This window comes from Spirosoma oryzicola (assembly GCF_021233055.1).
GTDB lineage: Bacteria > Bacteroidota > Bacteroidia > Cytophagales > Spirosomataceae > Spirosoma > Spirosoma oryzicola.
In genome coordinates this window covers 57672-115342 of sequence record NZ_CP089543.1, presented here as the reverse complement: position 1 = coordinate 115342, position 57671 = coordinate 57672, and the positions used below count along the sequence as shown (strand labels likewise).

The 57671-nt window shown below is 49.3% G+C and carries 50 protein-coding genes and 2 pseudogenes (2 of these 52 cut by a window edge); 29 read left to right on the top strand and 23 right to left on the bottom strand.

Annotated features, from left to right (window positions below):
- The 7 genes from LQ777_RS28300 to arsB form a co-directional block, all read left to right on the top strand.
- Positions 1 to 436, top strand: partial view of a Na+/H+ antiporter gene (locus tag LQ777_RS28300; RefSeq protein WP_232563662.1) — the 3' end only. 1193 nt of this gene lie to the left of the window's left edge; the window shows 436 of its 1629 coding nt (coding positions 1194-1629); its start codon lies off the left edge, out of view; it ends in the stop codon at positions 434 to 436.
- A 144-nt stretch (positions 437 to 580) separates the two neighbouring features.
- Positions 581 to 1477 carry a bestrophin family protein gene (locus tag LQ777_RS28295; RefSeq protein ID WP_232563661.1) on the top strand — a complete coding sequence of 299 codons (897 nt, stop codon included), beginning with the start codon at positions 581 to 583 and terminating at the stop codon, positions 1475 to 1477.
- 412 nt (positions 1478 to 1889) lie between these two features.
- Positions 1890 to 2258, top strand: coding sequence for a hypothetical protein (locus tag LQ777_RS28290; protein WP_232563660.1), 369 nt, complete (start codon positions 1890 to 1892; stop codon positions 2256 to 2258).
- A gap of 249 nt (positions 2259 to 2507) precedes the next feature.
- Complete coding sequence (locus LQ777_RS28285) at positions 2508 to 2834, top strand: ArsR/SmtB family transcription factor (RefSeq protein WP_232563659.1); 327 nt, start codon at positions 2508 to 2510, stop codon at positions 2832 to 2834.
- A gap of 67 nt (positions 2835 to 2901) precedes the next feature.
- The gene (locus LQ777_RS28280; RefSeq protein ID WP_232563658.1) at positions 2902 to 3789 is read left to right on the top strand and encodes an arsenite methyltransferase; all 888 of its coding nucleotides are present in this window, start codon (positions 2902 to 2904) and stop codon (positions 3787 to 3789) included.
- Between the two features lie 20 nt (positions 3790 to 3809).
- Positions 3810 to 4238, top strand: coding sequence for an arsenate reductase ArsC (locus LQ777_RS28275; RefSeq protein WP_232563657.1), 429 nt, complete (start codon positions 3810 to 3812; stop codon positions 4236 to 4238).
- Positions 4231 to 5289, top strand: a complete 1059-nt coding sequence (gene arsB / locus LQ777_RS28270; RefSeq protein ID WP_232563656.1) for an ACR3 family arsenite efflux transporter — start codon at positions 4231 to 4233, stop codon at positions 5287 to 5289. The genes LQ777_RS28275 and arsB overlap by 8 nt, the downstream gene beginning before the upstream one ends.
- Positions 5290 to 5493: 204 nt before the next feature.
- On the opposite strand, the gene LQ777_RS28265 is transcribed toward arsB, so the two are convergent.
- Entirely contained in the window at positions 5494 to 5787 is a 294-nt protein-coding gene (locus tag LQ777_RS28265) for a hypothetical protein (protein WP_232563655.1), read from the bottom strand.
- A gap of 288 nt (positions 5788 to 6075) precedes the next feature.
- Between LQ777_RS28265 and LQ777_RS28260 the strand changes: the two genes are divergently transcribed.
- Both LQ777_RS28260 and LQ777_RS28255 read left to right on the top strand, forming a co-directional pair.
- The gene (locus LQ777_RS28260) at positions 6076 to 8451 is read left to right on the top strand and encodes a TonB-dependent receptor (protein ID WP_232563654.1); all 2376 of its coding nucleotides are present in this window, start codon (positions 6076 to 6078) and stop codon (positions 8449 to 8451) included.
- A 14-nt stretch (positions 8452 to 8465) separates the two neighbouring features.
- Entirely contained in the window at positions 8466 to 9824 is a 1359-nt protein-coding gene (locus LQ777_RS28255; protein WP_232563653.1) for a DUF4249 domain-containing protein, read from the top strand.
- Positions 9825 to 10006: 182 nt separating this feature from the next.
- On the opposite strand, the gene LQ777_RS28250 is transcribed toward LQ777_RS28255, so the two are convergent.
- The 7 genes from LQ777_RS28250 to LQ777_RS28220 all read right to left on the bottom strand — a co-directional run bounded on the left by LQ777_RS28250 (position 10007) and on the right by LQ777_RS28220 (position 15127).
- Positions 10007 to 10441, bottom strand: coding sequence for an SRPBCC family protein (locus tag LQ777_RS28250; protein ID WP_232563652.1), 435 nt, complete (start codon positions 10439 to 10441; stop codon positions 10007 to 10009).
- A 173-nt stretch (positions 10442 to 10614) separates the two neighbouring features.
- Complete coding sequence (locus tag LQ777_RS28245; RefSeq protein ID WP_232563651.1) at positions 10615 to 11025, bottom strand: type II toxin-antitoxin system VapC family toxin; 411 nt, start codon at positions 11023 to 11025, stop codon at positions 10615 to 10617.
- Positions 11022 to 11189, bottom strand: coding sequence for a hypothetical protein (locus LQ777_RS28240; protein ID WP_232563650.1), 168 nt, complete (start codon positions 11187 to 11189; stop codon positions 11022 to 11024). The genes LQ777_RS28245 and LQ777_RS28240 overlap by 4 nt, the downstream gene beginning before the upstream one ends.
- Before the next feature lie 191 nt (positions 11190 to 11380).
- Positions 11381 to 12382 (bottom strand): aldo/keto reductase, encoded by a 1002-nt coding sequence (locus LQ777_RS28235; protein ID WP_232563649.1) that lies wholly within the window; start codon positions 12380 to 12382, stop codon positions 11381 to 11383.
- A gap of 6 nt (positions 12383 to 12388) precedes the next feature.
- Entirely contained in the window at positions 12389 to 13252 is an 864-nt protein-coding gene (locus LQ777_RS28230; RefSeq protein WP_232563648.1) for a carboxymuconolactone decarboxylase family protein, read from the bottom strand.
- A gap of 42 nt (positions 13253 to 13294) precedes the next feature.
- Positions 13295 to 14215, bottom strand: a complete 921-nt coding sequence (locus LQ777_RS28225) for a helix-turn-helix domain-containing protein (RefSeq protein WP_232563647.1) — start codon at positions 14213 to 14215, stop codon at positions 13295 to 13297.
- On the bottom strand, positions 14216 to 15127 hold the full coding sequence (locus LQ777_RS28220; RefSeq protein ID WP_232563646.1) for an MBL fold metallo-hydrolase: 912 nt from the start codon (positions 15125 to 15127) through the stop codon (positions 14216 to 14218).
- Between the two features lie 619 nt (positions 15128 to 15746).
- Between LQ777_RS28220 and LQ777_RS28215 the strand changes: the two genes are divergently transcribed.
- The 4 genes from LQ777_RS28215 (at position 15747) to LQ777_RS28200 (ending at position 20951) form a co-directional block, all read left to right on the top strand.
- Positions 15747 to 18119 carry an ABC transporter permease gene (locus tag LQ777_RS28215; protein WP_232563645.1) on the top strand — a complete coding sequence of 791 codons (2373 nt, stop codon included), beginning with the start codon at positions 15747 to 15749 and terminating at the stop codon, positions 18117 to 18119.
- A 227-nt stretch (positions 18120 to 18346) separates the two neighbouring features.
- Positions 18347 to 19810: a TlpA family protein disulfide reductase gene (locus LQ777_RS28210; protein WP_232563644.1), complete on the top strand. Its 1464-nt coding sequence runs from the start codon at positions 18347 to 18349 to the stop codon at positions 19808 to 19810.
- Between the two features lie 176 nt (positions 19811 to 19986).
- The gene (locus LQ777_RS28205; protein ID WP_232563643.1) at positions 19987 to 20424 is read left to right on the top strand and encodes a hypothetical protein; all 438 of its coding nucleotides are present in this window, start codon (positions 19987 to 19989) and stop codon (positions 20422 to 20424) included.
- Between the two features lie 236 nt (positions 20425 to 20660).
- A complete protein-coding gene (locus LQ777_RS28200; RefSeq protein ID WP_232563642.1) occupies positions 20661 to 20951 on the top strand; it encodes a sensor histidine kinase in 291 nt (96 codons plus the stop codon).
- A 271-nt stretch (positions 20952 to 21222) separates the two neighbouring features.
- Here LQ777_RS28200 and LQ777_RS28195 read toward each other — a convergent pair whose 3' ends face one another.
- Positions 21223 to 21771: an RNA polymerase sigma factor gene (locus LQ777_RS28195; protein ID WP_232563641.1), complete on the bottom strand. Its 549-nt coding sequence runs from the start codon at positions 21769 to 21771 to the stop codon at positions 21223 to 21225.
- A gap of 107 nt (positions 21772 to 21878) precedes the next feature.
- The gene (locus LQ777_RS28190) at positions 21879 to 22469 is read right to left on the bottom strand and encodes a DoxX family membrane protein (protein WP_232563640.1); all 591 of its coding nucleotides are present in this window, start codon (positions 22467 to 22469) and stop codon (positions 21879 to 21881) included.
- Between the two features lie 183 nt (positions 22470 to 22652).
- Here LQ777_RS28190 and LQ777_RS28185 point away from each other — a divergent pair.
- The 4 genes and pseudogenes from LQ777_RS28185 to LQ777_RS28170 all read left to right on the top strand — a co-directional run.
- Positions 22653 to 23009, top strand: a pseudogene (locus LQ777_RS28185) (PAS domain-containing protein); the annotation flags it as partial.
- A gap of 135 nt (positions 23010 to 23144) precedes the next feature.
- Entirely contained in the window at positions 23145 to 24749 is a 1605-nt protein-coding gene (locus tag LQ777_RS28180; protein WP_232563805.1) for a PAS domain-containing sensor histidine kinase, read from the top strand.
- Between the two features lie 239 nt (positions 24750 to 24988).
- Positions 24989 to 25375, top strand: coding sequence for a hypothetical protein (locus LQ777_RS28175; protein ID WP_232563802.1), 387 nt, complete (start codon positions 24989 to 24991; stop codon positions 25373 to 25375).
- 10 nt (positions 25376 to 25385) lie between these two features.
- Complete coding sequence (locus LQ777_RS28170) at positions 25386 to 25655, top strand: response regulator (protein WP_232563801.1); 270 nt, start codon at positions 25386 to 25388, stop codon at positions 25653 to 25655.
- Here the strand turns inward: LQ777_RS28170 and LQ777_RS28165 are convergent, their stop codons facing one another.
- The 4 genes from LQ777_RS28165 to LQ777_RS28150 all read right to left on the bottom strand — a co-directional run bounded on the left by LQ777_RS28165 (position 25656) and on the right by LQ777_RS28150 (position 29643).
- On the bottom strand, positions 25656 to 25856 hold the full coding sequence (locus LQ777_RS28165; protein ID WP_232563800.1) for a hypothetical protein: 201 nt from the start codon (positions 25854 to 25856) through the stop codon (positions 25656 to 25658). It lies immediately after the preceding gene.
- A 294-nt stretch (positions 25857 to 26150) separates the two neighbouring features.
- On the bottom strand, positions 26151 to 27338 hold the full coding sequence (locus LQ777_RS28160) for a hypothetical protein (RefSeq protein ID WP_232563799.1): 1188 nt from the start codon (positions 27336 to 27338) through the stop codon (positions 26151 to 26153).
- A 119-nt stretch (positions 27339 to 27457) separates the two neighbouring features.
- A complete protein-coding gene (locus tag LQ777_RS28155; protein WP_232563798.1) occupies positions 27458 to 28660 on the bottom strand; it encodes a carcinine hydrolase/isopenicillin-N N-acyltransferase family protein in 1203 nt (400 codons plus the stop codon).
- A gap of 17 nt (positions 28661 to 28677) precedes the next feature.
- A complete protein-coding gene (locus tag LQ777_RS28150; RefSeq protein WP_232563797.1) occupies positions 28678 to 29643 on the bottom strand; it encodes a GlxA family transcriptional regulator in 966 nt (321 codons plus the stop codon).
- A 323-nt stretch (positions 29644 to 29966) separates the two neighbouring features.
- Here LQ777_RS28150 and LQ777_RS28145 point away from each other — a divergent pair, with 323 nt between their 5' ends.
- The 3 genes from LQ777_RS28145 to LQ777_RS28135 all read left to right on the top strand — a co-directional run bounded on the left by LQ777_RS28145 (position 29967) and on the right by LQ777_RS28135 (position 33819).
- Complete coding sequence (locus LQ777_RS28145; protein WP_232563796.1) at positions 29967 to 31016, top strand: serine hydrolase domain-containing protein; 1050 nt, start codon at positions 29967 to 29969, stop codon at positions 31014 to 31016.
- A 643-nt stretch (positions 31017 to 31659) separates the two neighbouring features.
- Complete coding sequence (locus LQ777_RS28140; RefSeq protein ID WP_232563795.1) at positions 31660 to 32715, top strand: serine hydrolase domain-containing protein; 1056 nt, start codon at positions 31660 to 31662, stop codon at positions 32713 to 32715.
- 456 nt (positions 32716 to 33171) lie between these two features.
- Complete coding sequence (locus LQ777_RS28135) at positions 33172 to 33819, top strand: NAD(P)-dependent oxidoreductase (protein WP_232563794.1); 648 nt, start codon at positions 33172 to 33174, stop codon at positions 33817 to 33819.
- Between the two features lie 367 nt (positions 33820 to 34186).
- On the opposite strand, the gene LQ777_RS28130 is transcribed toward LQ777_RS28135, so the two are convergent.
- From LQ777_RS28130 to LQ777_RS28120, 3 genes are all read right to left on the bottom strand, one after another.
- Positions 34187 to 34918, bottom strand: a complete 732-nt coding sequence (locus LQ777_RS28130; RefSeq protein WP_232563793.1) for a hypothetical protein — start codon at positions 34916 to 34918, stop codon at positions 34187 to 34189.
- A 274-nt stretch (positions 34919 to 35192) separates the two neighbouring features.
- The gene (locus LQ777_RS28125; protein WP_232563792.1) at positions 35193 to 37820 is read right to left on the bottom strand and encodes an ABC transporter permease; all 2628 of its coding nucleotides are present in this window, start codon (positions 37818 to 37820) and stop codon (positions 35193 to 35195) included.
- 2 nt (positions 37821 to 37822) lie between these two features.
- Positions 37823 to 38149: a PadR family transcriptional regulator gene (locus LQ777_RS28120; RefSeq protein WP_232563791.1), complete on the bottom strand. Its 327-nt coding sequence runs from the start codon at positions 38147 to 38149 to the stop codon at positions 37823 to 37825.
- Positions 38150 to 38762: 613 nt separating this feature from the next.
- Here LQ777_RS28120 and LQ777_RS28115 point away from each other — a divergent pair.
- The 7 genes and pseudogenes from LQ777_RS28115 (at position 38763) to LQ777_RS28085 (ending at position 45813) form a co-directional block, all read left to right on the top strand.
- A complete protein-coding gene (locus LQ777_RS28115) occupies positions 38763 to 39479 on the top strand; it encodes a DUF3667 domain-containing protein (RefSeq protein WP_232563790.1) in 717 nt (238 codons plus the stop codon).
- Between the two features lie 559 nt (positions 39480 to 40038).
- Positions 40039 to 40941, top strand: a complete 903-nt coding sequence (locus tag LQ777_RS28110; RefSeq protein WP_232563789.1) for a sensor histidine kinase — start codon at positions 40039 to 40041, stop codon at positions 40939 to 40941.
- A gap of 5 nt (positions 40942 to 40946) precedes the next feature.
- A complete protein-coding gene (locus tag LQ777_RS28105) occupies positions 40947 to 42038 on the top strand; it encodes a response regulator (RefSeq protein ID WP_232563788.1) in 1092 nt (363 codons plus the stop codon).
- Between the two features lie 246 nt (positions 42039 to 42284).
- On the top strand, positions 42285 to 43037 hold the full coding sequence (locus LQ777_RS28100) for a lysophospholipid acyltransferase family protein (protein ID WP_232563787.1): 753 nt from the start codon (positions 42285 to 42287) through the stop codon (positions 43035 to 43037).
- A 116-nt stretch (positions 43038 to 43153) separates the two neighbouring features.
- Positions 43154 to 44201 (top strand): annotated as a pseudogene (locus tag LQ777_RS30710) (fatty acid desaturase family protein).
- A 425-nt stretch (positions 44202 to 44626) separates the two neighbouring features.
- Positions 44627 to 44971: a hypothetical protein gene (locus tag LQ777_RS28090; protein WP_232563786.1), complete on the top strand. Its 345-nt coding sequence runs from the start codon at positions 44627 to 44629 to the stop codon at positions 44969 to 44971.
- A 368-nt stretch (positions 44972 to 45339) separates the two neighbouring features.
- The gene (locus LQ777_RS28085) at positions 45340 to 45813 is read left to right on the top strand and encodes a response regulator (protein ID WP_232563785.1); all 474 of its coding nucleotides are present in this window, start codon (positions 45340 to 45342) and stop codon (positions 45811 to 45813) included.
- A 46-nt stretch (positions 45814 to 45859) separates the two neighbouring features.
- On the opposite strand, the gene LQ777_RS28080 is transcribed toward LQ777_RS28085, so the two are convergent.
- From LQ777_RS28080 to LQ777_RS28070, 3 genes are read right to left on the bottom strand one after another with little or no spacing between them, the layout of a single operon-like run.
- A complete protein-coding gene (locus LQ777_RS28080) occupies positions 45860 to 46606 on the bottom strand; it encodes a histidine kinase (protein ID WP_232563784.1) in 747 nt (248 codons plus the stop codon).
- 34 nt (positions 46607 to 46640) lie between these two features.
- On the bottom strand, positions 46641 to 51089 hold the full coding sequence (locus LQ777_RS28075; RefSeq protein ID WP_232563783.1) for a CheR family methyltransferase: 4449 nt from the start codon (positions 51087 to 51089) through the stop codon (positions 46641 to 46643).
- Positions 51090 to 51137: 48 nt separating this feature from the next.
- Positions 51138 to 52190, bottom strand: a complete 1053-nt coding sequence (locus LQ777_RS28070; protein WP_232563782.1) for a chemotaxis protein CheB — start codon at positions 52188 to 52190, stop codon at positions 51138 to 51140.
- 838 nt (positions 52191 to 53028) lie between these two features.
- Here LQ777_RS28070 and LQ777_RS28065 point away from each other — a divergent pair.
- Positions 53029 to 54072: a YrzE family protein gene (locus LQ777_RS28065; RefSeq protein WP_232563781.1), complete on the top strand. Its 1044-nt coding sequence runs from the start codon at positions 53029 to 53031 to the stop codon at positions 54070 to 54072.
- Positions 54073 to 54285: 213 nt separating this feature from the next.
- Positions 54286 to 55389, top strand: coding sequence for a transaldolase (gene tal / locus LQ777_RS28060; RefSeq protein ID WP_232563780.1), 1104 nt, complete (start codon positions 54286 to 54288; stop codon positions 55387 to 55389).
- A 229-nt stretch (positions 55390 to 55618) separates the two neighbouring features.
- Here tal and LQ777_RS28055 read toward each other — a convergent pair whose 3' ends face one another.
- The 3 genes from LQ777_RS28055 to LQ777_RS28045 form a co-directional block, all read right to left on the bottom strand.
- Entirely contained in the window at positions 55619 to 56437 is an 819-nt protein-coding gene (locus LQ777_RS28055) for a hypothetical protein (protein ID WP_232563779.1), read from the bottom strand.
- Positions 56438 to 56534: 97 nt separating this feature from the next.
- Positions 56535 to 57170, bottom strand: a complete 636-nt coding sequence (locus LQ777_RS28050; protein WP_232563778.1) for an HXXEE domain-containing protein — start codon at positions 57168 to 57170, stop codon at positions 56535 to 56537.
- A gap of 183 nt (positions 57171 to 57353) precedes the next feature.
- On the bottom strand, positions 57354 to 57671 hold the 3' end of the coding sequence (locus LQ777_RS28045) for a hypothetical protein (protein WP_232563777.1). It continues 879 nt past the right edge of the window; only the last 318 of its 1197 coding nucleotides appear in the window; the start codon falls outside the window, past its right edge — the gene reads right to left on this strand; its stop codon occupies positions 57354 to 57356.

Genomic DNA, 57671 nt, shown 5'->3' with positions numbered 1-57671 from the left:
GCTGGTCTTGCAGGGAATGACCTTACCCTTGCTCATTCGGCTGCTAGGTATAACTCCACAGAGTGATCCGACGCGGGTGGATCAGGCGCTGGAGTTCCTGTTGGCCAGCCAGTCACTAACGTACCTGGAGAACGACTTCCCGATACGCTTGCGGGGCGAGTTGAGACAAACCCTTATCCGGCGGTACCGGGTTTTGGTGAACGAATTGGACGCCACGCTGTATCAGACCAACTCGGAGCCAGAACTGGCAACTGACCACGCGTTGGTGAATGAACAGCGGACTGCCGAACGAGCCCTGGGTGAATACCAGCAGGCACTTCTGCTGGAGCTGGCTACCGAAAAACGCTTTAGTGATGAGGTTTTACGGACGGCTGAACGACGGATCGATTTGGAAATGGCCCGGCTGGATGCCTCCGAGCAAGCCGCTGGGGAGTAGGCAGACCCAATCGCCATTACAAGCTTATAAGTCGATCGCGGGCTGAGCATCTTAATACCAAAATGGACGCAGATCTGCTTAGGATGTTCAACGTCATGCGGTAGGCATTACTTCTGACCGCTTTAAACCCGTCAATAAAGACTTATGCTGCTTAATCACAAGATTTCATTCGCGTTCTATATACGCAGTATCCTTCCTCAGGCCCTGCTCATCTTTTTGTTTACTAATGCCATTGTTTTGCTTAAACTTTTCAGTTCCTGGGTTTTGGTTGTTCCGATCGCCGTTGCGGCCATCCTGGGTACCTGCATTGCGTTGTTGCTGGCTTTTCGTACCAATCAGGCCTACGATCGGTGGTGGGAGGCCCGGATTGCCTGGGGAGCCCTTGTTAACGATAGCCGTAACTTGATTCGCCAACTCCAGGTATTTGTTGCCAATGGGCCTGACCGGGACGAGCTGCTGCACGCCTTTGTGGAACGCCAGTGTGCTTTCTGCTTCGTGTTGGGTGACTCCCTACGGGGTCAGGATGTGACAGCTCGGTTGCAAGCGTTTCTATCGGTAGCGGATAGTCAGCGCGTGGCTCAGGCAACCAATATACCAAATGCCTTACTGCTGGTCCAAGGTTTAAGCCTGCGTGGCTTGTACGATTGTCAACGAATAACCGATTATCAGCTGGTCCAGTTGAACATGACTCTCAACAACCTGACCGATTCTATGGGACGCTGCGAACGGATCAAAAAAACGGTTTTTCCCCGGACCTACACGTTTAACATGCAGGTATTCATTTACTTGTTTGCTACGATTCTGCCTTTCTGTCTGGACCCTGTTCATTATCTGTTGGACGTACCTTTGGTCACGCTACTCTCATCCGCATTCATTCTCATTGAGAAGAGTGCCATTCAATTGCAGGATCCCTTTGAAAACAAACCGACCGACACACCCATGACGACTATTGCTCAAACCATTGAGATTGATCTGAAAAGTATGACGTCTTATGCCCCTCTTCCTGACAAACCGGTCGCCCAGAGCTATTATTCGTTGTAGGGGATGTAACCCGGTCGTGCAAAACCATCACAATGGATCATCCACATTAAGGAAGTGGCCATTCGCTTTCACTCGTTAAAGAAGTATTAGCTGGTTCAGCATCAGGGCCTAATTAATCTATCGGTTGGTTTACGTTAATTTATGGGTTAAATACTCATTGAGAACTAACTGGTTCATCCGTAAATGCTCCAAGCGAACGAGTGGTAGATTATTGGTTAAAAAATTGTATTATTCCTATCATCCCGATAGGGATTAACAAGTAAAGGTGAATATGTATAAGTATACCATGACCGAGAACAAATCCGACAGTTCACACAAGCAATAAGACAATTATTTAATTATGAGACTATTGCAACTATATATCTATTTCTTCCGTTGCTTCTATATCCTACTTCTAATAGTGGACAACGTTATGAAAATACAGTCAAAAGTCTTTGTATTATTTTTAGTTTCATTCGCTCTCGTTTCAACCCAATCTTGGGCACAAAGCTATAGCCTTATGCCTAAAAGCGAGTCAGAATCTAGCCAAGATGCTCACCGGTTGGGCGAAGAAACACAAACGAATCAACCAGTAGTTACAGAAGCCCAGAAGGGGGCTAATCGATCCATTGATGCCATGCACTGGACAGCCGTTGGCCTTAACCAGCCAAGCCAGTTTGCGCCTGCGGTCAGCAAGCCGCTACTAGATACGCCAAAGGAGGTTCCATTCACCCTACGTATTGACAAGTCTGTTGAGAAGCCACTAAAGACAATGAAAAAACCGGCTGATCAGCGTTTATAAAGGATATTAAATAACATCCATTCGATCAAAGCAGCAAACGAAAAAGGGGAATAACACAGGATGTTATTCCCCTTTTTCGTTTGCTGCTGTAATTGGTTTAAGCATGCATCGTCAGCTAAAAGTGTTTAGTTGCGGACGAGGATAAGCGAGACTCTCCATTGAAAGGGGTGTATAAGGATACAATGGGTATGCTCTAAAACTATTTTATCGTAATAGTGCGATGAAGTAGTTTCATGTTATCTTTGTATCATGGGAGTAACGAAAACCGAAATATTCACCGAAGAACAGAACCGTATCGCGGATCTGGCTAAAGCCTTCGCGCATCCGGCACGGGTGGCTATCCTGCAATTGCTGGCTCAGAAAAAAGCCTGCGTGTGTGGCGACCTGGTGGATGAGTTGCCGCTCGCGCAGGCAACCGTTTCGCAGCATTTGAAGGAGTTGAAACGCATCGGCATCATTCAGGGTGAAATCAACCCGCCCCGCGTCTGCTACTGCATCAATCCGCCTGTATGGGAAGAAGCGAAACAAACCTTCGGCGCATTGCTGGATGCAATGATGGAAGTGCCCTGCTGCTGACAAAGAGCAGGCTTTTTTTTGCTCTTATCCATCGTAATATTACATTAAACCAATAAAGGAAAATCACATGGAAACCGCTGAACAAATCAAAGAAGTCGTGCGCCAGAAATACGGCGCGATTGCCGAACAACCTGACGTCAATGGCTGTTACGGGCCTACTTCGTGCTGCGACCAATCCAGGCCGGGACCTGAAATCGAATCGAATGTGCCGATTGTGATGGCGCAGGATTACCAAGAGCTGAACGGCTACGTAGGCGATGCTGATTTGGGATTGGGTTGCGGCTTACCGACGCAATTCGCACAAATTAAGCCCGGAAATGTGGTGGTGGATTTGGGATCGGGTGCGGGCAATGATTGCTTTGTCGCCCGTGCGGAAACGGGCGAAACGGGCCAGGTGATCGGCCTGGACATGACCCCGCCCATGATCGACCGTGCCCGGAAGAATGCGAAAGCTTTGGGCTTCTCCAACGTCGAATTCGTCTATGGCGACATCGAGGACATACCGTTGCCGGAGAACCTGGCGGATGTGGTGGTGAGCAATTGTGTGATGAACCTGGTCCCCGACAAGCACAAAGCCTTTTCGGAAACGTACCGCATTTTGAAGCCCGGTGGCCATTTCAGTATTTCCGACATTGTGCTCAGAGGAGAGCTGCCCGAAGGCTTGCAGCACGACGCGGAAATGTATGTTGGCTGCGTATCGGGCGCGATCCAGAAGGACGCCTATTTGCAGCTCGTGCAGGATGCCGGGTTTACCAACATTCAAGTTCAAAAGGAGCGGGAAATCACCCTGCCCGACGATGTGCTGCAAACCTACCTGTCAGCGGATGAAGTGGCCGACTACCGCCAGCAAGACAAAGGCATCTACAGTGTGACGGTATTCGCTCAAAAGCCAGTGCCCAGCACCGAAACCAAAATAGCCGCAGCCACTTGCTGCGGGCCAGATGGCTGTAATTAACCTACTAAACCAAAACGATCATGAAAAATATTCTAGTGCTTTGCACGGGCAATTCCGCCCGTTCACAGATGGCCGAGGGCTATTTGCAGTATTTCGCGGGCGACCGCGCTCAGGTCTATAGCGCGGGTGTTGCTCCCCACGGGGTCAATCCGTTGGCGATTCTGGTCATGGCCGAAGATGGCATTGATATATCCCACCATACTTCGAACCATGCTGACGAATATACCAGCCTACCACTCGATTATGTGATTACCGTTTGCGACAATGCCCGCGAACAATGTCCCTATTTTCCATCTACGGCCAAGAAGGTGCATCACAGCTTCACCGACCCATCACACGCCCCTGATGGTGATAAGTTGGCGCAGTTCCGCGTAGTCCGCCATGAAATCAAAGCTTACAGCCAGCAATTCATTGAGGAGAACGTAACGAGCCAAGCCACCCATGCCTAGACTCTCGTTTCTCGATCGCTTTCTCACACTGTGGATTTTCTTGGCCATGCTGATCGGCGTCGGCATCGGGCATTTCTTTCCGCAGTCGCAAACCTTCATCAACGGCTTTAATTCCGGTACGACGAACCTACCCCTGGCCATTGGCTTGGTGTTGATGATGTACCCACCACTAGCAAAGGTGCGTTACGAAGAATTACCGAAGGTGTTTGCCAACACCAAAATATTGGCCCTGTCTCTGATGCAAAACTGGATCGTCGGTCCGCTGTTGATGTCCGGATTAGCCGTGCTTTTTTTGCCTGATAAACCCGAATACATGACCGGCTTAATCATGATCGGCATTGCCCGCTGCATTGCAATGGTCATCGTCTGGAATGACCTGGCCAAAGGCGACCGTCTTTATGCCGCTGGCCTGGTTGCCTTCAACAGTATTTTTCAAGTGCTGTTCTATTCGGTCTATGCGTACGTTTTTATCACCGTGCTACCGCCTTTGTTTGGGCTGAAAGGCTATACGGTCAACATTACGATTAACGAAGTGGCCAAGAGTGTTTTCATCTATCTGGGTGTGCCGTTTCTGGCCGGATTGTTTTCCCGGATCATCCTCACTCGGGTTTTCAGCCGCCATTGGTACGAGGAACGTTATTTGCCAGCCATCAGCCCAATAACGCTCGTTGCGCTGTTATTTACCATCGTGGTTATGTTCAGCCTCAAAGGGCAGTTGATTGTCTCCATCCCGCTCGATGTGGTGCGCATCGCCATTCCGCTGACGATCTATTTTGCGATCATGTTTTTTTCGGCCTTCTACCTGTCGAAACGGGCTGGTGCGGATTACGCCAAATCTACATCGTTGGCCTTCACCGCAGCGGGCAATAATTTCGAGCTGGGAATTGCCGTGGCCATCGCCGTTTTCGGCATCAATTCCGGCGCGGCCTTTGCCGCTGTCATCGGCCCGTTGATCGAAGTCCCGGCTCTGATTCTGCTGGTCAATTTCACGCTGAAACAAGAGAAGAAGTTTGCCCCACACTACAAAAAAGCGTTTCAAAGGCAGATTTGATGATTTGCGCAGAAGGCCAAAAAAGGGCTTTCTGTTTCTGTTTTTTGTCCACTAGTATAAGGGCGTATGCTAGTAGACAGGATAGCAGATCGGCGAAGAACTCATAGATTCTCACAAATCGCTCCTAAGTGAGACGAAGGCAGATAGGAGTATCTGAAATTTGGGCGTTTCAAGAGACAGTTATTCAAAGTAGGCCAATTCTTTTTACCGCTTAAAATTGGTAATGGTTGTTCCGTCGTAACGATGTAGCCCATCAACTGCACTAAACCAAATACTGCCATCCATCGCTTCTAAAATCCCGAAAAGCATCTTTCCTGCTTCTGTATCTATTTCAGTTACCGTGGGCTTGCTAGTAGATAACATGTTTGCCGCATAGCGGGAAAGTAGCCAACCCCCATTCGTTTGTGAACTTGTCCAGATATTACCTTGCTTGTCTTCATAGACATACGTTTTTATTTGACTAAAGAGCAAAGCAAAAGCAACGTTTATACGTGTCAATCAAGGAATCACAGGCCTATTTGATAGCTGGCCCATTTTGGTAGTGGCAACCGTAATTCACCGCTATAGCCGGTCGGAATACCTCATCCCCAGTGTGGGACCGTTGATTAGTACCTTTGAAATTTCCAACTGAATATGCTAAACCAGAATAACCAAAACAGTTCTCTGGTACTGCTAAACTTTATATGGGACAATTGAAGCATATATTACTTTTTAAAGATTAATTTATTTTAATTTGATCTAAAGAATATTGTCAAGCTTAATAGGTCTATGTTATTCCGCTTACTTTTGAGTTTTGCATTTATTCTATTTATCAAATCTGTCGTTGCACAAACTAGCTATACTCTTTCCGGTACAGTTCGCGATTCGGCCAGCCAGCAGCCACTCGTTCGGGCGGCTGTCGTGTTGGATTACGAAAAAATAACGACAGGGACCTATACCGATGGGCAGGGAAACTTTACTATTACGATTCCGTCAGGGCGGCACGTTGTGGTGATCCGACAACTGGGTTACGTGCCGTATCGGACCGTTCTTTTCCTGCGTCAGAACACAACACTGGCTGTTCGTCTGCCGTCCGTAGCCAGCCAGTTAGAGGAGGTGATCGTGACCAGCAAAGGCTACGATCGCAACGTCCGGCAGCCGTTGCTGGGTGTTAGCCAGATCAACATCGCCATGCTCAAACGAATGCCGGCGGCCCTGGGCGAAGTCGATATTCTGCGCAGTCTACAGATGATGCCCGGCGTAACCAGCGTGGGAGAAGCGGCTAACGGCGTCAACATCCGGGGGGGGACCATGGATCAAAATCTGATTCTGATGGACGATACGCCTATTTTCAACCCGACCCACATGTTTGGGCTGTTTTCGGTTTTCCCCCCCGATGCTGTTGCAAACCTGGATCTGTATAAAGGGAATGTGCCGGCCCGCTACGGCGGACGGGCCGCGTCGGTGCTGGACATCAGCCTGCGTAACCCCGATTTGAATCAGTTTCGGCTGAGCGGTGGGGTTAGTCTGGTGGCTAACCGGCTCACCGTCGAAACGCCCCTGATCAAAGGGAAGCTAGCCCTTCTGGTGTCTGGACGAGGTGCGTTTAATGATTTTCTGCTGCGGTTGGCCTCCAGCCGGCTGAACGACATACGGGCTAAATTTGGTGAGGGTACTGCTAAGCTGTTCTGGCGGGTAAACGACCGGAACACGGTGACAGCTATGGCCTACCTGAGCGAAGACTTGTTTCAGACGAATTTGCTGGGCAGTCTGGCGAATGTAAACGCTGTGCGTACTCAATACGCCCAACAGACGGCCAACGGTATGGTCCGCTGGTTCCATGCCGTCAACGACCGGGTGAATGTGCAGACTACGGCCCTGGTGGCGCAGTACATTCCTAAAATTCTATCGGTTGAAGACAGCATTAACAACAAGGTTACCCTGAAACAGTCTCTGCTGCAACGGCAGGTCAAGTCAAATCTGAATTACCAACTGGACAACCAGAAAATTGAACTGGGCATCAACGGGACGCACTACCGGCTCAACCCCGGCGAACTTATTGCCGGTACTAGTCCGGCGGTGAATTCCCAGAAAACGCCCCCCGAACAGGCGCTGGAACTGGCGATTCATGCCGAGGACGAAATCAGGTTGTCGAGCAGGCTGGCGGTTTCAGCGGGGCTGCGGTATTCGCATTTTCTGAATCTGGGTCCATCAATCGTACGTCAATACCGCAGCAACGGATCGGAGAATATCCCGGATGCTACCAACGTAGTGGATTCTGTTCGCTACGGAGCCGGGCAGATTAGCCAGCAGTACGGTGGGCTGGAACCCCGGCTGGGGCTCCGGTACGCACTGACCGATAACTCTTCCTTTAAACTGGGCTATAACCTGATGCGTCAGTATTTGCAGGTGATTACCAACACGACCACCCCCCTGCCCACAGCCCGCTGGAAAACCGCCGACGCCCACATTCAGCCACAGGTGAGCCAGCTCTGGTCGGCGGGCTATTTCCTAAACTCCCCGACTAATGTGTTCGAGCTGTCGGCTGAGGTCTACTGGCGGAGTACACAGCACATTCTGGATTACAAACCCGGAGCCGATTTTCTGCTACAACCCTATCCCGAAACACAGTTGCTGCCGGGGCGTAGCAAAGCGTACGGCCTGGAGATAATGGTTTCCAAGAAGAAAGGTGAACTGACGGGGTGGGTTAATTATACCTATTCCCGAACGCTGAATCAGGTAAATCAGGGGGCGGATTCTCAGCAGCAGATCAACGGGGGCGATTGGTATCGGGCCAACTACGACCGGCCCCACAGTCTGAATCTGAGCCTCAACATCAATCAGGGAAAACACCACAGTTTTTCGTTTAACTTCGCTTACAGCACCGGTCGGCCCTATACTGCGCCGGAGGGCTACGTCCGCTATCGGAACCAGCTTTACCCGTTCTACAACGAGCGGAATCAGGCGCGCCAACCCGACTACCACCGGCTGGACTTTGCTTGGAACATCGACAACCCCAGCCTGAAAAACCGGCGCTGGCAGGGGCACTGGACGTTTACGGTGTATAATCTTTACGGTCGGGCGAACACCTATTCGATTTACTACCGCCCCGAGGGACCTTACCGCTTAGCCATCTTTGCGACGCCTATTCCCAGCCTGGCGTATAGTTTTGAATTCAAGTAAGCTCAACGAACTCTATGCGCTCGTTTTTCTCTATTCTACTGGTTGGTCTGGTTGCCTTTACGGTGCCCGTAGCCTGCGTCGATCCGATTGAAACAACTCTGACCGGCCGGCTCAATATAATTGTGGTGGACGGGACCATCAACAACCTGGCGGAACCCCAGGTCATTCGGCTCAACCGTTCGCTGGCCGATCCGGTGACGGGTCTGCCAGGTTCGTTACCTATCACGAAAGCAACGGTTGAGGTGCTGGTTGATTCCACGCAGGTCATCTCCGCTCACGAAACCACGAATGGCAGCTACCAATTACCGAGTGATTTTCGGGGGCAGACTGGCCATGCCTATCAACTGCGGTTTACCCTGCCGGATGGAACCCGCTACCAGTCCAGCCAGCAGAGTATGCCCGACGGACCGCCCATCACGAGGGTGCGCGCGCAGTTTAATCCGACCAGTTTTCCAGCTCAATTTCACGATGGGAAGATCAATCCGAGTCGGGGCGCGCACGAGTTTTACCTGGACACGCAGGACCCCGCCGGTCAGCATAATTATTACCGGTGGGACTGGACGCTGTATGAACGACAATACTGGTGTCGGACATGCCAGCAAGGGGTTTATTCAATCTATAAAGTGCTGCCGAATACCTTTCTGTCCTCCTATTACTTTGTAACGGGCAATGAACTCTACGAAGGCTGTTTCACTCCACCAGCGGGTCAGGTTTCTTTCGATGCACCTATCGTATCTGGTATTTTTACCTACGACTATAACTGCCGGACGGAGTGCTGGGAGATGATACGCAACAGCGCCATTAATCTGTTCGATGATGTATACAGCAATGGTGGCCAGATCGTAGGGCGTAACGTGGCTCAGATTCCCTTTTACCAGCGGCCTCCCTGCCTGGTGGATATTCGGCAGGTATCGCTCACCAGAGATGCGTACCGCTACTACAAACTGTTTGAGGAACAAGCGCAAAATAACGGTGGTCTGGCCGCTACACCCACAACCGCTCTGGCGGGCAATGTTCATAACATGGCCAATAGCCGGGAAATGCTTGTGGGTTATTTCACCGCATCATCCATTTCAGCCGTTCATTACTGGCTCGACCGCAACGATGCGGAAGGCATTCCACTGGGCGCTACCGATCCCTCAGGGCCACACGAAAATTCGGGCGATGATTTGTTTTACGCGCTGAACAGCCGTCGGCCCGTGCCCGAACCGTCACCGCCTTATACAGGTACGCGAGGGGAACCACGCGCATCCTGTGGCCTAACAATAATCGTCCGCCCACGGCTATTTGCGTACATAGCGATTCCAGAACGCCCTTTAAACCAGCAGGCTGGCGGGATTGACCGCCTGTGCCCGCTCCGGGAAAAAGACTAGTGAATTAAATAATTGTTATACAGGCAGTTAACGTATGCGACGGATTAGCGTTGACAGATATTAAAAACAGCCGCGCCACGGTGGCTTGGTATTTTAAAAGATACAATCTCAGTAATCGCTCAATAAGTGCTCTTATGTTCGTGACTCTGAAAAGTCTGTAATGAATCTTGTCTTTATATAGCTTAGGCTTGCTCAACCTGTTCCTTGATCAGAAAAAGAGTCGTTCGCCAATAGAATTCTAAGTGTTTCTGAATCGACTCAGTGGGAAAGTTTTCGATCGTGAGCCGTAGGTGGGTAAATTGATTAGTAGGGGTTAGAGTAAACTCAAGAATGGAATAGTTTTCGGCCGTATCGGGCAGTCGCGAAACCGAGCTCAGATGCGTATAAGCTACTTTTCGTTCCTGATCAAAGCGTAGAACAATGCCTTTGTTTTCAAATTTTACGTGATGAAATCCACGAATGGTGATTGAGGTATTGATTTGCCAATTGGTAATGACCTGAATTTGCGCTTCTGGTTCTGCTAGCCATTCTGTCATTCGTGCGGGCTGGGTCAAAGCAGCCCACACGGCAGCTGGTTTAGCTTGAATTGTAACATCGGCTGAGAATGGTTCAATCATTATTGGCTTGGGATTCAAGGATGAATAAAGGGCAGTATCAGTCACGTTAGGCTAATCAATCTAACAAAAATTCAAATTCTCGTAATAAGCTCCTACCTGAGACGAGGGGATGAATTTTTTGGTGAACTCTTTTGAGCAAGAGTCAGACTGTTGCTGTCAGAAACACACGGAACTTAAGCTCTTAATAGCTTCAGACCTTGACTTTCGTAGAAGGGAAAATTACCATCGTGGCTAATGAGGATCAACCGCTCAGTAATGGCCTGACTGATCAGAATATGGTCGAAGGGATCATTATGTACTGGTATCAAGGCCTCCAGCTTGGCTAAGTGGACGACCTTCGATGGCAGTAGTTTCACGCCTAGCGTTTGGCGTAACGCATTGGCAATGTCAGCAATGGTGACCCCATTTAATTGGAAGTCAGCTCGCTTTAACTTAGCCTTGATGACAATCTCACGCAGGCTTTCGTGGCTGACGTAAAATTCATTCGTTCGGTTCTGAAGAATGGTTTTAATAGGGGCTTGTAAGTCGGGCGAATCAGTTAGCCACCAGATCAGGATGTGTGTATCCAGTAAGTATTTCTTCATTTCTTAATCGTCACCCGCAGATCGTCTTCCCATGAAGACGACTCACTGACGATTTTGTCCTTAAATAAGCCTAGCCCTGCCTTCATATTTGACTTGGTGGCAAGCTGGCCACTAGCAGACGATTTCTTAACCGACATTTTGGGGTCTTTTGAGTCTGTTGCCATCACGTTTAGGGTTGCTTTACAAATATAACGTTTTTGAGCCGAAATTAAGTTTTGATAGAGCTGTACAAATATCAGCGCTTTCTAGGCTTGCCCATCCAGATGTCCGGATAAATCACCTCCGAAGTGAGACGAAGAAGTCTTCATGTATCTGCTCCATAAATTGGGCGTTTACTGCGACGGACATTACGCAATTATAGACCGCTTTTCTTCTCCATCTCAGCCGGATAACGAGCCCCCTGAATCGTGATGGCTGAAGCCGCTTTTTCGATTTGGCCAAGATCATCCTGAGTTAGGTGTACCGCTACTGCTGCCAGATTCTCCGCCAGACGGTTTAACTTCGTCGTACCTGGAATGGGAACAAGCCACGGCTTTTGGGCCAGCAACCAGGCCAGCGCAATCTGACTGGGGGTTGCATTCTTCTGCTGGGCTATCTTACTCAGAAGATCGACCAGAGCTTGATTCGCTTTCCGATTTTCTTCTGAAAAGCGGGGCACAGTGCTGCGGAAATCGGTCGCATCAAACTGCGTAGTCTCGTTTATTGCACCGGTCAGGAATCCTTTACCCAGCGGACTAAAGGGGACAAAGCCGATGCCCAGCTCTTCCAGGGTGGGTAAGATTTCGGTTTCCGGCTCCCGATACCAAAGCGAATACTCACTTTGCAGGGCCGTCACCGCTTGAACCGCGTGCGCTCGCCGAATGGTAGCAGCACCCGCTTCTGACAGACCAAAATACTTTACCTTACCGGCCTGGATCAACTCCTTAACCACTCCGGCTACGTCTTCGATGGGCACGGCCGGGTCAACGCGGTGTTGATAGTACAGATCGATCACCTCCACGCGCAGTCGTTTCAAGGACCCTTCCACCACCTGTTTAATGTGCTCAGGTCGGCTATTGAGGGCGTTCCACCGTCCGGTTGCTTCCCGTTCAGAAGCGGGTGCCCAACCGAACTTGGTGGCAATCACCACCTGCCCCCGAAACGGCGCTAGGGCTTCTCCCAGCAGTTCTTCGTTCTGGTAGGGTCCGTACACTTCAGCCGTATCAAAAAAGGTAACGCCCCGCTCGACGGCGGCTCGCAGCAAGGCAATCATCTGGGCTTTGTCTTTGGGTGGGCCATAAGACCAACTCATTCCCATACAGCCCAGGCCGAGCGCCGATACCTCCGGCCCACCGGTTCCTATTCGTCTTGTTTGCATGATCGCTTAGTCAATTTTGGCGTCTTTAATGAGGTTAATGGCGTTGGAGATTCGGGGAAAACCGATGTAGGGATAGAGCTGCACCATCGCGGCCAGTAGCGTTTCTTTGCTATTGCCTGCTTTTAGATTGCCCACCGCATGGGAAGCCATCTGCCGTTCGGTGCCGCCTAAGGTGGCCAGGCTACAGAAAATCATCAGTTCCCGGGTTTTCAAATCCAGGCCCTGGCGGGTATAAAAATCCCCGAAACAGGACTCAGTTAGTATCTGGGGAATGGCTTGGGCAAATTCGCCGGGCAGTGTTTTCATGTTCTGTTTCATCCCCTCACCATAAAGCGGAGCCTGCTGTTGGCGTCCCTGCTCAAAGCGCTCCCCTTCCTTCACGGTTGCCTGGGCTTCCAGCGGCAGCTTAATGCCTCGGCTTTCAAACACGGTGTTGATGGTTTCTACGGCGTTGAGCACTTTAGGAAAACCGATAAATGGGGCGCATTGGTAGACCACTTCCCGAATCTGAATCGGCGTTACTCCGATATTGAGGGCGGCCTGGGTGTGCGCGGTTAATTGGGGTAGGGTCTGGTTGGTCGTCAGCGCGGTGATGGTAATCAATTCCCGCGTTTTGTCGTCCAGGTTTCCCATGTAAAACACGTCACCGAAAATGAACCGTTGCAGGATGGTCATCAGTTCGGGGTCGGTTTGGCTGGCCGTGATGGGCTGCCCGAACAGTTCTTCGTATTTTTTTCGGGCTCGTTCGATTCGGTCTGACGCGACGCGGTTATCCATGGGTGTTTTCTGGGATGGTTTGTTTGAATTCTGCCCGAACACGGCCCCCGATAAAAGCAAAGTCAGTGTGAGCGGTAACAGCATGTGTTTCATCGGTAGGCTTGATTGAGGTGATCGATACGAAGCCACAAGCGGCTAATTCAACGAACGGTACTCGCTGTTAAGTGACCGGTATTCATTGGGGGACTGCCCCACCCGTTGCTTAAAGAGCCGGGTAAAATGCTGGGGGTATTTGAAACCCATTTGGTAGGCGATTTCACTGATCGACTTGCTCCGATCAAACACGCGTTCTTTGGCCAGCTCGATGACCTTGGCCTGAATATAGTCCTGAGCTGACAGGCCCGTTTCTTTCTTCACCAGATCACCGAAATAGTTGGCCGACAAATGGAGTTGGTCGGCGCAATACCCCACGGTAGGTATTCCTATTGTTTGGGCTTTATCGGACCCAAAGTAAGTATCCAGCAGCGTTTCAAAGCGAACCAACACATCTTTGTGAACGTGGTCACGGGTGATAAACTGCCGGTCGTAGAAGCGTAGGCAGTAATTCAACAATAGCTCAATAGCACTCACGATCAAACGCTTGCTATGCTTATCAATAGGGTGGTTCAGCTCATCGCCAATCTTGCGAAAGCCTTCCCCCACCAACGCCCGTTCCCGCTCGGACAGATGCAGCGCTTCATGCACGTCGTAGCCGAAAAAGCTGTAGTCTTTGATGTGCCCACCCAGGGCCGTACCCCGAATCAGATCGGGGTGAAAGGCCAGTGCCCAACCGGTAGGCTGCACTCGTTCATCTTCACTTTCTTCCAGACCAAACACCTGCCCCGGTGCGATAAACAGCATCGTTCCTTCGTCATAATCGTAGTGCTGACGGCCATAGACCAAGGGCGCACAACGGGCTTGTTTAAGAAACACGATGTATAACTCCGACAGCCACCGACCCGTCTGAACGGGCGTGGACTGGGACTGGTCCAGCACGCTAACTAAGGGGTGCAGCACCGACTGTCCACGCTCGGCCGTAAACTGAGCTACACTTTGGAGCTTTCGTATCTTGTCCATCTACTTACTTTTCGTTAGCGGTTTGAGCATAAACGGCTCGCCGGGTGCCAGCACCTTGATCCTACCCGGATTGGCAATTGCTTTCGCCAATCGGGCGGGGTCGCCGTTGAAGGGCGAAAAGTCGGGTGCATCCACCGAACCCCAATGGCATAGCAACAGCGGGGTATTCGGGTACGCATTGGCGACTTTCACCGCACCCTCAAAGGTGAAGTGCCATTCACTATCCGAAAAATCAAAGAAGATCGCATCCGGGGTGGGCATACTCAGGTGGCCAGGTGTCAGGCGGGAATCACCGGGTGCCCAGATCGTCCCATCGGGCGTTTGTATCCAAAAGCCACAGGCATCTTCATTTTTGAAACGGCGCTTGCTCATACCCGGATAAGCATTCTGGTAGGCATGATCGGCCGGGGTTAGTTTAACCCGTATTGGGCCAACCTTAAAGCTCTCACCGATGGTATGCCCCAAGGCGGGTAATTCTAGGTTTTGCATCAGCGAGTCAACGTAGATCGTCGAGTGGTAGGCTTTGGTAACCTCTTTTAAATCCTGATTCGTTGGTACGCTAAAATGGTCATTATCGGCGTGGGTAACCAGTACGGCATCCAGCTTAGGAACGGCTTTAGGGGCAATCGGGAAATCAATCAGCACCGGCATGTCGAAACCCTCCAGCACAGGGTCCACCATAAACGTGGTCCCGCGAGAATTGACAAAAAAGCCAGCGAAGCCTAGCCATCGGATCGTCGTTTGCTTGGATGGTCCGAACGCTTCGGCGCCAAAAGGCTGGGTTTTGGGAGAGCGAGCCTGATAGGTCTTCACAACCGGTTTAGCCGTAGTATCGGCCGTTGTCTGGGCATTACTAAGACTGGTCACCCCCCCAAGCAGGGCTATGCCGATGGCTAATGACTGAATGTTCATGTTCCTACAAATCAAGTAGATCTGTTATCTTTTAGTAGGAACAAAGGTCCGAGGATTCCGTTAACCGGCCTGTATACCCATTACAGATTTACTTACCATAATTACGGATTGTACTCAAACCGACAAGCATCATCGAAGCAATAGATAGTGAAGGCTTTAGAGTAACCTTATTCACCTTAACGTCTGTTCAGTGGTTAACCCGAAAAAGAGCAATCTACCCTTCTATGCAATGATAGTTTATGTAATCTTAGAAAAAGGCTCGTGCTTGAGATGAAGGAGCAAGCCTCTAGCGACTTTTAAATTGGGGCGATTAAAGAGATGGCAAATTAGGTCCATACTCTAGGAATGACGTTTTAATTTGTACGTCTCCAAGCCCTTACAGAACCGGACATATTCCCCCTTTTATTGTCCGAAAGCGTACATCACAGCACTCGCTAAATAGCTACTCCATTCCGCAAAAGCGCATTCGCCACGTTGGTATAATAATTGAGCCAAGAGTAGAGCAAACCCAAAGCTGAAGGGTTGAAGACTGCTTCCCGAAGCCGATAAACGCTAGACTTCGTATCGGTCAACTAAGCAGAATCGTACCGCAATCAGCTAGACCTAGACACCTAGAACGATGTTCCGAAGTTATCTCTTTACCGCTATCCGACAGCTTCAAAAGAACCGGCTTTATACAACCATCAATTTAATAGGCTTGGCCGTTGGCGTAGCCTGCTGTCTGCTCATCTTTGTTCTCGTTCGCTACGAAACCTCCTTTGATGCCTATCATAGCAAAGTAGATCGAATCTACCGGGTGAACTTAAATCAACTAACCCCTCAAGGCCAACAGTTTAATGGCTGCAACTACTCGCCACTGGCCCAGGCTATTCGACAAGATGTGACCGGATTAGAGCAGGCCACGGGGGTCTACTGTTTGCAACGCTACCAGTTCGCTAAGGATCATAATCTATTTGAAGACCAGTACGCCTTTTTTGCCGATCCGCATTATTTTGATGTATTCGATGGGGTTTGGCTGGCTGGTAATAAAGAGCGGGCCTTAGCCACACCCAATTCGGTGGTCGTCACCGATGCATTTGCCAACAAGTTTTTAGGCGGATTAGATCATGCGTTAGGCAGTACCTTTACCCTGGAAAACAAACTGCCCCTGACGGTGAACGGCATTGTTCAAGCCCCACCCTCCAACACCGATCAGCCCTACAGTCTGCTGATTTCCTACGCGTCGCTGGCTCGGTTCCTGCCCCAGAGTGTGAACAACTGGAAGACCGTAGGGACTGGGGCTACGTATGTGGTCTTCGCCAAGGAAACCCGAAAAGATCGCATCAATGCCCAACTTGAGCAACTGATTCAAAAATATCTTCCCAAAGAGGTGGCTAAGAACACCACATTCCATTTACTGGCGCTCAAGGACAACCATGATCGAAATTACGATTACACCAGTTTCACTTACGATTTTCCCGTACCGGTGATGATTATTTTGGCCATCCTTGCGGGCCTGGTCGCCTTCATTGCCTGCATCAACTTCATCAATTTAGCCACTGCTCAAGCCTTAAAACGAGCGAAAGAGGTCGGCATCCGAAAATCAATGGGTAGCTCCCGTTTTCAGTTGATTATGCAGCACCTGAGTGAAGCTTTCGTCGTCACGGCATTAGCTGTCATGACCGGGCTACTCTTAACGAAAATAGGGATTGGTGAACTAAACAAACTCTACGGGGGAGAGTACCTTCAATTTAGCCAACTAACCCAGCCTGCTTCCCTCCTCTTTATCGGCCTAGTCACGCTGGTTATCACGTTGGCAGCCGGGTTTTATCCGGCTTTTGTGCTATCGGGTTACAAACCGGTGCTCGCCTTGAAGTCACAAACTTACAGTGGAACGGCCAAGGGACTTTCCCTACGGCGAGCGCTGGTTGTCACACAATTTATTGGGGCTCAGCTGCTGATCATTGTCACGCTGATTATGACCAACCAAGTCAATTCCTTTAAGGAGCGCCCCTTAGACTACGACCCCAAAGCGATTGTATTAATTCCCGCACTGCGGGGCAATGAAGCGGGACAACATGAGCGGTTGCGGCAAGCGTTACAAAACGTTCCTGGCCTGCTTCGCTACAGTTTTGGCAATGTAGGGAATGAAACGGGGGCGTTCTATACCAACCCGCAACAGAAGCACGCTGGCATTGTCAGCTATGCGGATACGTCCTACATCCACGCTTTTCAGACGCGCTTGCTAGCGGGAAAAAATCTATCCGCCAGTAGCAGCCAGTCTCCGGCCCAGGTTTTAGTCAATGAATCGTTGATAAAGGCGTTGGGAATTACCAATCCGGCATCCGCTATTGGCGTTACCTACACGCTGAACGATCAGCTCGTAACAATCGGTGGTGTGATGAAAGATTCCTACACCCAGCCCATGAGCAACCGGATTGACCCGATCACGATCCTGTACAATCCCGAAAAATTCACCGGCCTTGTGCTAGCGATCTCAACGGGGGGTGCTGCCCAGACGCTACAGGGGATTGAAGCGGCCTGGAAACAAGCCTATCCTGCTTATTTATGTAAATATCAATTTATGGATGAGTCCATCAATCGCTTGTATGGCGAATATAATCTCATTTTCTCGGTCCTAAGCGTGGCTTCTTTTCTAGCGATCCTGATTGGTTGTTTGGGCTTGTACGGCTTGGTGTCCTTTATGGCCATTCAGCGAACTAAAGAAATTGGCATTCGCAAACTGTTGGGAGCCACCGTACCCAATGTAATGCTACTCTTTACGAAAGAGTCGGTTATCTTGATCCTCGTCGCTTTTATCATTGCGGCTCCTTTAGCTCATGTTTTAGGGATTGCCCTGTTGATGGAATTTCCCGAACGAGTAACACCCGGCGTTACCCTTTTCCTAAGCGGATTTCTGCTATCGCTCTTGATCTGCTTGTTGACGGTGGGGTATCGTTCGTACCAAGCCGCCATACAAAATCCGGTTGAAAGTCTAAGGAGTGATGACTGAATCAATAGAAATGCCCAATCATTAAGGTTTATTTCTACTGATAACGAGTAGTTATAATTTGTAACCTTATCGCTCTCTATCTTAGTAAACGCTCACCAGAATGAGAAGCAGCAGAGGTCATGTATTTGCTTTTCTTCCTTTATCTTAGTCGGATAATCTATCGTCTTGATTTTAAGTATGGTTTGATTCCATACTATCGGCAAAAAGTGGGTTCTACAAGAAAATATATGACCAGTTTATTCAAGCTCATTCTAGTTCTAACCCTGTGCGCCAATGCCATCGCTCAGACCAATTCGGGCCGTTCAACCAATGGCTTTAAAATAAAGGGACACATCCAGGGAATGCATGACTCAACCCTGGTACTAGCTCATTGGTATGGAGCGACCTCCTTCATTCCAAAGGATACCGTTCGTGTAAATGCACAAGGGTATTTTTCTTTTGAAGGGGATAAGCCCTTACCACAAGGGCTTTACCTAGTCGTTCCTTCCTCGAAACGGGACATGGGGCTCCACTTAATCATTACCCAGCAACAGCGGTTTTCCTTTAAGACAGATACGGCTAATCTAATTAAGCATATGAAGGTCAGCCAATCGAAAGAGAATGAGTTGTTCTACGCTTACCAGCAGCAATTAGGCCAGTTCAACGACGAAGCCACGGCGATCAAGTTGAAGACTAAAGCGGCTAGTACATCCGCTGACAATACGACAACTAAGGATGGATTGGCTCAATTATCCAAGCGGGCTGAAGCCTACCAAGCGCAATTCATGAAGGAGCATAAGGGCTCGTTTGCCGTCGAACTCTTCCAAGCGACGGGGGAGCCAACTCTACCGACAGCTCCCAAGGCTGCCAATGGAAGACCCGACTCGAATTGGGTCTTTACCTACTATAAAGCGCATTACTGGGACGGCTATAATTGGCATGATGAGCGGATGATTCGCACCCCCGTTTTACAAACCAAGCTGAATCGATACATCCACGAATTGAGCGTCCAAAACGTGGACTCCTTGGTGAAGGAAGCCGATTGGCTGGTGGGTAACGCGAAAGCTTCTGAGGTTAAATCCTATATCATCTGGTACATTACCAGTCAATATGAACGGCCAAAAGTGGTGGGGACCGATGGGGTCTTTATTCATATGGCCGAGAGATATTGGCTGACGGGTGTGTATCCGGTGAGTGATCCGGCAACCCTGAAGACGATGCGGGAACGGGTGGCTATCTTAAAACCGCTGCAAGTAGGCAAAGCCTTCCCATTTTTCAAGGCGAGTGATACGCTTCAGCACCCGATTAGCATACAAAATCTAAAAGCCGATTATACCGTCATTTTCTTTTATGCTCCCCACTGTGGGCATTGTCGAGATACGGCTCCAAAACTGAAACAACTAGCGGATCGCTACCTAGATAAAGGCGTTCGGGTAGCGGCCATTGCGGTGGATGACAGTGAAGCGGATTGGAAGCAGTTCATTCGGGAGTTTCACTTAACCAACTTGATTCACGGCTATGATTGGACCCACACCTTAAGTTTTCAACGCGTGTATGATGTGGCGATGACGCCGACGATCTATATTCTGGACAAAGACAAACGGATTATTGCCCGTCAACTGCCGTTTGAACGGGTGGAAGACTTCATTCTTTTTCATCAGCGTCAGCAGGTTGGGGTTTCTTCTAGTAAGAGAATGCCTGGCAAGTCGTAGCAACTGATTAATCTTACGAAAATGCTCCCCAATGAGACAAGAGAGTATCTAGAATTCGGGCGTTTCAAGAGACAGCTTGTTTTAAATAACTGTCAACTACAGTTCGTAGCATACGGATTCATTCCAACCATTTACGGACGAATGAGTCTCCTATCTAAACAATCAACTCAACAGTTATGCGCTTTTCTTACTCAATCGTTACAGCCTTATTGATAACCATTAGCCTACCCGGCTGTGATATTGCAGCTATCGGCCCGGATTACAATTTAGGCAAGTTCACAAGCCGTTCTAGTGCGGAACACAAGGCACTGGCTTATTTAGCTGATCGTTACGGTGAGCTGTCAAATAGCAAGTATGAAAAAGTTAGATACACTTTCACCCAGTCAAATCCGGTAGCAGGTCCAGATCTCACGTTGCAGCATATTCTTTGGTATAGCAAGACTGAGCAAACGATCAAAATAGAAGCTGATCCGGGCAGTGGTCCACGTTGTTCTTGGACTCAAATTGATCAGAGTGCTTTAAATCAATTAGTCATTAGAAGTCAGGGGCTCTCACTAGCAGATTCGCTTGGCAAGTCAACAGGAGCAAGCTATTTTCAGTGTGTTGACAACTAACACCAGTTGTGTTTTTTTATGATTGTCCCCTCAAGGTTATACGACCCCTATAAAGGTTAATTCACATTACATATTGTAAATTATGCAACAGGTCTTGGAAAGATACAATTTAGTTATTAGCCAACGGTTTGTACTTTATTTGGAAATAAAATTTTGAAGATCATCTTCGTCTTTGATTGCTTTAATTAAGAAAACCTTGGCCTCAGATAGTAGCTGTTCCCATTGCTCCACTGTTAGTGCAAATCCTTCACCGCTCCCTCGATGAGCTCCCCAGCGAGGTACGTCCATCGAATCAGGTTCCCTTTTATCACCAGATCAGTGTGCGGGATCAGGGAGTGGGCTTCGACACCAAGTTTCTGGACCGTATCTTTCAGGTCTTTCAGCGGCTACATGGCCGGCATCAATACCCGGGAAGCGGTGTGGGGTTGGCCATCTGTCAGCGGGTGGTGGAAAATCATGGGGGTGGCATCACGGCGCGTAGCGAGCTGGCTCAGGGAGCTACCTTTTGTGTCTACTTACCTGCTTGATTTGCCTTGGGGTGATCGCTTAAAACGGTCAGGGCCGTTTTGCTGACCTGGCGAATAAGTTGTTTCTACCAGCGTCAGCCGGTTTGAGAAAAAGCAGGACAAAGCCCAGAAGAGCGAAACGTGTCTGGCAAAGACAAGGATACGCCCATTGTCAGCCACCCCGCTGGTGGGCGTTAAGACCTACCGGCTTTGGGCCAGCAGGTTTTTAGGTACGTTTAAAAAGAGGAAGGTCTGGTAAAACTACCATGGAAATCGTTAGATCCCCATTGCTCTACCGATACAGACAAATATCCTGGTGGAAAAATTGTTTAAGGGTCTGAATCGCCATCCGCACCCGCGTTTTGACGGTTCCTAAGGGCAACTTGAGTTTTTTGGCGATTTCCAGTAGGGTCCAGCCCTTCTGGTAGAGCAATTCCATGATTTGACGCTGTTTGGGTGGCAGTAGCGCGAAAACAGATCCATTGACCAGCCCGGTGTTGACCACGGGCTGGGTCAATTCACTACTTCGCTGGGATATATATTTTACGGCTTTTGTGTGCACTTTTCGACTTCTGAGTTCATCTAGAGCAACGTTGCGGGTGATGGTCAAAAGCCAGGTATACAGTCGTCCCTGCGCCGGATCATAGTGGTGAATGTGCGTCCAAATCTTTACAAAGGAATCTTGAAGCAGGTCTTCTGCCCGTTCGTAATCGCCAACCAACCCAACTAATACGTTGAAGAGTGCCGATGAATAGTTCCGGTGCAGGGTAGCAAAAGCGGAGGCTTGTCCGGTTTGGAGCGTGTATACCAGATAGGCTTCGGTCTGCGGAGTCGTGGTCATGCCAGCTTATAGGGAGTTTTACTCAATGGCGTTCATTGATCATGTAACCTATCGGATAGCGAAAGGTTTGACGTCAGCCTGAAGACCGCTTGTTTTACCGGATAAGTTTACTGGACGGCCGTTTTGCTGATCCTACTCGCGGGTGCGGGTTGCAGCGACTGAAAATCACGCGCTACCTTGGGCAAGCGTCGGGGCAGGGTACTGCGCAGGCTCTGCGGCTGGGCAACAATCCGGGCGCCCGTCCAGGTCGAGGCAATGACCATACCCGCAGCGACCAGAATAATATCCTTGATGATGTACTGAGCCGCCAAGGTCGGGGCATGAAGCGGGCCCGGAAAGAGCTCGCCCGGAAAGATGAGCAAGGGGGACATCGCTCCGATCATCTGAGCGGCCATCAGCCACACACCCACCCGTAGCCATCGGCCCGTCAGAAAACAGATACCGATGAGGCATTCCAATGCTGCCACAAAATTCATGGCACTCTGTCCCGACAGCACGCTCAGGGTGAGTATATGCGTCGTTCGGGTGGCCAGGTCTTCAATGGGGCTGATACCGGGAAAGAACTTTAACACGCCAAACCCGAAGAAAACCAGGCCCATACCAAGGCGAAGAAGGGCAATGCTATGGGCCACTAACCAGCGGTTTATCGCCGTATCGAGATGGTCAAAGCGGTCAAACAAGCCAATGAGTGTTTTCATAACGTTGAGTGGTTGCGTCCTCATACATACGTCCAAAGAGAACCAAAAAGATTCAACGTAAACGGAAGCGTAGTCGAGCAGGCGGGTTGTCAGGGAGGATTCCTATCGGATTTATCGGTAGCCAGGTTTCCGTTTGGATAAATCGATTAAATTTGTTTTCAGCTCTAGACCTTTAATTTACCGGTGGTTGATTTTCCAGTAGATGACAGTGCAATCGAATTAGAACGGCTTCGACTGGCGCTCCAAAGCGCACAAGTTGGTACCTGGACGCTAGATGTCCCGGGGCAACAAGTCTGGTGGGATGCGCGCTGCAAAGAGCTATATGGTTTTCAAAAGGATGACCTAGTTCCCTATGATCAGGTTCTCTCCTATATGCATCCTGAGGATCGGGAAGCGGTTGATGAGGCCGTCCAGTGGGCGCTCACCCCGGCCTCGGGGGGTCACTACGACATCCGATTTCGTACCATTGGGGCGATTGACGGCCAGCTTAGATGGTTGCACTGTCAGGGAAAAGCCTATTTTGATCAGCAAGGGATTGCTTACCGCTTCACGGGCATCGCCCAGGAGGTGACCCAGCTGGTGCAGGCCCATCAACAACTGGGTAGCAGCCAGGCCCGGTTTGCCGACCTGGTGATGGCCACTCCCGTGGCGACGGCCGTCTTTAGGGGGCGGGACATGCTCATTCAACAAGTCAATGCCCCGATGCTGGCGATCTGGGGGAAAGACTCCTCGGTGATCGGCAAAACCCTGCACCAGGCCATGCCTGAATTGGCCGGGCAGCCCTTTCTGGCCCAGCTCCAGCACGTCTTCGAGACGGGAGAGCCCTTTCGCCACGAGGAAGGGATGGCCGATATGATCCAGAACGGGCAAGCCAAACGGGTCTGGTTCAATCATGCCTACAACCCGCTCTATGAGGAGACGGGTCGGATTTACGGCGTCATCAACGTGGCCATCGATGTCACGGCCCAGGTGCTGGCCCGCCAGAAAATTGAAGAGAGTAAAGCGCACCTGCAACTGCTCAGAGACACCGTGCCAGCCATGATCTTCTATCTGGACGCTCAGCAGCGCTACCAGTCCTACAATAAGGTGTTTCGGGAGTGGTTCGGGGTGGGCGACGAGGTGATGGGCAAAACCGTCCGCGAATTTATCGGCGAGCCGGCTTATCAACAAACCGAGCCGCACTTGGCTCAAGCCTACGCCGGTCAGCCCACCCAGTACGACATGCACGCGCCCAGTCGCATGCAGGCCGACCGCTGGCTGCGTATTGTCTACACGCCCCATCGGGACGCGACAGGTCAGGTGCTGGGCGTGATTGTGCATGCTACGGACATCAACCCCAGCAAGCGGATGGAATTGAGCCTGAGTGCCAGCGAGGCTCGCTACCGAACCTTATCGGCCGACCTGGAACAGCAGGTGCAAAGCCGCACGGACGAGCTAGCGACGGCCAACCAGGAACTGGCCGCCAGCAACCAGGAGCTAGCCGCCAGTAACCAGGAGTACGCCGTTTTGAACACGCACCTGGAAGAGGCCAACACGGATCTGCTGCGTTCCAACCAAAACTTGGAGCAGTTTGCCTACATTGCTTCGCACGATCTACAAGAACCCCTGCGCAAGATTCAGCAGTTTGGGGATCTCTTGCAAACGCGCCTGGCGGAGTCGGTGGGCGGGGAGGAACTGGCGTACCTGGGCCGCATGCAGGTGGCCGCCAGCCGCATGTCACGCTTAATTAAAGACCTGCTGGCCTTCTCGCGCATCGCCACTAGTCAGGCCGTGGCGTATCCGGTGTCGCTGGGGAAGGTAGTCCGATTGGTCCTGGACAGCTTGTCAGTCGTCATTGAGGAGAGCCGGGCCCAGATCGAAGTGGCCGAGTTGCCCACGGTTCAGGGCGATGCATTGCAGCTGGGTCAGCTCTTTCAGAACCTGCTTAGTAACGCCCTCAAGTTTCGGCGCACAGACGGGGATGGAACAGTAGTGATCCCCCAGATCAGGGTCCAGGCCCGGTTAATCTCGCCTAGTGAGCTACCGGTTCTGGTTAAACCGCCTCGTACCGCAGCCACCTACCACCTGATCGAGGTAACCGACAACGGGATTGGCTTTGAGGAAAAATACCTGGACCGGATTTTTCAGGTGTTTCAGCGGTTGCATGGCAAGAATGAGTTTGCGGGCACGGGCGTAGGCCTGGCCATCGTGCAGAAAGTGGTGACCAACCACGGGGGGGGCATCACCGCCAGTGGTAAGCCGGATCAAGGCGCTACTTTTTGTGTGTATTTACCCGCTTAGTCTGGGTTTACGATGTTGAATAGGCGTCAAAGCAAGGCCATTTTTAAGCTCTAGCAGCTGGGTCACTCAATCTTATAAAAACGCCCCACTTGAGACACGACGGCTGGTTTAGGCGTCTATTTCTCGAATGGATTTTGCTTTTGGTCTTAATCCCACGACCGTATAAGCGAAATATGGTTCATCAATAATCAACTATAGTCCAGTAACGTTGTCTAGTATATATTATCCTGACTAGTGCCGTGGAAACAAAAAACGTGCTCATGATCGACGATGATGAAGACGACTTTTTGTTGCTTCAGTCCGCCTTTCGCCACCAGGCGCCCTGGGTCAAGCTGATCTGGTTTGACTCCCCAGCTACCTTTCTGGACTCAATGATCTGGCAACGCCAACCTATTCATTTGTTTGTCTTTGATCTGATGATAGGTGATAGCGTGCCCCACTGGCAAGCTGATCTGCGTCAGCAAGTAGGCTACCAGGCCGTACCGATGGTCATATACTCAGGCAGTGAATCACCGGGTGACCAGCAGCTACTGCTCGACGACGGCGCGGCTGACTTTCTCCTGAAGGGAGCTACTACCGCGGAGACCAGGCAGGTAGTGGATCGGATGCTACTGCATCTGGACTAAACACAACCACTTGGTTAGTCTTTGTGGGCAGCGTGGTTACTTTCGCCGGGTCAATAGAACCCACAGCTCACCTATACTCATCCCAGGACCTATCCTGTGTATCGACGACGATGAGGACGATCAGTATCTTATCGGCCAAGCCCTCCAGCAATTAGCGCTCCCGAATTTGGTTCTCTTCTTTCCCCATGGCGAAGCAGTCCTGGCCGATCTGGAAACAACCCAGGACCGGCCTTTTCTGATTCTGTGTGATATCAATATGCCCCTGATGAATGGGCTCTAGCTAAGGAGACGGCTCAACGACAATGACTGACTGCGCCAAAGATCGATTCCTTTTATCTTTCTGACCACGACCGCTTCGGGATATGCCATTGAGGAGTCCTATAAGGCGTCCGTACAGGGCTTTTTCCAGTAGACCACTTCCTATGAGCAGCTTTGTAGGCAGCTTAACCTGATCACCGCTTACTGGGAAAGCTGTCTTCATCCTAATAGCCAAGCGTAGCAAAGAACAATAGGCGCAGAAAAACATTTACCCACGCTCGCTTGCCCGTATGCAATAGATTACATTGGACAGATATTAATAAAATTACTGTCTTACATAAACGCTCGCACCTGAGACGAAGAAGTCTTTCAGTTGAGTGTACATGTACAGTATGTAGCGTCTACAATTTTTCGATAGAACGCCACATGACCAGCTCTAGGCTAACTATGGGTAAGTTAACACTGTCTGGGAGTGGACGATACATGGTACTTTTTTATCCGGTTGAAAAGATGACCCTTAGGACCGTTTAAGACACGGAACACCCACCAAACCGTTGGTTTTTAAGTAGATGTGATCGTTCTGCAAGTCAATGATCACGTTGAAACGCTTCAGCAAATCGTTACCAAAATAGTTCATCTGAGAGCTACCGGGGCTTTTGTAGCCAAGCAGTGATGTGGGAATTATATCGAGTACAAAGCCATTGAGACTCAGCGATGGCACCCAGACAACCGAACTCTCGTATTTCCGGCCCGAGCCATCGCTAAACGTCAACTTTTTGATGACTTTCAGATTTCTGGGGAACCCCTGATTACGCATCCATAGGCTGTCTAGAATCATGGCCAGGTCCGAACCCGTATCGAACAGAAAATCACCCACATACTTCTTACCACCGGTTTTGATGGTTGCTTCGACGCAGAATGACGATTGAATAAACTTGATGTCCGATTTCACATACCCGGCTCGCCGTTTGGGGAGTCGGTCATGAACAATGAGCCGACTTTTATCGTAGTCGATTTCCACAACTTTGTTATCAAACACCCGCCAGCCAAATCGCCCGTTCATTTCATGTGCGGCATTATTAGCCACGCCCACGGTGGGTTTATGCCAAATCAGACGGCCAATTTGTAGCGTGTTTATCGTCGCCAGGCGGTTAAAGTTAGGCTTCGTTTGACCCGCCAATGCATCGGGTTGGTTGGCCAGCAGGTTTGTTTTACCCAAAACAGCGGTCTTTGTCAGCCGAAAATCGATTGACCCCAAATCGAAATGCAAGTTCAGCGTGTCTCGGTTGTTTAGAATGCTTTTTACGTGAATGGCATTGTCTTTAGTGAGGATAAACGGGATGGTGTCATGCCCATTGGGGGCTTGTTTAAGCGGGCTGTCAACCAATTTTGAACTGCTAATCCGGGTGTAACACGAATCCTTCTCATTGAGCAAAATGATGAAATCGAACGAGGCACCGGGTTTCAGGTTGACACTGATGGAGTCTATGTTGGTATAAAACGTGACCCGTTTTGATTTCTTGGCTCTGCCGGCTATATACACATCGGGCTTGGCGCGGGGCGAAAGCGACCAAGCATTTTTGTCTAAATAGCCCCCATCGTTGATAGCGACCTTCGGTGAGTTTGCCTTGATGAGCGGCAATGGGGGTTGCCCACAAACCGAACGAACCAATAGCAGGGCAATGACAATAGGAAGATAGTTCATTTGTTTAGGTTTAGGCACCCACAATGGTTGTGCGATTTAGCCTATTTCGCGTTCGATAAGCAAGCCCCAGCACCGGATATAATGTCGCGCCAAAGTCCTTATTGGTTGATTAGACCTCCCTATTTCTCCCGTACGACGCTCACTTTCAGTTCCGCCGCTTCCGACTTGATCGTAGCTATACGGTTCAGTGAATCAAGTTCAAAGCGCTGAAGAACCGTGGCGTTCTGATAATCCATCAGGTATAAGCGCGATGACTGCTTTCGCTCCAGAAGTCTTACCGATAACAGCGTACCTAACCTTTGTAACTGGGACTGTATATCCTTCTGAATCGGAGCCAGTACTTGCCAGAACGCTGGCGTAAAATCGGCTGGGCGAAGCGTACCGGCCTGAGTTTTCCTAATCACCTCTCGCACTAAGCTGGTTGTGACGGGCTCGTCCGCCGGGAAAGGTTCGTAGCCTTCCCACAAATACCGGTTCATGCCCGCAACCAGCGGCATCAGCGGCAGTGAGCGCTGCTGACCGATCGCCGGAATGTCATAATAATGGCCGCCTTTTTTCAGCTCTGCCGGTAAATATAAGGTTACGCTTTCTCCCTGATCGGTGGGCGAGACCAGCAAGATATCGCCCTTGGTTAGGTCATAAACACTGGAATATTTAGTGGCATAGACACCGTCCTGCCGACAGGCTTTTAGAATGGGCAATCCGTTTTGGATCGATGGACTGAGAGTTGGGGTAAGCATTTTCTTCAGCGACTCGTTACCATACCCAAAGCCTCTGGATTGATGAGACTGGCTAAAATGGAGTTGTCCCTGTTGGGCGCTAATGATGACCGAAGCCCCCGTCTTATCGGCTATCAACATGCTGGCGGAAGCAAATCCGGGTTCTGCGTAGCGTTGGTAAAAGGTGATGGCGTCGTTTACTGTTTTGCAGGATTCAAGCATTCGCTCGGCCGCGTTACCCTGAAGACTTCTCAGGTTTGAGGCTGGCGTATACGCTTCATTTGCGCCAGCAACCCAGTCAAAAGCCAATCCGTACTGATTGACGCCACCCTGCGCCCAGCCGTCATTGAATCCCAGATAGGCACAGCCATAATAGTTTTTGGTGGCGGGTAGAAACCAGATGCGAGTGGCTGGATTCGAGTAATCTTCGTTATTAAAAAATAAGGTCCGTTTCGCATCTGTCAGCACAAATATGGTACAGCAAAAAGCCGCTTCAAGGGGAACAAGCACGCATATCACCACCAAACAAACACACCACCAACGGCCAGAGACCCGGCTTTTGCTATTGGTGCGACCCTTCGGCTTACTTAATTCAGGTTTCATCGATTTGTTCATTGAGTTTAAATAAGTGATTGGGTCCTGTTCGTCGATGCGTCCTGTTGCCAGATTCGACGCAGCTGACGAGCATTCTGAAAACCACATTGCTGGGCAATAGCCTCCATGGTCATACCAGGATTATGCCGAAGGGTACGGGCCCGTTCTAATCGGAGTAATGTAGTATAGTCATGAATTGAAATGCCCGTCTCTTTGCGAAATGCTCGGGTCAGGTTACGGGTGCTCATGCCCACCACCTGGGCCAACTCGTCTAGGGTGATCCTGGTTTGCAGATGAGTAATCAGCCAGTCCTGTACCTGGTGAACAGCCACGTTCATGTGATTGCGATAATCAAGATAAACGCTTTTCTGCGAATGGTGGGGACCACGGCGTAAATAGACAACCAGTTCGCGGGCTATCTTCGAGACGAATAAGGGTCCCTGCCGCTCTTCCAGAATCGCCAGTGCCATGTCAATCCCCGCCGTAACCCCTGCACTGGTATAGACTCCGCTGTCTTGGACAAATAACCGATCGGGCTGAGTAATTACTCGGGGGTACGTCGTTTGCAACTCGGCTAACCGTTTCCAGTGAGTCGTACATTTTCGGCCATCCAGCAGGCCAGCCTGAGCCACTAAAAAGGCCCCCGTACAAACGGAGCATATAATTACGCCCTTACGGTGTTGCTCGCGGATCCGGGTCAGGAAGCCGTGCTCTGCTTTTAGGGCCGTTGACCGGATGTACTCCATTTCCATGCCCGGGATGAAGAGTAGATCGTCGGGCTGCAATTGCAGCTGAGTAAAGGGTTGTACTGGCCCCATAAGCAGGCCCGCTGAACTGACAAGCTGATGTTGGAAGGAGCAATAGCGTAACTGATAGGGTGCTCCGTACTCGACCGCTTCGTAAAATACCTGCACGGGTCCGGTCAGATCTAATACGTGGACCTGAGGGGGTACAACAAAAATGACTTGTTGAGTAGAGGGAGCCGAGGACATAGTCTAGCTGAATCAGGCTGTAAAAGTAAATGAAGTTCAGCGTTCATCTAAGCCAAACACCGGACAGATTGAGCCAAACGTTGTGTGGTTGACTCTGCTTTACGTGTTCAGACATGAGCCCTTTGCTTCTTTGCTTGGCTGATTCGTTGGCTATTGCACGTCTAATCTTTCTTTGAACTTCCGTCTCCTTCGGTGGTAATTTAGATCAATCTCAGAAAACGCTACCAGGTGAGACACGGGAGCGTTCATGAATTTGTGTTAAAATTACGATTAGCTAAGGTCGATAAATTAAGCGCCATCAGAGTTTTTGCCACCTACCATTTATGAAAACCATAATTTTTGTCCTCGCCATGTTAGCGTTGTTAACCTGCCATGCACAGCCAATCGATCAACCATTGGGTGAGCAATTAAAACAAAAATTTGCGAATAAAACGTACGCTAGAATTGATGCTATTCTCGTCGAGCAGGATGGTAAACGGATCATCGAACAGTATTTTAATGAGTTCAACAAAGACACGCCCCATGACACGCGTTCCTCGTTCAAATCCATAACCAGTCTGTTAGCGGGCATTGCCATTGATAAAAAAATCCTAGCCCTGGATGATAAGCTGGGCCGTTACTTTCCTGACCTGACCGATCAAGCCAAACGCGACATCAGCCTTCAGAACTTGTTGGAAATGCGGTCAGGATTAAACTGCGAAGAGTTTTATGAAGTGGGGCCCGAATGCGAAACCGAAATGGTGAAAACCCAAGATTGGGTAGCCTACTGTTTAGGGGTTAGCTTAATTAGGAAACCGGGGCTAAACTGGTCTTATAATTCGAACGAGCCGATGCTTGTCGGAGAAATCATCGCCCGCGCGAGTGGTATGAGTGTGATGGAATTTGCTAAGAAAAACCTGTTTCAACCGTTGGGTATTATCGATTATAAATGGACCGTTTCGCCCAAAGGCCAAGGTATGACTGCTGGCTCATTTTACATGAAACCCACAGATATGCTCAAAATCATTAATCTGGTTAAAAACAAGGGAAGATGGAACGGCAAACAAATCGTGAGTGCGAAATGGATCGAAGCATCGACAAGTTGCCAGATACCCATTGATTTTTCGTTTGTTCGTTATTCCAAAATTCCTGATGCTAAGTATGAAAGTGCCCGCTATGGTTTCTATTGGTATAAAGAGCGATTGATCTATCAGGATATCAATACCGACGTCTTGTTTGCTTCGGGCAATGGTGGTCAATACCTAATGTGGCTCCCAGACTACAACATAACAGCCGTATTTACGGGCAGCAATTACGGCAACTGGCGTGGCAAACTTCCCTTCGAAGTGCTCTTGAACCATATTATCCCAACACTAAATAAGCGTAAACAATAGAAAGAAGCACCCTACTAAAAATGGGCTTGAAGCCACACGAATGGCGTTATGAACCTAGTTGTCAATCAACTGGTAGTGTTATGGACTTTCTTCTCGGGCTAATATTGTCGTGTACTTAACGGCGGCTGTTTCATTATTAAGTTTGCTCATTGATGACCTTAGTTTGATAGTTGATTACAAGGGAGTATATTCCGAAACAAACCCATGACTGAAAAACGCTCACTTTACGAATACCTTCCGATCTATCGCAGGAACGATACCTAAGCAGCTCAACCCAGTAGACTACTTGCTCTCTTGGAAGAAGTAATTCCACCTTGTTCGCATTTATCCAATTTTTGGCTGGTAGCTGTTGATACATTTGCACTGAAAAGGTGACAGACGGACTATTGTGAGTAGGAGCTTATTACAGTCGGCGATTTTTAGTTTACTTTTTCTTGCATTTATCTGCTAACAGCTAATATAGCCTAGCATACGACGCTAAGTAACTTGGCTGAGTTTTCTTTACTAAATTAATTGATTTCATAGCTCTACTACCTTCTAACACCAAAAAACGCCATTCTTACTAATATGTATAACATACTACTATGTTATACATAAATTTGAATAAACATTCACTTTTTATGTTCATGTATGTCTTTCGAACGTGTCTACTCATAATCCTTTTTTCTTAACAGCGTATTTTGACGTGTTTGCACAAGCTAAATCTGTAGATAGCTCAGTACAAGCTTATGTAAAAGAACACCAATTTAGCGGCACCTTGGTGGTTCAACAAAAAGGTAAACTTATCTATCAAAACTCGTTCGGCGTAGCCAACCGCTCATTTGATATTCCTATTCAACAACATACTCGCTTTCGGATTGCTTCAATTACCAAGCTGTTTACCTCGGTAATCGTTATGCAACTCGTTCAAGAGGGCAAATTAGACTTAAACCAGCCAATTCATACCTATTTGCCTAGCCTGACGGATGAAAAGTCATTTCAGATCAAGGTCCACCATCTGTTGAATCATAGCTACGGAATCGACAACATTGAGAACCGGGGGATTGAGAACATACAAAATTCCTACACCACTGATGAGTTGCTTTTGAAGTACTACAACAATCCATTAAAATATAGTCCAGGCACTCATTTTGAGTATAACAATGGAGACTTTCTAATGCTGGGAAAGATTGTCGAGCAGGTTTGTCATCAATCGTATCCCGAGGTACTGGCTGAGCGAATTTTAGTCCCACTACAGTTAAAAGAAACTGGTATTTTGATTGATCAGCGAGTCATTAAACAGCTAGCCAGCACCTACTCGTTAAACCCTAAAACCAACCAGCTCTATAACGATATTCCCTATTATATCGAAAACTTTTTCACCGCCGGAGCAATGTATTCGACGGTAAACTATGTGCTGACGTTTGCGAATGCCTTATTTGCTAACAAGCTGTTAAAACCCGCTACGTTGGCCTTGCTCTTGACTAGCTCACCGCAGCTTGATAGTTATGGGTATGGGTTGTGGGTTAGAAAATATTCTGTTGAGGGTAAGACCTATACCATAGCCGAACGCCCCGGTCGCATCGCAGGCGCGAATGCTCTGTTATCTTATCTGCAAGAGGAAGATCTTACGATTGTGAGCCTAAGTAACACCAATACGACCAACCATGAACATTTTCACAATGAGATTAGGAAATCGTTGGGTATACGAGTCTGGTAGTAAGTGACGATACGTTACTACCTGGCATTGGCAATCAGTAAAAAACAATTGTCCCATAAAAGGCTCTCAATGCAAGATTAATTGAGCATCTCACACTATCCCTACACAGTCAAATTTTGACCGGTACCGACCGCAACGTTGAACCCGGATAGAGGTACCTTTTACCGCTATAGCCAACTAATCAAAATAGTTTTTTAATTTTGGCTCATTACAGGCTACTAACATATCCCCCCTACGTTTACCCCCTTTTTCTAAAAAAGGGTAGGATGTCCATCCTCTGACACGTAAACGACTTCTCCAACTCACCTTAGGCGGGTAGTTGGTTCTCACTCCTAATTTGTTGCCACGGTAAGGAATGTATTGGTCTGCTGGCTAACATCCTGACGTTGTTGTAGGCAATTCACCCTGACGGTTGAGTGTACCGTTCCCACTAGCCGTCAAAAGCATGTTAGTAGCATGACAACTGATAATCAATTAACGATTGCTATTCTGGGTGGGGCGGGTAAAGCGGGTAGCCCCTTGGTCCAACAAGCGCTGGCCGCCGGTTATGCTGTCCGGCTTCTGCTACGCCACCCTCAAGCGTTTAATCTAGCCCATGAACGGCTCGAGATTGTTCATGGTGATGTTCGTGATCGGGCTTGTGTCCACCAACTGCTGGAAGGCACTGACGCTTTGTTAAGTACACTGGGTCACACCAAAGGAGAGCCTACACCCATGATGACGGTTGCGACTCAGACGTTCGTCACCAGTATGGAAGAGCTGGGTATTCGTCGTTGTGTGGTGGTCACTAGTCTGTTTGTGACAGGCCGTGAAGCGTTGGACCAGAAGACCCAAGAAGCCGCTGATTATATGCAACAGCATTTTCCGTTGTTTATGGATAACCGTCGGTTAGAGTTTGAGGTACTCTCCGGAAGCTCACTGGATTGGACGTATGTACGGGTCCCTCTGATTACCCAGGACCCCGCTAGAGGTGGCGTTGAGGTAAGTCTTAATCATCTACCCGGTCAACTGATTACGGCCGTTGATTTAGCCGACTTTCTATTAACTCAGCTTACCGACCAGCATTACATTGGGCAAGCCCCTTTTGTCGCCAGTAAACGGTAAAAATAGCTTATAATCAGTACGTACAGAAGAGCCAATTTATACTGGCTCTTCTGTATTATAGGTGTGATCACGAAGCCAGTTTGTCAAAGTTAGAATTCTCTCAAAACGCTCATTTTCTTCGACTGCTTCTTAACTGGCTGGTCGAGAACTAACAATACATTGAATACCATAGCTTCGACCATGAAATGAACTGACTGGCCACAATAAGCGCGCAGCTGTGCCACAAGTAAAACAAAAGTGGGCAGCCTAACCAGGAGAATTCTCCGCAATCATCACGAACCACTGACTTCCTGACTATGTTCGTTTAAAGGGCCTGTCAACTACCCCTAACCATACTGACCAACTGGTTTTATAAGTAGTTCGCATTTTAGTGGTTTGAGCGATCAGAGGGGGTGGCCAGCCGGTTTAGTTTGATCCGGCCCTCATCCCCCGCAATGACCAGACTATACTGAACAATCGTTTGCCCGCAGTCGATTTTAAACCGATAATGACCAGCAGGAAGCCCGCTCAAATTGAACACCTTGCTGTTGGTTTCGGCGGTGTGGGTAGCTCGGTACATATTTTGTGAAACCTCATCCTGAATGCGAATCAGGAGCGGCTGCTGAGCCAGGTTCTTGTACCATAGTCTTACCTTTTTGTCCTCAATCTGGATCAACTCTACCGCCAGTTGATCAGAACCGGCTTGCGATGACTCAGCCAGTTGCTCCTTGGATGCGGGTAGGGAAAACGGTGGGCTGGGTGCCTCTTGACCAATAGGTGGTAGATCGTACGATTTAATCCGGTCAGTCACTAAATGGCCCTCCACTAGCCTGGCCAGTAAATCGTCAAACTCGGCCATCGTTCGTTTGGTCAGCTTCACATAGCGATCTTTGATTGTTTCCTGATAGAGCAGTTGGTCTTGAAGGGAATAAAAGCTGACCCGGGTCAGGCGGCTGTCATAGTCGGTATGGAGCCGCCAATAGCCTTTGGCTGAATCCGAAAGCATCGGCGCGTCATGGACATTGGGTTGGGCTTTTGTGAGCAATGGGTCATAGAGGAGTAGCAAAACAGCAACGGTGGTAATGAGCCAACATCGGAGAAAGAACGTAGTCGAGTGCATAGGGCTATGAGTGAACGTGTGAAAAAGTGGTTATCGAAAGTTGAAGCATCGCTGGAGTCGTTGTCATACAGGTTATTGGGCCTGCCAGTAGGCCTTTATTGGTCGACAATCTCTTATCCTTCTCATTGGTATAGCCGATTGGTTACCAATTTGAGCTTTGGCCAAGAGCGACAAGAGGTGGTTTTGCCGTTATGTATTGCCGCTTGGGGACATGCCTTGCTCGAATGACCAACCCATTTTAATGCCCTCCGATGTACGTATTGGGAGCAAGACTTTATTCCGAACGTAAACTATCGGTGGGATTCATCAGCGCAGCCCGGTAGGTCCGCAGGCCAATCGTCAGGCTGCCCAGTACCAGCAGGACAACCAGACAAAGGCCGAGCGTTTCAACACCGATACTGACGCGATACGCAAAATGCACCAGAAAGGCGTAGCCCGCCAGATAACCCAGCGGCAACGCCATGACACCGGCGATGAGCAACAGCCGCACAAAATCGCCAGACAGTAACCAGACAAGCTGACCAACCTCAGCACCCAGTACTTTACGGATGCCCACTTCTTTGACCCGGGTTTGGGTGTTGTAAGTCACCATGCCCAGCAGACCTAAACAGGCAATGGAAAATGCCAGCCCAATCAACAGCCACATGAAGTTGGTATCCTCATGGTGCGAATGGCGTTCCCGCAGAAAATCCTCGTACCACTGGCCCTCAAACGGTTGGTAGGGGCTAAGCTGCTTCCAGATGCGTTGAACATCGGTTAGCACGGCGGCTTCGGCCCCGGCGGCTACCCCGATATTGACGTAGCGATACTGGCTGGGTATACTTCGGAGTACCAACGGCTCGACCGCCAAGGAAAACGACGTAAAGTGGAAATCTTTTACCACCCCCGCAATGGATACGTCCGTAGTGTCGTTGAGCCATACCGATTGGCCAACGGCTTCCTGGGGGCTGCCCAACCGCAAGGCTTTAACGGCTTCTTCGTTGATCACCACCAGTCGTCCCGAGGTATCGGCTGTGGCTTGGGGCAGGTTCTGACCCGCCAGCAGCGTCAGATTCAGGGTAGATACGAACTGGTGGTTAACCGATGAGATAAAGGCCACCGACGAATCCTGGCTCGCCCGCCTGCGTTTTACCCATTGCCTCATTCCCCCGTGCGAACCCAGAAGTTCGGACGTGGCGCCGACCCGCTCAACGCCCGCCACCCGGTCCAGTTCATTCATCAATCGCTCAACAGGAACATCGCTGAGAGGCAGGATGAGAATACGATCCCGTCGGAAGCCGTAATCGCCCGTGGCCATATAGTTCATCTGACGTACCATCGTCAGTAGGCCGATCATAGCGATCAGCGAGATCGTAAACTGAAGCACAATCAGCGATTTACGGAGCGAAATGCCGCGAATGGTCCGTAATCCGGTCTGACTGCGTAACACCCGCGCCGGTTCAAAACCCGATAGGATCCGAGCCGGAACAATACCCGCCAGTAACCCGGCCAGAATACTAAACAGGATAAACGCAGTCCAGATCGTCCAGTCCCATTGGACGCCACTTATGAGCCATTGCCGAACGAAAGCCATCGGTTTGATGAATTCAAGTAGGCCAAAGGCCAGCCCCAGCGCCAGCAGCGACAACACGACCGATTCGGCCATAAACTGCCCAATCAATTGCGAACGCAATGCCCCCGCTACTTTTCTAATACCCACTTCGCGGGCGCGGCTCAGCGAGCGGGCCAGCGTCAGATTAATGTAGTTGAAGGCGGCCATCAACAAGGTCACTAAGCCTACGCCAAACTCGACCAATAGCCCCGCCAAGCTGGGTTCGTGGGTCCCCAAGCTCAACTCTTCGCGACTGGGGGAGAGGTGATCGAGCCGCTGGGTACGAAAGCTATAGCCTTTGATGTCTTTAAACTGTAAATCACGTGTCGCCCGGCTGTGCACCGTCGGAAGCACTTTTTCGAGCGATTGGAGGGGTGTGCCGGGCTTCAGCATAACATAGGTATACCCAATCGTATACGGCTGCCAGTCGGCATAGGCCGCCCGGGATTGGTCAGACACGCGCCATGACATCAGCATATCGAATACCAGGTGGGATTTGGTGGGTGGTTTAGCCAGCACGCCCGTTACGGTAAAGGTTCCCAACCCGGGGTTGTATAGCGTTTGGCCGATCGGATTGCCGGAACCGAAAAACTTTCCGGCCGTTTGGGGTGTCAGCACGACCGTGTTGGGTTGGGTAGGGGGCAGGCCTTTAGCCAGCGGGTAATTGAAGATTTGGAAGAACGCCGTATCCACCGCGTACGCTTTCATGGTGAGCCGTTTGTGGTTGCCCAAAAACTCGTTACGGGTAGGCACAACCCGGGTAACTTGGTCCACAAAGTCATACTGTTTTTTCAGGGCGGCTGCCAGGGGCATCGGTGAGGTAGCAAACGGCGATACGTCGTTGTTTAAACGGACGACATCGGTCAGAATCCGATAGGTTCGGTCGGCATGGGCGTGGAAGCTGTCAAGGTCAAAGGCTCCTTTGATGCTGGCCATCGCTAATAGGCAAACGGTTAGTCCTGACGCCAGTCCGAATACGTTAATGAAGGAAAACAATTTGTGTTTCCACAGATTTCGCCAGGCGATTTTGAGGTAACTGCTGAGCATACTCGGACGGAGAAAAAACAAGGATGAATACGGGTTTAAATCGGCCAGTTGCAGTTGACGGCTAATGAAATAGGGTCGGCAGAAGCGAATGACTTCCCAGATGTAGCGTCGTTGAGCCGTCGATTCACCCAGCTGGGCCACATGCTCTTTAAACTGCTCATGCAAGTCGCCGAGTAGTTCTTCCTGTAGCTCGGCGGGACAGATCAATCGGAGCAGCCGATCCGCCCAGGCGGGCGGTAATGGGTTATGGGGAGGTTGGGCCATATCTAGGAGAAGGACAGGTTAGGTATAGCTTCCCACAAGCCATTGCGGACCTGCCGCAGCTCGTCCAGGGTGCGTTTACCATAAGCCGTAATTGAGAAAAGCCGCTTACGGCGTCCTCCGCGAGCGGCCGTCGCCCCCCCCAGCTCCGATTTGACGAAGCCTTTTTCTTCCAGCCGGTAGAGGGCTACATGCACCCCGCTGAGGTTAATGGAGCGATCGGTTCGTTGCTTGAGTTCTTCGGCGATATTGAGTCCATAGGCTACACCATTCAGGATGGCTACGGTCAACAGGACGAGTTCTTCAAATTCGCCTAAATACGTTCTGCTCATAGTGGTTTGAGTGTCACTTGTATTTTCTTATTATTTGCTAAACAAATTAGATGCCACAAGTGTAATTGTCCTACTGTCAATAATTTACGCTGTATGACAGTAGTTTAATTGTCCGAAAACGTACAGGTCTGTCCGCTCCTGACTGGAAGCGGGCCAGGATGTGGATAATAAATCATTGTGAGGCTAAACCAGCCAACCTTACGGGGAAAAGAGCAGCTTTTAAGCTTTAGTGGGTCGTCAGCGAAAACAGCGAGCCGATATGCTAACTGGCTTTAGTAGCCTGTGATTTATATCGTCTCACAAAAAGCTCCTTAGTGAGGCATTTAATCTGCTTGGTTGGAGAAGTTAATGGTAAAGTGAATGAAGCAGACGGTGCCTTACGGCTTTCTAAACCCCAAGCTGCTTGGTCAAAGTTAGCCGACTTGTTCTCCCGAGGATTGATTGAGTACCCGCATTTCCTTACTTTTATCAGCAAGTACCTACTCCTCAAGTGATCTGGCAAGCCGGTTGACTACCACAAAAACGCACTAACGATTGCACTAAACGGTAGACTCAGCGTACTGATTACTACGGATAACTGAACGATTGGAAGACGAGCCCCTGTACATTCAGAATGAACTGTAATAACTGTAACACCGAAATAAACTCAAGATTTTGTCCAGAATGTGGGCAACCGGCAAGTCTCAAGCGAATTGACGGGCATTACATTCTCCACGAAATTGAACACATTCTGCATGTTGAACGGGGTATTTTGTTTACCGTTAAAGAGCTTGTACTTAATCCGGGACAAAACGTAAGAAACTACCTTTCTGAGAACAGAAGCCGACTGGTCAAACCCGTTATTTTCGTTATCATCACTTCTTTGATCTACTCGCTTTCTATCAACTTTTTTCACATTGACGATCAGTACATAAATTTTGAAGGAGGTGAGTTGGCGACACCGGTTAAAATTTTCAAATGGATACAATCTCATTATGGGTATGCAAATATTATGATGGGGATATTCATTGCCCTTTGGTTAACATTATTTTTTAGAAAACGCTCTTACAACTTATTTGAACTACTGATCCTTCTTTGCTTTGTGATGGGAATTAGTATGTTGATCTATTCCTTGTTTGCTTTACTTCAAGGTTTGACAGGAGCAAAACTAATGGCTATAGGTGGGGTGATCGGTGTTGGCTATTGTTCTTGGGCAATCGGTGATTTTTTCGGAAGAGATCGAGTTTTCAATTATGCAAAAGCCTTCTCGGCCTACCTATTGGGTATGATCAGTTTCACAATCTCGGCCATTCTATTAGGATTTATAATTGACTTAATGATATGGCATTAAGCGTATAGTTTGCCTCTTTTCAAGAAGCTAAGCGTAAAATGCCCCTCGGGGCGTTTTATTCTTCTGTCCTTGCTCTACCATATACGACATACTATTAATGCACAGTTGGTAACAACCCCCTATCAGGCCATCTTCTGGTGTATCTTTAAACGCTCCTAAGTGAGACGATGTGCAATTTGTGTATCATTAATTCGGAGGTTTTCGTGAACGATTTTTACAATGACCCGTCCTGAAAAGTGTTGACCCGAGAGGCTATTTGTGCAAAGCTCATCACGTTGATGAATGGGCAGACACAATAAGGATCAATCCTAAGCCAAATGTGTTAAGTGTATCACACTTGAGGTTAACTGATGCCAACTAGTGGTTACCGATTATGTAGCCTTTTTATTTAACTTGTATATCGTTAAATTTAGATACGTTGATCGCTTTATGCTTACCTGCGTGGATTAAGTAATGTCGGTTTGCCTTAAACATACGTACCCCTTCTCTCCGTTTACCATTCGTGTCACAGTCGATTGGATTCGCTTCGCCTGAAAAGCTTCCTATATTAATAGCAACGATGAACGACCTAAACACAGAACAAATCGGGGGTGATAACGAAGAGAATCGGCACATATCTCAACTCGAACAGACTTATCAGCAACTGCTTCAGCAGGTAGCCGACTGCAGGCAGGAACTGGATCTTGTCCAATCCGCCCTGCAGCAAGCGCAGGATGTGGTTGCGAGGCATCGTCATGTCGAAGCAGAACAAAGCAAGCTGCTCGTTCGGGAGCGCGAGCTGAATGAATTGAAATCAAACTTTATTACACTGGCCTCCCATGAGTTTCGCACCCCGATGATGACCATTTTGTCTTCAGCTTCGCTTATTAGCCGGTATAGCGCTCCTGAGGAGGGCGCTAATCGGGAGCGCCATATACAACGCATTAAAGCCGCAGTAAATAGTTTAACCAGTATGCTCAATGATTTTCTGAGCATCAGTCAGATCGATCAGAATGCCGTAGGGTCTAATGCCCTGCCGATGGAGATTACCGCTCTTTGTCAGGAAGCGATCACCAGTGTGGAGACCATGGCAAAACCCAGGCAGCTGTTTCATTACCTTCCGCAAACAGGGCCTTTATGGCTTAATCTGGATGGTCAGCTTCTCAAAAATATCCTGATTAATCTACTAATCAATGCGAGCAGATATTCTGCTGAGGATACAGATATTCAGTTGGTTAGCGCTACTCAACACAACCACGCTATCTTTACGGTCTCCGATCAGGGTATTGGTATTCCTGATGCGGATAAAGACAAGCTATTTAGTCATTTTTTTCGTGCTCGTAACGCCGTGCCCATTCAGGGTACAGGCCTGGGACTATACTTGGCTAAACGCTATGCGGAATTGATGGGGGGATCAATAACCTTTACGAGCCAGGTAGGCCAGGGAACTACCTTCACGGTTCAACTGCCTTTAACAAACTAGCTAGCATGAAAACCATTTTGGTCATCGAAGACAAACAGGAAGTCCGTGAAAACATTGCCGAGATGTTGCAAATGGCCCGGTACCATGTTGTTCAGGCTATTGATGGCAGGCAAGGCGTTGAGTTTGCCCGATCGGCCAGACCTGATTTGATTTTATGCGATATCCTGATGCCCGGGCTGGATGGTTATGGCGTCTTACATATTCTGACCAAAGATCCAGCTACCGCCCGGATACCTTTTATTTTTCTGACGGCAAAAGTTGACCCTGCCCACGTCCGTAATGGCATGAACCTGGGTGCCGATGACTATCTGACCAAGCCAATCGACGACATTGACCTGCTAGCGGCTGTCGAACTTCGACTGAAAAAAGCTGAGCAAACAGGACAGGGTGTCGATCAGCCAGGGCTATCCGATTTTCTGGACGCGTTTCGGCATGCGGATGGAATACCTTATTCTTCCCTTCGCTACACGAAGAAACAAGTTCTGTTCACAGAGGGGGATGCGCCGATAAATCTTTTTTATATTCGGAGTGGCCAGGTAAAGCATTTTAAAACCGATGCTTCCGGCAATGCCTTCATCACCACTTTATCAGGTGAGGGTGATTTTGTCGGCTTGCCGGGTTTGATACTAAGCAACCCTCATGGCGAATCGGCCGAAGTGCTACTGGATGCGGAAATCTGTACCCTTCCCAAAGCTGAATTTCTGGCATTCGTAGCTAATCACCTCGATATAGGCGCTTACTTCATGCGTCTGCTAGCGATTGAATTGAATCAACGCGACGAACGCTTACTTAAACTGGCTTACCAACCCGTTCGGAAACGGGTTGCGGAGGCTTTGCTGCTAGTTCATCGTACCTTTTATTCCGTGGCCCATGAATCGAAGCGTATGCCCACAAAGCTGCCCCCCAACGAACCGTCGAGTGGTAATCGCTCCTTATCCATGACGTTATCGCGTGAGAACTGGTCTCAATTAGTAGGGGCTTCTTCCGAAACCGTGATCCGGGTATTGAGTGATTTACGGGCCGAAGAGATGCTGGAGCTTTCAGGCAGTCAGATTACATTACTGGATATTGATCGGCTTACCCGGCTGAAACACTGACATACTGATTCCTATCAGCTTATGAGCTGACATCGGTCAGTACGTTAGCTGATGCCCATCATGGCTATCAGGTTTTCAATCATAGGTGAGGGAAGTTGAATGGTCGAACTTTGGAATATGATCAGCTCAACGTCAACGACCACTAAATCCCTTGCTATTACTTGGAATTTGCTTCTCTTCATCGCGAAAGGTTTGTCTTTTGTCTTATTTATGATCCTGCGTTATGGGCTCCGGTATCGCTACAGGATGATCATTACGAACCTGACCAGGGCTTTTCCTGGCCGATCAACTCTGGAATACCGAGAACTGTTAAATGGCTATTACCGACACATTAGCGATTTATGCGTAGAGCCGTTCTTATTTTTCTGTGCTTCGGACGCGCATCGGGAGCAACTAGCTCGTTTTACGAACCCTGATCTGCTGTCTACTTTACACCAGGCGCACCGCCCTGTTGTTTTACTCGCTTCGCATTACGGCAATTGGGAGTATTTGGTCAAACTTCCTCAACTTACCGACTACCCGGTTTATACCGCCTACAGCCCTATCAAAAACCACTGGCTCAATCGATTATTGATTTACCTACGGTCGCGTTTAGGCATGAGCCTGATTCCCAAGCAAAATTTCTACCGTCAGGCATTAATGGTTCTGCGAGACCCTCATGATCTTCCCTTGCTGTTACTGATTGCCGATCAGCGTCCCGGCCCTGGAAGCACCAAACATCATCTGCCGTTCTTGCATCAGGATACGGCGGTACAGATTGGAGCAGAACGCATGGCAATGCTATCTAATGCGGCTGTTCTGAGTATTGAGGCTAGGCAAACGGCTCGATTTCAATATCAATTCACCTTTCGATTACTGAGTGAACAGGCGGCTAAAACGGTACCCCTGGCTATCACACGACAGTACTATCAGGCTCTTGAGCGGGTTATAACCCATGCGCCTGTGTTCTGGTTATGGTCGCACAACCGTTGGAAAGGCATGGCTGCCGAACCCGCGTAATGCACCTGGCTATAGGTTTACAACGATGTGTACTTGGCTAAACCTATTCGTTTGCAACGGGCGCTGGTGGCCGGTCTTTCCCAATTGATTTAGTTGAAATGAAGTAATTAGGCCTTATTCATGATCCGGTATTCACGGGAAAGAATTACACGCGGACCGATGAGTTTTTTCTGCGCTTTATTAAGAATGATCGCGATCTGCCTTTTATTTATTTGATAATCTACATCAGTGGTAGCCTGATCCCGTTGAGTATTATGTTGTTTATGCCCTTTATAACGGGCTGGACTTGGTGGGGCCTGACCACTCTTCATTTCGGGGTAAACAATTTTGGGATTAAAGGCCCTTTGGGGCTTATGCTTCACTGCACGAGCCATCGGCACCTATTTAAGTCGGAGTATGGCTGGATGAATTACTACCTTCCCTGGGTCCTGGCCCCTTTTTTTGTCCACACCCCCGAAACTTATTATAGTCACCACATCGGTATGCATCATGCCGAAAATAATCTAGAAGATGATGACAGCAGTACCATGGGCTTCCAGCGGGATAGCTGGCGAAGTTTCCTGGCTTATTTCGGTCGTTTTTTTGCTATTGGCGTCCGAAACCTGCTGTCGTATCTGCACCGAAAAAATCGATCTAAACTGGCCAGACGGAGGTTAACAGGCGAAATTGCTTTCGGTGCCCTATGCTTGCTACTCTGTTTTGTAAACTGGCCGGCTACAATGATGGTCTTTTTGTTGCCTCTGGTTATTTATCGCCTGGTGGCCATGCTTGGTAACTGGACGCAACATGCATTTGTGGATGCTGACGATCCTGGTAATGCGAATAAAAAACAGTATTACCTGCATTAATGTGGGATATAATAAAGCGTGCTGGAATGAGGGGTATCACATTAGCCACCACCTCAGACCTGCCATGCACTGGATTGAACACCCGACGTTTTTTCTTAAAACACTGGATCAGTATGCCAGTCACCAGGCTATTATTTTTGATGGACTGGACTTCGGCCAGGTTTTCTTTCTTCTGATGCGTAAACGCTACAGCACGTTGGCCAGACATATGGTCAACCTGAATGGGGCTTTCTCCAGCGATACTGAAGCCATGGCATTGTTACAACGCCGAACGATGCGAATAACAACGCCAACTACGGCTGAGCTGGTGTGCTGAATCTTAGCTGGTCTAGCTGTTGGGCAATATTGAAGCGTTGGGCAATCCAGTCCACTTTCAAAGAATCTACACAGGTATTGCCTTTGAAAAATAATGATAACCATCATGTTACACACCGACAATGGTCATAGATTAGTTTGTAAACAGCTATTAGTTTTGCTTACCAGGTAGGCGCTCCCCCTGTATACTCATTACCCACTTTAGCTACTTATTCACCTTTATCAGGTTTACGATCGCTCCATCAACAAACAATTGTTCCGGCTATACATGATGGTAGAGCCAGATCAGGAGAGAAAATTGATTCTGATCTGGCTCATAGGCAATAAGGCGAATCCGTGGTTCTCAATGGCCTTCCTGGCGTTACATTTAAAAATGCTACTTCCCTCACCTGACCTTAATCACCTCATAAAGGCAAATATTTACCCATGAGTCCAACTATTGATGAATTAAATGCCTTAGGTCGCATAATTCAGGCAATCAAATGCTTCAGGCAATTGTCCCCTAACACGCAAACGGCTAGTAAGCGATCTGAAAACGCTTACCTCAAAAAACATCTGTCAAGCCAGGACTGGCTATTCTGGAAATATCTACAGACAGAATCTAATGGCTTGAAGACATTTATCAACACGCAGGTTTTATTGCCTGATCGGGTCTTTTCAGCCCAGCAATTCTCTCTCTTACTGCATCAATACAGACGGGCCGGTTTTGAATTATATCAAAGCTGGTATCAAACGGCAAAGCCAGCTAATTTTAATAAAGCGGACTTTTAGGCGTCTCGTACAAAAGGAGCCAATCAAATAGGCAGGTTGGCTAATTAACAAGAGAGCAACCCGTATTAGCCGTCATAATCATTAACTACCCTACTACACTGGAGTATTGGTACCTGTTGGTTGACTACTTGATTTTCAAAAATTGCAGCAGACGTATAAGTTGGTTTTACGTTTTTCTGCACTTTCCGCTAGCATCTAGTCGCTGTTAACTAAACTAGTAAACAGCGACTACAGCTTTGTCTGTTAAGTTTATTAGTACATTTTAAATATTATCATATATAAATATAGTTAACGTTTAATTTGTTTCTTGTAAAAACACTTTCTACTTGGCGAACCGTCAGCGAAACTAGTCACTAACCCCAAAAGCTATGCATAATTTGTATGGACCAGAAACTACCATCCGACGAAATTTCCGGGGAGCCAGCATTCTTTTAATCGACGACAATCCAGATCAATGTGATCTGATTCGGACAGTACTGAAAGGATGTATACCTGAAATAGGGTTGCAAGTCGCTTTGTCGGGCGAGGAAGCCCTTCGACAGCTTCGCCACTGTCAGGCACTTAAACAGCAATTACCCCGTTTGATTTTGTTAGACCTGTATTTACCTCTCGCTGAGGATGGGTTACGCTTCGTTGAGCAGATAAAAAGAAAGGATTCGCCTTATCGCTTAATTCTCCTTACCCTACTTTCTTATTCTGCTAAGCATCAGGATGTTCTGCGGGGCTACGAACTTGGGGCCAATTCCTATATAGTGAAGCCTACCGATCATGCTCAGTGGCTGCACTACATTGAGTCGTTGCGAGCCTACTGGTGGAAAACAGTTACCCTACCCCTTGGCTAATCTAATTTCTGAGTATCCGTATACCACTCGCCCTTAATCGGACCGTTTACTCACTATCGGGTGCCAATCGGGCTTGCTCTTCCTCACCGTCTGCCAGCAATTTAGAAAATAGGAGATTGGCAGTTTTCGAGGCTCGCGTTACCATATCCCTCAATTTTGCCCGTTCATCGTCGGCAAGCGGCCCTTGTCGTAAAGTAGTAGCCGTGGAGATGATACCAAACTGACTTCGTAAATCATGTACGGTATGCTGCAGGAGGCCAACCCGTTGACGGGTTGATTGGTGAAGGCTATTAATCTCTGTCTGCAGCTTTTGTATCTGTTCGTTGGATGTTGCCTGCTGTAGTTGATCAAACTGTATCGTAATATCATTATTGACTGCCTTCCATAGTCGGAACAGTTGCGCATAAAACGGAATAATTACCCCCGGCTGCGTTTGAGGATAGCGTTCCAGAAACTGCTGAATTTCCAGATCAAGGCTATCGTAAAAGTAATCTAATTCGGTCAATACGATAGCTAGCGGGTAGCCACGTTGCCAGCGCTTAACCCAGTATTGGCTGGCTCTTTTAAGGTGGTCACTTTCATGGGGCTCCCCCGTGACACTCTGTGTAAATAGAGTCAGCAGGGGCGGGAGTTGATCGGTAAAGTCTTTCATTGAAACGCTGGAACATACCTGAAAATCTTCATTTTGTGAGCATCTGGTCCACCACTGGTTTATGATCGTCTCCTGACGGGACACTAAGTAGTCGGCTAACTGTCTAAGTTGGGTGTTGCGGTCATTGGTTGGTGTGGCCATGAGAGGATCGGATTACGGAGAGTTATACTAATGGTTAGGCCGGGTTTCCGGGAGGTGGTAGCGAAGCAAGTAGTTGAATCAATGACTCCAGTTCAACTGGTTTGACCAGATGTCCATCGAAACCAGCCTCCTGGCTCCGCCGTTTGTCCTCAGCCTGTCCATACCCTGTCATGGCAATTAGGATCAGACTTCGGCCCCATTTCTGTTGCCGTATCTTTCGGGCTGTTTCAAAGCCATCCAGCCCTGGCATACCGATGTCGAGCAATACTACCTCCGGTTTCACTTGCTGCACGGCCTCAATAGCCTGCTCACCGCTGTAGCGTACATCAACCGGATAGCCACTTAATTCCAATAGCATGGCGAAGGAATTGGCTGCGTCCTGATTATCATCCACGACTAGAATTCGTTGTTTAACCGCAACTGCGGAAACCGGGGTAGAAGGCGCTTGAACAGGCTCGGGTAAGACAGATAGAACGGGTAAGTAAACCACGAATTCACTGCCTAGCCCCAACCCACCACTCCGGGCTTGCACGCGCCCTCCATGCCGCTCAACCAGCCGTTTGACTAATGTCAGGCCCAGCCCCAATCCACCCTGGGTGCGGGCCAGTGAATTGTCTACCTGAGCAAACAACTCAAAAATTCGCTCTAACTGGTCGGCTGCCAGGCCGATACCATTGTCCCTTACCCGCAGGCAGGCCATCGACTGGTTCGATTCCTGATTTACTAATTCCAGACTCACCCAAACTTGACCTCCCTCGGGGGTATAGCGAACGGCGTTTGTCAGCAGATTAGTCGTTACCTGCGTCAGCCGGGTGGCATCGCCCGACAGGTAGATGGGTTCGTTCGGCCCGGACACTGACAACTCAATCCGGCGCTCTTCGAAGCGGTGACGCATGACAGCGGAGGCCTCCTGCAACAGAGCGTTCAGATCGAGCGGTTCCAGGTGTAAGGTAATCTTCCCACGGTTGATCCGGCTTACATCCAGTAAATCATCTACCAGTCGAACTAAATGTTCCACCTGACGATTCATCAACGCCAGGGCGGCACTCATCGTCTCGGTCTGATCCGCACCTAATCCTAGCGTCTGCAGTGTAGTCCGAACGGGGGCCAGCGGATTGCGTAACTCGTGAGCCAGCATAGCCAGAAACTCGTCTTTCCGCTGGTCCGACTCGCGCAGGGTTTCTTCGGCTCGTTTGCGCGTATCAATGTCCAGCATTACCCCACTCATGTGGGTTGCCTTTCCGTCAATTTCCTCTACTACGCGCCCGTAACCGCTCATCCACCGCTGGGAACCGTCTTCCAGCACGGCGCGGAACTCGGCATCGAAAACGGTCCGGTGGTCAATAGCCTCTTGCAACTGACGACTTATCCGCTCACGGTCACTAGCATGCACGTGGGCAAAATAATCGCTCGAACTGAGGGGGCCAGGTTGAGGATTCATGCCAAACAGTCGGAAGTGCTGCTCGTTCCAAATCACCTGCCCTGTTACTAAATTCCAATCCCAGGTGCCCATACGGGCGGCTTCGATGGTAAGCCTGAACCTTTTTTCTGACTCGCGCAGGGCTTGCTCGGCCTCCTTACGCTGGGTAGTATCGCGAGCCACGCTCGACACTCCGATGACCTGCCCAGCCGTATCCTTTACGGGTGAAAGTACAACTTCCAGTATGAGGGATTTGCCATCTTTGGTAACCCGGACGGTCTCGTAGGTTTCAACCCGTTGGAATTGCTTGATTTTTTCGGTTAGTCTCAGCACCTCGCTCAAATCCTGAGGCAGCGTCAGCATCCCTAGTGACTGACCCATGGCTTCTGCCGCCGAGTACCCATAGAGTGTTTCGGAAGCTTTATTCCAACTGGTGATGATCCCATCAAAATTGACCGTAATCACCGAATCCTGCGATGATTCGACAATCGAGGCCAGAAAATAGTTGGCTTCTTCGGCAACCTTGCGCTGGGTAATGTTGACGAACGTCACCACCAGGCCATTGATGCGGTCGTCGGCCGTTCGGTAAGGGAGCATCCGCATCATATACACGCGTCCGTCGGTAGTTCTTACTTCCTGCTCTACCGGCTGGAGCGTTGCCAGTACCCGTTCGGCATCCGCCTGCAGGTGGGTATAGTCTAATCGGTTGGTGATATCGGTTACGGGCCGTCCGAAATCCGTTGGGATCAAATTGAAAATATCTCGTGCCGCTGGCGTAAACAGGTTAATCCGCAAACTACGATCCAGAAACAGAGTGGCAATGTCGGTCGAGTTAATCAGGTTTTGCAGGTTGTTTCCGACCAGTGAAATCTCTTCCACTTTTAGTTTCAACTCCTGATTGACTGTTGTCAGTTCTTCATTGATCGACTGAAGTTCTTCCTTACTGGTTTCAACTTCTTCGGCCGACGAGCGCAGTTCTTCGTTTATGGCCTGCAACTCTTCGTTAGTCGCGTTGAGTTCTTCGGCCTGTAGTTCGTGCTGCTCATTGGCCAGCCGTAACTGTGCCTTGGCTCGAATCAATTCTTCCTCCAGGTGGTGAGCGGCTGGTCCAACCGAAGTCAGCGTCCGTTCGGCATCACCTGCCTCCTCGGGCGTAGGCTCAAAAAGGACCAGCATAAAACCGCGCGCCGAATCGTATTCCCCCAGCACCGGACGTACGTGGAGGGTCAGGGTTTGGATTTGATCGTCTAAACGAAGTTTAAGCTGGCGCACCGCCACATTGGTCCGCTGCTGGCTGGCCTGGTAGAAGGCGGTGCGCAGGTCCAGGCGCAATTCGGGTCGGATAAGCTTCAGCAGGTTTTTGGAAGGTTCGCCCCCGGCAATTTGCAGGTAGCGCCCCGCCCGCTCCGATATGTGCAGGATATCGTATTCGTCATTAACGATAATGGATGGGGGCGCATACTGTTCCAGTAACCGTTGGTGCAACTCGCCGTAACTGGCCCGCTCGTTCGAGCGTTTGTCTCCCTTCGGCAATGGCTCAGGCAAAGGCTTGATCTGGTAGGCCTGCCACTGGTTCATGTCGGGTACGGGAAAGGAACGCATCGGCACAGAGCGACTTTGAAACAGGTGCCGTTCCCGATTCACGGTAGCAAACAGATTGCTAACTCCATCAATGCTTTCGGCCAAACCCAGCAACAGATAGTTGCCGGGATTCAGCGCGAAATGGAATGTCTCCAGTACCCGCTGCTGAGCCGTCTGATTCAGATAGATGAGCAGGTTGCGGCAGCTCACCAGGTTCAGCCGGGAAAAAGGGGGATCTTTGAGCACATTGTGGTAGGCAAACAGGACCATCTCCCGAATCTCCCGACGAATGCGGTACTGCTCACCTTCCTGCGTAAAAAATCGACGCAGACGCCCAGGCGATACGTCGGCGGCATCATTGATGGTATAAAGCCCTTCGCGGGCGATAGCAATGGCGGCCTGATCAATATCGGTGGCAAAGATCTGCACGCGGGGCGCATCAAGTACATCCAGCGTACGTTCAGCGCACAGTATAGCCAGCGAGTAAGCTTCTTCGCCCGTGGCACAACCGGCCACCCAGATCCGAATGATATCGTCTTCTCTTTTTTCGTGGGTCAATAGGGGGATAATCTGATTCTCCAGGGTAGCGAAGACAGGACTATCCCGGAAAAAATTGGTGACGGAGATCAACAGATCGTTGAGCAGCGATTGAATTTCCTCGGGATGCTCGCGCAGAAAAGTTACGTACTCGGGCAGTCCCGACAGGTTGCGAACGTTTATCCGGCGCTCCAGCCGACGCAGTAGGGTTGGGCGCTTATAATTGGAAAAGTCATGACCAGTACGCTGGCGTAGTTGGGCAAATACCTCGCCCAGGGCCTGCTGCTGGCTTTCTGCTTCTGGTTTAGGGCCCAGGTCTATGACGACAGTAGCCCGGTTTTGTAGGTAGGCCAGTAACTTAGCGGGAATCTGGGCCACAGGCAGAATGTCATCGACCAGCCCCGTAGCAATGGAATGGCGCGGCATTTCATTGAATGCAGCCTCGCGGGGATTTTGTACAAAAACCGCCCCGCCCCCTTCCTTGATGCGCTTAATACCCATCGAACCATTGGCACCAGTTCCTGAGAGAATAACTGCTATGGCCTGGGAGCCCTGGGACTCGGCCAGGGTGCGAAAGAAAATATCTACGGGTGCCCGCCGATCTTCTATGCGCGCATTCGGCAATACAAGTATATCGCCATCGGCCATTTGCAGGTGCCTCTCAGGCGGTACGACGTACACGTGATTAGCAACGACTCTTACCCGCTCTTCCACCTTTGTGACGGGGATGCTGGTCACGCTCTGCAGGATCTGGGTAAGCTGACTATCATAATCGGGGGAGAGATGTAAAATAACGACGTAGGCTAAGCCTGAGTCAGGGGTTACCTGCTCAAAAAATTGAGTTAGCGCTTCCACTCCGCCTGCTGAGCAGCCAATGCCAACGATCAGGGTCTGGCCGGGGCTGGGCTTACCGGGTGTTGCCGGGGTTAGTTTCTTTTTATTCACTGGTTATCGTGTGGCTGGTTAAGAATGGTTTTAGGAAGTTAATAACATCTAATGTAAGTTGTTGAGGATTACATCGGTATCTGGATGCGTCAGCTTTTCGAGGCTCAATGGCTCGTGCGTACGAATAGCTTGTCGAATGTGTTCTCCTCGTAGGTAGGCCTCTTGTGCTTTCTGGAAATAAATAGCTGCCTGCCTGGGCTGATTTGTTTCGGCCAGCTGATCGCCCAATTGGTTAAGCAGAACAATACTTTCGTCCACTCCACGAAGGGCACCATAGAGGTTTTCCTCAATTTTTTCCGTTATAGTTGCCAGCAGTGTATCAGACGAGTAAGCGTGTCCGGTATGGCAACGAAAGCGGGATAGCGAACCTTCTCTGATTTGGGTTAGTACGCCATGACACTCCGGGCACGCATAGCGACTGGATTGACCGTGCTCCATTATGGTTAGGCCTTGTGCCGTCTCGTCAGCCGCAATACGAATCTCGGTTTTCGTTTTTTCATCTTCTTCCATAGAAATCTGTGGGAAATCGGAAACGTCCTGTCCAGCTAGTTGGACTAACTTGGCCGCTAATTCGGCTACGGGAAGAATGTAATCGACGGCTACCAGACGAATGGCATTTTCGGGCATTGCCGCTACGTGGGCTTCCTGGGGGTCTTGTACCAGGGCCAGGCCACCGTGATGTTTGATGGTCCAAAGGCCAGCACTACCGTCGTCGAGCGCGCCGGATAAGACTACGCCGATTACCCGATTGCCATACGCACATGCGGCTGAGCGAAAGAGCGGGTCAATGGCAGGTCGGAAACGGTTTTCTTTGGGGCCGTGTGTGATACGGATGGTACCATTTTCAACCAGCATATGATGGTCGGGGGGCGCTACATAAATGCGGTTGGTCTGAAGTGGCTCATGGTTGTAGGCATGCGCAATGGGAATGGTTGTGAATTTACTGAGTAGCTGGGGTAACACCCCACGAAGCGTGGGAGCCATATGCCAGACGATAAAGATGGCTGCGTCCAGATGGTCGGGTAAGCGGTCAATAAGCTGTTGAAATGCCTCAACGCCACCGGTCGATGCGCCAATGACAATAATGTTGCGTTTTGCCATGATGGAAAGGTTGTTAACCCGACTAGTGATAGCCGGGTATAGCGGATTACAATCCGTCCTTAATCCATGTGCCCGATCCGAAGGGATCTTCTATTCAGGAATATACCGAAACCGTATAGGACTGACAGCGTTCAACATCTATTAAACGGATAGATTTCTAAAAAAGTTAAATCCATAGTTTTCGGCTACTAGTTTACCGTTGTCTCCAGCTACCTGAGGAGGGTACAGTGGCTCCGGTACCATTTCCTTTTTATTCTATTTTTTATTTTACCTAAATCTGGCTGGTCCTGAACTAACCACTCAGTTAGGAGGCTAGTTCGCTGCAAGGCTTTACGAAAGGGCAATCCATCCATAAATAATAATGACCAGCGAGAGCAGGACGCAGACCAGCCTGGCCACATAGGGCTTGGTGGCGGAAACGGTTTGTTTAAGCATTTGTGCGAAGAAGAAAGCGAAGGCTAACGATCAGTCTGAACTCTTTCGAACGAGTGTAACCTAGTGTTTAGAGGAATGTTCAAGGCTGCTTTCTGAGCCTGGACCGTTCCCTGGAAACAAATACATGAAAAGGGTAGAGAATCCCTCAATTGAGACCACATTGGTGTAGTAAGGCCCCAAAGCGCCTGTTTAGATAAGCGTCATAAGGGTGTATGATAACCATCATAGATTGCCTTGCCCGAAAGAAATACCTTTGCTATTAATGAGCTTTACCTATAGGTTCAATAGGCTGACCATCTACCCATAGGGTTGAGATTATACGTTGCAGGCCGAGCCGAAATCATTAGGTCCGATCAGGTTGATCGTAAGGCTTTATTTTACTCGACAACTTTAATAAAACGTTATGGAACACACAATCCCCTATGAGGATCTCCCCAGGTTGGGACGAATGAATTTTCTGAGTCGGATCTCCTGGAGTGCCGTATTCGCCGGTGTCCTGGTCGCTATTGTCACCCAAATGCTTCTGACCTTACTGGGATTAGGTATAGGATTGGGGACAATTGATCCGATGGAAGAACAAAATCCAATGGCAGGATTAGGAATAGGCAGCGCCATCTGGTACATCATCAGCAGCCTGATTTCTTTATTTCTGGGTGGCTGGGTAGCCGGTCGACTGGCCAGTGCCCCCCGGCTGTTTGATGGAATCATTCATGGCGTGCTAACCTGGTGCCTGGTAACCCTTTTGACCATCTATTTTCTGACAACGACATTAGGCAGCCTTATTGGCGGAGCAGGCCGATTGGTCGGCGGCATCGTGAAAACAGCCGGATCGGCAGCTAGTGCAGCGGGCCCAGGATTGGGCAACATGGTGCAGGATCAGCTCAAAGCCAATGGAGTCGATACGGATAAGTTGGATTTAGGCAATTTGAAGAATGAGGTCACTACCCTGCTTCGCCAGACGAGCGACCCGAATCTGAATCCAGATGCCCTTGAACGGAAAACTGACCAGGCTGGTGATCAGACCCAAACGGCAGCCAGCCGAGCGGCTTCTAACCCACAGGAGTCCGATGCTATTGCTGGAAGTTTGTTTAGCCGGTTGTTTAAACAGGGGCAGTCAACCGTCAACAGCGTTGATCGGGAAGATGCCGTGAACGTCGTCATGAAGCGGACGGGTAAAAGCCGGGCTGAGTCGGAACAGACGGTTGATAACTGGATTAGCAGCTATAAACAGGCGGCCGTCAAATTTGAACAAACGAAGCAGGAAGCCAAAGTAAAGGCTCGTCAGGCAGGTGATGCCGCGGCTGCAGCCGGTTCGAAAGCGGCCATCTTCGGCTTCATCGGATTACTGATCGGTGTGGTAGCATCAGGATACGGAGCCAAAATGGGAACCGATTCTAAAGACGATTCCAACACGTACGACCGTTCCGTTCGGGAAGTAGTTCGCTAGATAACACAGTATGGGGTGTGTAAAGTGGTTTACTGGTAAGCCAGTGCGATTTTGTGCATAAGAAAAAAGGCTGAGCCATCGCCTGGCCTTTTTTCGGGCTTCCTGTCAGGAACTGCTCCTATCCTGACCGATCAGAACCCAAATTCTTGCGTCCTGATCGGTCAGGATTGAAGAGCGTATAGAGTTTTCGAAGCGTTAGTACTCAACAACTATATGAACCGAGTTAAACAAATTCATGAACTGGGCCAGAGCATTTGGCTCGATTTTATTGACCGTCAATTAATGAACACGGGCGCACTGCAAAGTCTGATTGATGAAGATGGGGTTCGGGGTTTAACCTCTAATCCGGCCATTTTCGAGAAAGCGATCAGCAGTAGTCAGGACTATGATAAGGACATCAAACGCCTGGCCGGGACGGATCATTCGAACGAAGCTATTTTTTACGAAGTCGCCGTAACCGACATTCAGCGGGCTGCAGACTTGTTTGCCCCCGTTTACGAAGACGAAATAAGTGGTGCCGATGGCTTCGTGAGTCTGGAAGTATCGCCCCATTTTGCCCTTGATGCGGAAAAAACCATCCAGCAGGCGCGGTCTTTATGGAAAGCTGTGGACCGGCCCAACGTGATGATTAAAATACCGGGAACACAACCCTGCTTACCCGCCATTCGGCAGGCGATAAGCGAAGGGATCAATATCAATGTAACGCTGCTGTTTGGCCTGGACCGCTATATGGACGTTGCGGAAGCCTACATCGCTGGTTTGGAAGATCGCTTACAGGCGGGTCAACCCATTGATCAGTTAGCCTCTGTAGCCAGTTTCTTCATCAGCCGCATTGACACCCTGGTTGATCCCATGCTGAAGGAACGGAATTTGTCTGAATTGAAGGGGGAAGTCGCCATCGCACTAGCCAAACAAGCCTATACCAGTTACGTTCAGGTATTCGCCAGCGAACGGTTCAAAAAATTAGCCGATGCCGGGGCGGTACCGCAACGGTTGCTCTGGGCCAGTACAGGTACCAAAGATCCCGCCTTTTCCGATGTAAAATACGTAGAAACCCTGATTGGTCCTAAAACGGTCAATACCGTGCCCATGGATACCCTGAATGCGTTTCGGGATCATGGTCAGGCAACCCTCCGGTTGACAGATCATGACGAAGATGCCAAACGGGTGCTGGAGCAGGTTCAACAAGTAGGAATCGACTTGAGTGCGATAGCCCAGCAATTAGAAGAGGAGGGTATTCAGAAATTTAATGAGCCCTATAACAAGTTAATCCGAGCCATTGACCAGCAGCGAAGCGCAGTGACTGTCTTACACTAAAATCGCTCGATAGTGCTTGCACTATCGGATGTCTTGTCCTAATTGGAATCGGAGGTTTAACTGAAGGGAGGTAGCCTGTTTTATAAAATAAGCTACCTCCCTTCAGTCAAACCTCCATCAGCTCGGAGTGAGTGATGCTAAACCTATTTTAAGACAAGATAACCCTACGCCACTATAGTAAATGTTCATGAGTGACTACCCAACTTGTGTACTTTTATGCATTAAGCACTTAAGAGAGTGTAGCTTGTGGCTCATTGTGCAGTCTCACTTGCATTTCTTGCATCCACCTACAACTTGGCCAAAGTAGCCAGATCAGACCAGGAATAGATACAAACGAGGTAATCTTTAGAAAACAAGTTATTTCACCGCTTGCCAATGGATCATCCACATAGAAGACTCCCAAGATGCCTCCAAACCAGCCCATCAGTAGGACAACACTAACGACCATGATCCCGGCTTGCTGGGCTTTGCATTCAATCCGTAGGGTACGATACAGCTCCGGCAGGGTTCGGGTAAAGAATCGCCCTATTAAATATGCCACCCAATACCCTCCCAGCACGAACACCCACCAGGGAGAGATGTGCCATCCCCGGACTATGTTTCCGATATCACCTCCAGGGGAAAACGTGCGAATAGGAACGTAATCATACAAATTACCCAAGTTCATCAGCTGGAACCAGAAGATAAAGTAGTATCCATAAGGGTGCCGTTTTACCCTTGAGTTGTCCAGTAGAAAGCTTCCTAGCAAAAACATCAATACCGTTCCAAGATCCGGACCTGCAAACGCACACAAGCCTGCCTGAAAGTCAAGCCCTTGATCAAACATCCGGTTATAGTCTACATTTTCATCAATATTCCAGAGCAGCAACAGGTTTTTCCAACTGGTTCCGCCATAGTCTAGGGCGAATGGGTTTTCCTTTTCACCCAATAACCAGGCCGTGATGGAATGAGCATACTCGTGGGGAAACACCGCTAGGTAATGGCTTAACCAGATAAAGACGGGCGTTACGATGATAAGAATGAAGGGTGTAATCGTTTGCCTGGTCATAATTATGATACGAGTTTAGGTTACCAGGTACAAGCCTTGTTCGACTTGCCTTTCTGGCTAAGCACCTATTGTTCGGAAAGCTAGTGAGTGCATCCAATCAAAGCGGTTTTCGATCTTCTGGTAGTAGGCAGCGTTGAGGAAAAATATAGTTTGTGTTTGGGTCTTTAAGCCAATCAATGAGTTTGACGATTCCAACCACATTTAATAAGATGCCTGCCGGGACGCCGATCAGGTAATCGGTACAAGTGACCAAATGATGCTGGCTAATCAGCATGAAAAAGTAATAACTGATGGGTCCAAACAGCAACCAACTTGTGGCCATACCCGCATTGTAAAACGTTCGGCCTTTTACATTAAAGACAAAGGCATGGGCTACGGTATTACCTAATGATACTAAGATGGTGGCTATACCTAACCAGATCGCTCTCTCAGCCAACCAAGCGGCTAAGAAGTACGACACCCACCCGACTAGCGCATTTACATACAGCGAAGTATTTGTATTCAAGGGATAGCGATCCGGCATTGCACTCTGGTACATGACTTTATTGACCATGCCCGGAAACGTGCCCACCAGCCGATACTCCTCCACTTGATGGGCAAACAGACTCAGCAAACTAACCCACATAATGAGTTGGTATGTCGTTAGGTGGTCCAACTCTTTGTAGACCCAAAGGCTAACAACTAGGCCAACACCAGCGCCTACATCGAACCAATGCTTTCGTAAGAAATCCATGCCTGTTGTCTCCACTTCGTTTGTCGTTGTTCCTCTAAAGGGCTGCCTATCGAGATATAAATCACACCAGTTTATCCATTCTGTTAAAATCAAACTTAATCTCTTGTAACCTGAGACTTTTTTGAAAGGACTCGAAGCGTCGGTACGGTGAACGTAACGGCGCTTCGGCTTCTCTGGTTGTTGTCATTTTTTAACTAACATTGGAAATTCTCCCCCGGTGAACTCATAGTTATCCGCGTCTGGATCAAACCCGTAGCTAGGGCTATCCTCCGGACTTGACCCAAAACCCAGATCTGCTCTCAACTCGTAGTAGGGCGAAAAATCAGGCCTCTCTCGATGAAACTGTTTAAATACGTGGTCGCGATAAAACAAAGCATCAGAGCGTACTTCATGGTGCGGATAGTCGTCCTTAAATAATTCATGGACCGCCCCTTCCGGTAACTCACGACCATCAAAGGTGAAATACCAATAATGAAACGCAAAAAAAGGCCCCGCATGAAT

Bases quoted from the DNA above. Each gene is read 5' to 3' on its own strand.
- LQ777_RS28215 (WP_232563645.1), top strand. From the start codon at position 15,747: ATGTTCCGAAGTTATCTCTTTACCGCTATCCGACAGCTTCAAAAGAAC.
- LQ777_RS28190 (WP_232563640.1), bottom strand. From the start codon at position 22,469: ATGAAAACACTCATTGGCTTGTTTGACCGCTTTGACCATCTCGATACG.
- LQ777_RS28080 (WP_232563784.1), bottom strand. From the start codon at position 46,606: ATGGCCACACCAACCAATGACCGCAACACCCAACTTAGACAGTTAGCC.
- LQ777_RS28135 (WP_232563794.1), top strand. From the start codon at position 33,172: ATGACAACTGATAATCAATTAACGATTGCTATTCTGGGTGGGGCGGGT.
- LQ777_RS28230 (WP_232563648.1), bottom strand. From the start codon at position 13,252: ATGAAACACATGCTGTTACCGCTCACACTGACTTTGCTTTTATCGGGG.
- LQ777_RS28245 (WP_232563651.1), bottom strand. From the start codon at position 11,025: ATGAAGAAATACTTACTGGATACACACATCCTGATCTGGTGGCTAACT.
- LQ777_RS28250 (WP_232563652.1), bottom strand. From the start codon at position 10,441: ATGATTGAACCATTCTCAGCCGATGTTACAATTCAAGCTAAACCAGCT.
- LQ777_RS28070 (WP_232563782.1), bottom strand. From the start codon at position 52,190: ATGGCAAAACGCAACATTATTGTCATTGGCGCATCGACCGGTGGCGTT.
- LQ777_RS28290 (WP_232563660.1), top strand. From the start codon at position 1,890: ATGAAAATACAGTCAAAAGTCTTTGTATTATTTTTAGTTTCATTCGCT.
- LQ777_RS28205 (WP_232563643.1), top strand. From the start codon at position 19,987: ATGCGCTTTTCTTACTCAATCGTTACAGCCTTATTGATAACCATTAGC.
- LQ777_RS28105 (WP_232563788.1), top strand. From the start codon at position 40,947: ATGAAAACCATTTTGGTCATCGAAGACAAACAGGAAGTCCGTGAAAAC.
- LQ777_RS28115 (WP_232563790.1), top strand. From the start codon at position 38,763: ATGAACTGTAATAACTGTAACACCGAAATAAACTCAAGATTTTGTCCA.
- LQ777_RS28220 (WP_232563646.1), bottom strand. From the start codon at position 15,127: ATGAACATTCAGTCATTAGCCATCGGCATAGCCCTGCTTGGGGGGGTG.
- LQ777_RS28280 (WP_232563658.1), top strand. From the start codon at position 2,902: ATGGAAACCGCTGAACAAATCAAAGAAGTCGTGCGCCAGAAATACGGC.
- LQ777_RS28195 (WP_232563641.1), bottom strand. From the start codon at position 21,771: ATGACCACGACTCCGCAGACCGAAGCCTATCTGGTATACACGCTCCAA.
- LQ777_RS28240 (WP_232563650.1), bottom strand. From the start codon at position 11,189: ATGGCAACAGACTCAAAAGACCCCAAAATGTCGGTTAAGAAATCGTCT.
- LQ777_RS28120 (WP_232563791.1), bottom strand. From the start codon at position 38,149: ATGAGCAGAACGTATTTAGGCGAATTTGAAGAACTCGTCCTGTTGACC.
- LQ777_RS28235 (WP_232563649.1), bottom strand. From the start codon at position 12,382: ATGCAAACAAGACGAATAGGAACCGGTGGGCCGGAGGTATCGGCGCTC.
- LQ777_RS28145 (WP_232563796.1), top strand. From the start codon at position 29,967: ATGAAAACCATAATTTTTGTCCTCGCCATGTTAGCGTTGTTAACCTGC.
- LQ777_RS28050 (WP_232563778.1), bottom strand. From the start codon at position 57,170: ATGGATTTCTTACGAAAGCATTGGTTCGATGTAGGCGCTGGTGTTGGC.
- LQ777_RS28285 (WP_232563659.1), top strand. From the start codon at position 2,508: ATGGGAGTAACGAAAACCGAAATATTCACCGAAGAACAGAACCGTATC.
- LQ777_RS28090 (WP_232563786.1), top strand. From the start codon at position 44,627: ATGAGTCCAACTATTGATGAATTAAATGCCTTAGGTCGCATAATTCAG.
- LQ777_RS28295 (WP_232563661.1), top strand. From the start codon at position 581: ATGCTGCTTAATCACAAGATTTCATTCGCGTTCTATATACGCAGTATC.
- LQ777_RS28125 (WP_232563792.1), bottom strand. From the start codon at position 37,820: ATGGCCCAACCTCCCCATAACCCATTACCGCCCGCCTGGGCGGATCGG.
- arsB (WP_232563656.1), top strand. From the start codon at position 4,231: ATGCCTAGACTCTCGTTTCTCGATCGCTTTCTCACACTGTGGATTTTC.
- LQ777_RS28160 (WP_232563799.1), bottom strand. From the start codon at position 27,338: ATGAACTATCTTCCTATTGTCATTGCCCTGCTATTGGTTCGTTCGGTT.
- LQ777_RS28100 (WP_232563787.1), top strand. From the start codon at position 42,285: ATGATCATTACGAACCTGACCAGGGCTTTTCCTGGCCGATCAACTCTG.
- LQ777_RS28130 (WP_232563793.1), bottom strand. From the start codon at position 34,918: ATGCACTCGACTACGTTCTTTCTCCGATGTTGGCTCATTACCACCGTT.
- LQ777_RS28065 (WP_232563781.1), top strand. From the start codon at position 53,029: ATGGAACACACAATCCCCTATGAGGATCTCCCCAGGTTGGGACGAATG.
- LQ777_RS28150 (WP_232563797.1), bottom strand. From the start codon at position 29,643: ATGTCCTCGGCTCCCTCTACTCAACAAGTCATTTTTGTTGTACCCCCT.
- LQ777_RS28110 (WP_232563789.1), top strand. From the start codon at position 40,039: ATGAACGACCTAAACACAGAACAAATCGGGGGTGATAACGAAGAGAAT.
- LQ777_RS28255 (WP_232563653.1), top strand. From the start codon at position 8,466: ATGCGCTCGTTTTTCTCTATTCTACTGGTTGGTCTGGTTGCCTTTACG.
- LQ777_RS28055 (WP_232563779.1), bottom strand. From the start codon at position 56,437: ATGACCAGGCAAACGATTACACCCTTCATTCTTATCATCGTAACGCCC.
- LQ777_RS28275 (WP_232563657.1), top strand. From the start codon at position 3,810: ATGAAAAATATTCTAGTGCTTTGCACGGGCAATTCCGCCCGTTCACAG.
- LQ777_RS28210 (WP_232563644.1), top strand. From the start codon at position 18,347: ATGACCAGTTTATTCAAGCTCATTCTAGTTCTAACCCTGTGCGCCAAT.
- tal (WP_232563780.1), top strand. From the start codon at position 54,286: ATGAACCGAGTTAAACAAATTCATGAACTGGGCCAGAGCATTTGGCTC.
- LQ777_RS28165 (WP_232563800.1), bottom strand. From the start codon at position 25,856: ATGAAGACAGCTTTCCCAGTAAGCGGTGATCAGGTTAAGCTGCCTACA.
- LQ777_RS28225 (WP_232563647.1), bottom strand. From the start codon at position 14,215: ATGGACAAGATACGAAAGCTCCAAAGTGTAGCTCAGTTTACGGCCGAG.
- LQ777_RS28155 (WP_232563798.1), bottom strand. From the start codon at position 28,660: ATGAAACCTGAATTAAGTAAGCCGAAGGGTCGCACCAATAGCAAAAGC.
- LQ777_RS28180 (WP_232563805.1), top strand. From the start codon at position 23,145: ATGCTCATTCAACAAGTCAATGCCCCGATGCTGGCGATCTGGGGGAAA.
- LQ777_RS28085 (WP_232563785.1), top strand. From the start codon at position 45,340: ATGCATAATTTGTATGGACCAGAAACTACCATCCGACGAAATTTCCGG.